51 protein-coding genes and 2 riboswitches (1 of these 53 only partly in view) are annotated in these 57048 nt (G+C 68.7%); of the genes, 29 read left to right on the top strand and 22 right to left on the bottom strand.

All coding sequences use genetic code 11. The features are described from left to right. The 7 genes from atpD to OR37_RS21140 form a co-directional block, all read right to left on the bottom strand. On the bottom strand, nucleotides 1–750 hold the 5' end (the start) of the coding sequence (atpD, locus tag OR37_RS15500; protein ID WP_004621861.1) for a F0F1 ATP synthase subunit beta. Its footprint begins 864 nt before the window's first position; the window shows 750 of its 1614 coding nt (coding positions 1–750); its start codon is at nucleotides 748–750; its stop codon lies beyond the left edge, outside the window. Between the two features lie 47 nt (nucleotides 751–797). Then, the gene (locus OR37_RS15495; protein ID WP_004621859.1) at nucleotides 798–1673 is read right to left on the bottom strand and encodes a F0F1 ATP synthase subunit gamma; all 876 of its coding nucleotides are present in this window, start codon (nucleotides 1671–1673) and stop codon (nucleotides 798–800) included. A 33-nt stretch (nucleotides 1674–1706) separates the two neighbouring features. Next, a complete protein-coding gene (atpA, locus tag OR37_RS15490; protein WP_004621857.1) occupies nucleotides 1707–3239 on the bottom strand; it encodes a F0F1 ATP synthase subunit alpha in 1533 nt (510 codons plus the stop codon). Between the two features lie 49 nt (nucleotides 3240–3288). Further along, entirely contained in the window at nucleotides 3289–3843 is a 555-nt protein-coding gene (locus OR37_RS15485) for a F0F1 ATP synthase subunit delta (RefSeq protein WP_035017529.1), read from the bottom strand. A gap of 181 nt (nucleotides 3844–4024) precedes the next feature. After that, on the bottom strand, nucleotides 4025–4270 hold the full coding sequence (locus tag OR37_RS15480; protein ID WP_004621853.1) for a hotdog domain-containing protein: 246 nt from the start codon (nucleotides 4268–4270) through the stop codon (nucleotides 4025–4027). Nucleotides 4271–4416: 146 nt separating this feature from the next. Further along, complete coding sequence (locus OR37_RS15475) at nucleotides 4417–4755, bottom strand: CC_3452 family protein (protein ID WP_004621851.1); 339 nt, start codon at nucleotides 4753–4755, stop codon at nucleotides 4417–4419. A 306-nt stretch (nucleotides 4756–5061) separates the two neighbouring features. Next, nucleotides 5062–5499 carry a hypothetical protein gene (locus OR37_RS21140; protein ID WP_004621849.1) on the bottom strand — a complete coding sequence of 146 codons (438 nt, stop codon included), beginning with the start codon at nucleotides 5497–5499 and terminating at the stop codon, nucleotides 5062–5064. A gap of 121 nt (nucleotides 5500–5620) precedes the next feature. Between OR37_RS21140 and OR37_RS15465 the strand changes: the two genes are divergently transcribed. The 5 genes from OR37_RS15465 to OR37_RS15445 all read left to right on the top strand — a co-directional run bounded on the left by OR37_RS15465 (nucleotide 5621) and on the right by OR37_RS15445 (nucleotide 9732). Then, nucleotides 5621–6928 carry an acyl-CoA dehydrogenase family protein gene (locus OR37_RS15465; protein ID WP_081612965.1) on the top strand — a complete coding sequence of 436 codons (1308 nt, stop codon included), beginning with the start codon at nucleotides 5621–5623 and terminating at the stop codon, nucleotides 6926–6928. 132 nt (nucleotides 6929–7060) lie between these two features. Continuing rightward, nucleotides 7061–7696 (top strand): LemA family protein, encoded by a 636-nt coding sequence (locus OR37_RS15460; RefSeq protein ID WP_004621845.1) that lies wholly within the window; start codon nucleotides 7061–7063, stop codon nucleotides 7694–7696. A 58-nt stretch (nucleotides 7697–7754) separates the two neighbouring features. Continuing rightward, nucleotides 7755–8549 (top strand): TPM domain-containing protein, encoded by a 795-nt coding sequence (locus OR37_RS15455; RefSeq protein ID WP_235046587.1) that lies wholly within the window; start codon nucleotides 7755–7757, stop codon nucleotides 8547–8549. A gap of 1 nt (nucleotide 8550) precedes the next feature. Next, complete coding sequence (locus OR37_RS15450; RefSeq protein WP_004621841.1) at nucleotides 8551–9249, top strand: TPM domain-containing protein; 699 nt, start codon at nucleotides 8551–8553, stop codon at nucleotides 9247–9249. Nucleotides 9250–9300: 51 nt separating this feature from the next. Further along, complete coding sequence (locus OR37_RS15445) at nucleotides 9301–9732, top strand: DUF1330 domain-containing protein (protein WP_004621839.1); 432 nt, start codon at nucleotides 9301–9303, stop codon at nucleotides 9730–9732. Nucleotides 9733–9735: 3 nt separating this feature from the next. Here the strand turns inward: OR37_RS15445 and OR37_RS15440 are convergent, their stop codons facing one another. Further along, nucleotides 9736–11481 carry an N-acyl-D-amino-acid deacylase family protein gene (locus tag OR37_RS15440; RefSeq protein ID WP_004621838.1) on the bottom strand — a complete coding sequence of 582 codons (1746 nt, stop codon included), beginning with the start codon at nucleotides 11479–11481 and terminating at the stop codon, nucleotides 9736–9738. A 194-nt stretch (nucleotides 11482–11675) separates the two neighbouring features. On the opposite strand from OR37_RS15440, the gene OR37_RS15435 reads away from it, so the two are divergent. Then, nucleotides 11676–12863: an acetyl-CoA C-acyltransferase gene (locus OR37_RS15435; protein WP_004621836.1), complete on the top strand. Its 1188-nt coding sequence runs from the start codon at nucleotides 11676–11678 to the stop codon at nucleotides 12861–12863. Between the two features lie 206 nt (nucleotides 12864–13069). Then, entirely contained in the window at nucleotides 13070–13207 is a 138-nt protein-coding gene (locus tag OR37_RS21875; RefSeq protein ID WP_004621835.1) for a hypothetical protein, read from the top strand. A 140-nt stretch (nucleotides 13208–13347) separates the two neighbouring features. Here OR37_RS21875 and OR37_RS15425 read toward each other — a convergent pair whose 3' ends face one another. Together OR37_RS15425 and polA are read right to left on the bottom strand one after the other, a co-directional pair. After that, nucleotides 13348–15258 (bottom strand): methyl-accepting chemotaxis protein, encoded by a 1911-nt coding sequence (locus OR37_RS15425; RefSeq protein ID WP_004621832.1) that lies wholly within the window; start codon nucleotides 15256–15258, stop codon nucleotides 13348–13350. A gap of 174 nt (nucleotides 15259–15432) precedes the next feature. Beyond that, nucleotides 15433–18321, bottom strand: coding sequence for a DNA polymerase I (gene polA / locus OR37_RS15420; RefSeq protein ID WP_200864143.1), 2889 nt, complete (start codon nucleotides 18319–18321; stop codon nucleotides 15433–15435). Between the two features lie 167 nt (nucleotides 18322–18488). Between polA and OR37_RS15415 the strand changes: the two genes are divergently transcribed. Both OR37_RS15415 and rarD read left to right on the top strand, forming a co-directional pair. Beyond that, nucleotides 18489–19517 (top strand): aspartate-semialdehyde dehydrogenase, encoded by a 1029-nt coding sequence (locus tag OR37_RS15415; RefSeq protein WP_004621828.1) that lies wholly within the window; start codon nucleotides 18489–18491, stop codon nucleotides 19515–19517. Between the two features lie 243 nt (nucleotides 19518–19760). Beyond that, nucleotides 19761–20675: an EamA family transporter RarD gene (gene rarD / locus OR37_RS15410; protein WP_004621827.1), complete on the top strand. Its 915-nt coding sequence runs from the start codon at nucleotides 19761–19763 to the stop codon at nucleotides 20673–20675. Nucleotides 20676–20726: 51 nt separating this feature from the next. Here rarD and OR37_RS15405 read toward each other — a convergent pair whose 3' ends face one another. Further along, nucleotides 20727–22118 (bottom strand): sensor histidine kinase, encoded by a 1392-nt coding sequence (locus OR37_RS15405; protein ID WP_004621824.1) that lies wholly within the window; start codon nucleotides 22116–22118, stop codon nucleotides 20727–20729. Beyond that, nucleotides 22115–22783 (bottom strand): response regulator, encoded by a 669-nt coding sequence (locus OR37_RS15400; RefSeq protein ID WP_004621822.1) that lies wholly within the window; start codon nucleotides 22781–22783, stop codon nucleotides 22115–22117. The genes OR37_RS15405 and OR37_RS15400 overlap by 4 nt, the downstream gene beginning before the upstream one ends. Before the next feature lie 91 nt (nucleotides 22784–22874). On the opposite strand from OR37_RS15400, the gene OR37_RS15395 reads away from it, so the two are divergent. The 6 genes from OR37_RS15395 to OR37_RS15365 all read left to right on the top strand — a co-directional run bounded on the left by OR37_RS15395 (nucleotide 22875) and on the right by OR37_RS15365 (nucleotide 32868). Next, nucleotides 22875–23906 (top strand): ABC transporter substrate-binding protein, encoded by a 1032-nt coding sequence (locus tag OR37_RS15395; protein WP_004621820.1) that lies wholly within the window; start codon nucleotides 22875–22877, stop codon nucleotides 23904–23906. A gap of 265 nt (nucleotides 23907–24171) precedes the next feature. Next, nucleotides 24172–24261, top strand: a riboswitch (glycine riboswitch). A 3-nt stretch (nucleotides 24262–24264) separates the two neighbouring features. Continuing rightward, nucleotides 24265–24356: riboswitch (glycine riboswitch) on the top strand. Between the two features lie 122 nt (nucleotides 24357–24478). After that, nucleotides 24479–27181: a TonB-dependent receptor domain-containing protein gene (locus OR37_RS15385; protein WP_004621818.1), complete on the top strand. Its 2703-nt coding sequence runs from the start codon at nucleotides 24479–24481 to the stop codon at nucleotides 27179–27181. A gap of 83 nt (nucleotides 27182–27264) precedes the next feature. Continuing rightward, on the top strand, nucleotides 27265–29205 hold the full coding sequence (locus OR37_RS15380) for a S9 family peptidase (protein WP_004621817.1): 1941 nt from the start codon (nucleotides 27265–27267) through the stop codon (nucleotides 29203–29205). Nucleotides 29206–29356: 151 nt separating this feature from the next. After that, nucleotides 29357–30748, top strand: a complete 1392-nt coding sequence (gene ahcY / locus OR37_RS15375; RefSeq protein ID WP_004621815.1) for an adenosylhomocysteinase — start codon at nucleotides 29357–29359, stop codon at nucleotides 30746–30748. 118 nt (nucleotides 30749–30866) lie between these two features. Then, nucleotides 30867–31715 (top strand): bifunctional hydroxymethylpyrimidine kinase/phosphomethylpyrimidine kinase, encoded by an 849-nt coding sequence (locus OR37_RS15370; RefSeq protein WP_004621813.1) that lies wholly within the window; start codon nucleotides 30867–30869, stop codon nucleotides 31713–31715. 10 nt (nucleotides 31716–31725) lie between these two features. Continuing rightward, a complete protein-coding gene (locus tag OR37_RS15365; protein ID WP_004621811.1) occupies nucleotides 31726–32868 on the top strand; it encodes a serine hydrolase domain-containing protein in 1143 nt (380 codons plus the stop codon). Nucleotides 32869–32887: 19 nt separating this feature from the next. On the opposite strand, the gene OR37_RS15360 is transcribed toward OR37_RS15365, so the two are convergent. From OR37_RS15360 to OR37_RS15350, 3 genes are read right to left on the bottom strand one after another with little or no spacing between them, the layout of a single operon-like run. Next, nucleotides 32888–33103 carry a hypothetical protein gene (locus OR37_RS15360; protein WP_004621809.1) on the bottom strand — a complete coding sequence of 72 codons (216 nt, stop codon included), beginning with the start codon at nucleotides 33101–33103 and terminating at the stop codon, nucleotides 32888–32890. Beyond that, nucleotides 33103–35523, bottom strand: coding sequence for a YbcC family protein (locus OR37_RS15355; protein WP_004621808.1), 2421 nt, complete (start codon nucleotides 35521–35523; stop codon nucleotides 33103–33105). Before OR37_RS15355 ends, OR37_RS15360 begins: the two co-directional genes overlap by 1 nt. Next, complete coding sequence (locus OR37_RS15350; RefSeq protein ID WP_004621805.1) at nucleotides 35520–37070, bottom strand: proton-conducting transporter transmembrane domain-containing protein; 1551 nt, start codon at nucleotides 37068–37070, stop codon at nucleotides 35520–35522. Before OR37_RS15350 ends, OR37_RS15355 begins: the two co-directional genes overlap by 4 nt. A 102-nt stretch (nucleotides 37071–37172) precedes the next feature. On the opposite strand from OR37_RS15350, the gene OR37_RS15345 reads away from it, so the two are divergent. Both OR37_RS15345 and OR37_RS15340 read left to right on the top strand, forming a co-directional pair. Beyond that, nucleotides 37173–38051, top strand: a complete 879-nt coding sequence (locus OR37_RS15345; RefSeq protein WP_004621803.1) for a LysR family transcriptional regulator — start codon at nucleotides 37173–37175, stop codon at nucleotides 38049–38051. Nucleotides 38052–38121: 70 nt separating this feature from the next. After that, complete coding sequence (locus OR37_RS15340) at nucleotides 38122–38841, top strand: M48 family metallopeptidase (RefSeq protein WP_004621802.1); 720 nt, start codon at nucleotides 38122–38124, stop codon at nucleotides 38839–38841. Nucleotides 38842–38859: 18 nt separating this feature from the next. On the opposite strand, the gene OR37_RS15335 is transcribed toward OR37_RS15340, so the two are convergent. Continuing rightward, nucleotides 38860–39606: a DUF6065 family protein gene (locus OR37_RS15335; protein WP_004621799.1), complete on the bottom strand. Its 747-nt coding sequence runs from the start codon at nucleotides 39604–39606 to the stop codon at nucleotides 38860–38862. A 78-nt stretch (nucleotides 39607–39684) separates the two neighbouring features. On the opposite strand from OR37_RS15335, the gene OR37_RS15330 reads away from it, so the two are divergent. The 4 genes from OR37_RS15330 to OR37_RS15315 all read left to right on the top strand — a co-directional run bounded on the left by OR37_RS15330 (nucleotide 39685) and on the right by OR37_RS15315 (nucleotide 42068). Next, a complete protein-coding gene (locus OR37_RS15330) occupies nucleotides 39685–40188 on the top strand; it encodes a prolyl-tRNA synthetase associated domain-containing protein (protein ID WP_004621797.1) in 504 nt (167 codons plus the stop codon). A gap of 97 nt (nucleotides 40189–40285) precedes the next feature. Next, entirely contained in the window at nucleotides 40286–41185 is a 900-nt protein-coding gene (locus tag OR37_RS15325; protein ID WP_004621796.1) for a thioredoxin family protein, read from the top strand. Between the two features lie 10 nt (nucleotides 41186–41195). Next, nucleotides 41196–41861 (top strand): LON peptidase substrate-binding domain-containing protein, encoded by a 666-nt coding sequence (locus OR37_RS15320; RefSeq protein ID WP_004621793.1) that lies wholly within the window; start codon nucleotides 41196–41198, stop codon nucleotides 41859–41861. A gap of 9 nt (nucleotides 41862–41870) precedes the next feature. After that, nucleotides 41871–42068 (top strand): Trm112 family protein, encoded by a 198-nt coding sequence (locus OR37_RS15315; protein WP_004621792.1) that lies wholly within the window; start codon nucleotides 41871–41873, stop codon nucleotides 42066–42068. Nucleotides 42069–42106: 38 nt separating this feature from the next. Here the strand turns inward: OR37_RS15315 and OR37_RS15310 are convergent, their stop codons facing one another. Continuing rightward, entirely contained in the window at nucleotides 42107–43357 is a 1251-nt protein-coding gene (locus OR37_RS15310) for a UbiH/UbiF/VisC/COQ6 family ubiquinone biosynthesis hydroxylase (RefSeq protein WP_004621789.1), read from the bottom strand. 46 nt (nucleotides 43358–43403) lie between these two features. After that, nucleotides 43404–44102 (bottom strand): MarC family protein, encoded by a 699-nt coding sequence (locus OR37_RS15305; protein ID WP_004621788.1) that lies wholly within the window; start codon nucleotides 44100–44102, stop codon nucleotides 43404–43406. Between the two features lie 85 nt (nucleotides 44103–44187). Between OR37_RS15305 and pyrF the strand changes: the two genes are divergently transcribed. Next, nucleotides 44188–44889 carry an orotidine-5'-phosphate decarboxylase gene (gene pyrF, locus OR37_RS15300; RefSeq protein WP_004621786.1) on the top strand — a complete coding sequence of 234 codons (702 nt, stop codon included), beginning with the start codon at nucleotides 44188–44190 and terminating at the stop codon, nucleotides 44887–44889. A 3-nt stretch (nucleotides 44890–44892) separates the two neighbouring features. Then, nucleotides 44893–45078, top strand: coding sequence for an arsenate reductase/protein-tyrosine-phosphatase family protein (locus tag OR37_RS15295; RefSeq protein WP_004621784.1), 186 nt, complete (start codon nucleotides 44893–44895; stop codon nucleotides 45076–45078). Between the two features lie 24 nt (nucleotides 45079–45102). Here the strand turns inward: OR37_RS15295 and ggt are convergent, their stop codons facing one another. From ggt to OR37_RS15275, 4 genes are all read right to left on the bottom strand, one after another. Further along, entirely contained in the window at nucleotides 45103–46803 is a 1701-nt protein-coding gene (gene ggt, locus OR37_RS15290) for a gamma-glutamyltransferase (protein ID WP_004621781.1), read from the bottom strand. A 138-nt stretch (nucleotides 46804–46941) separates the two neighbouring features. Then, nucleotides 46942–48249: an ABC transporter ATP-binding protein gene (locus tag OR37_RS15285; protein ID WP_004621779.1), complete on the bottom strand. Its 1308-nt coding sequence runs from the start codon at nucleotides 48247–48249 to the stop codon at nucleotides 46942–46944. A gap of 14 nt (nucleotides 48250–48263) precedes the next feature. Then, complete coding sequence (locus OR37_RS15280; protein WP_004621776.1) at nucleotides 48264–50030, bottom strand: ABC transporter permease; 1767 nt, start codon at nucleotides 50028–50030, stop codon at nucleotides 48264–48266. Nucleotides 50031–50280: 250 nt separating this feature from the next. Further along, a complete protein-coding gene (locus OR37_RS15275) occupies nucleotides 50281–50484 on the bottom strand; it encodes a DUF1674 domain-containing protein (RefSeq protein ID WP_004621775.1) in 204 nt (67 codons plus the stop codon). A gap of 92 nt (nucleotides 50485–50576) precedes the next feature. Between OR37_RS15275 and OR37_RS15270 the strand changes: the two genes are divergently transcribed. The 6 genes from OR37_RS15270 (at nucleotide 50577) to OR37_RS21135 (ending at nucleotide 56917) form a co-directional block, all read left to right on the top strand. Further along, on the top strand, nucleotides 50577–51857 hold the full coding sequence (locus OR37_RS15270; RefSeq protein WP_035017535.1) for an RsmB/NOP family class I SAM-dependent RNA methyltransferase: 1281 nt from the start codon (nucleotides 50577–50579) through the stop codon (nucleotides 51855–51857). A gap of 38 nt (nucleotides 51858–51895) precedes the next feature. After that, the gene (rpe, locus tag OR37_RS15265; protein ID WP_004621770.1) at nucleotides 51896–52555 is read left to right on the top strand and encodes a ribulose-phosphate 3-epimerase; all 660 of its coding nucleotides are present in this window, start codon (nucleotides 51896–51898) and stop codon (nucleotides 52553–52555) included. 9 nt (nucleotides 52556–52564) lie between these two features. Then, nucleotides 52565–54310, top strand: coding sequence for a heparinase II/III family protein (locus OR37_RS15260; protein ID WP_004621768.1), 1746 nt, complete (start codon nucleotides 52565–52567; stop codon nucleotides 54308–54310). Between the two features lie 128 nt (nucleotides 54311–54438). Continuing rightward, a complete protein-coding gene (locus OR37_RS15255) occupies nucleotides 54439–55713 on the top strand; it encodes a glutamate-5-semialdehyde dehydrogenase (protein ID WP_004621767.1) in 1275 nt (424 codons plus the stop codon). Beyond that, on the top strand, nucleotides 55679–56329 hold the full coding sequence (locus OR37_RS15250; RefSeq protein WP_035017520.1) for a nicotinate-nucleotide adenylyltransferase: 651 nt from the start codon (nucleotides 55679–55681) through the stop codon (nucleotides 56327–56329). Before OR37_RS15255 ends, OR37_RS15250 begins: the two co-directional genes overlap by 35 nt. Before the next feature lie 87 nt (nucleotides 56330–56416). Further along, complete coding sequence (locus OR37_RS21135) at nucleotides 56417–56917, top strand: Panacea domain-containing protein (RefSeq protein WP_081612964.1); 501 nt, start codon at nucleotides 56417–56419, stop codon at nucleotides 56915–56917. Nucleotides 56918–57048 lie beyond the last annotated feature (131 nt).

Genomic DNA, 57048 nt, shown 5'->3' with positions numbered 1-57048 from the left:
GAGGTCGTTGCCTTCGCGGGTGCGCTCACCCACGCCGGCCAGAACCGAGTAACCGCCGTAGGCCTTGGCGATGTTGTTGATCAGTTCCTGCATCGTCACGGTCTTGCCGACGCCGGCGCCGCCGAACAGGCCGATCTTGCCGCCCTTGGTGTAGGGGCACATCAGGTCGATGACCTTGATGCCCGTGACCAGCACTTCGGCCGTGTTGGTCTGCTCGGCGAAGGTCGGGGCGTCGCGGTGGATCGGGCGCGACAGGGTCGACTGGATCGGGCCCTGCTCGTCGATCGGCTCGCCGATGACGTTCATGATGCGGCCCAGGGTGCCCGGACCGACCGGAACGCGGATCGGCTCGCCGGTGTCGCGCACGGCCTGGCCGCGGACGAGGCCTTCGGTGGCGTCCATAGCGATGGCGCGGACGGTGTTCTGACCCAGGTGCTGGGCGACTTCGAACACCAGGCGCTGGCCGGTGGCGGTGTTGATGGTCTCGACGGCGTTCAGGATCGCCGGCAGAGCGCCGTCGAACTCGATGTCGACGACAGCGCCGATGATCTGGACGAGGCGGCCGGTGGCGCCGTCCAGGTTCACGGCGCTATTGGCCGGAGCCGAAGCGGCGGCGGCGGCCTTCGGGGCGGCCGGCTTCCGGGCGGCGGGCGCCTTGGTCGCGGCGGCCTTGGGGGCGGCGGCGGCCTTCGGAGCGGCCGGCTTCTTGGCGGCGGCGGTCGCCGGCTTCTCAGCGGGGGTCTTGGCCATGGGGTTGCGGTCTTTCGGTCTCTGCGTGCTTGTGTCGTTAGGCTAGATCAGACGGCTTCGGCGCCGGAGATGATCTCGATCAGCTCCTTGGTGATCTGGGCCTGGCGGGAACGATTGTACTCAAGGGTGTAGCGCTTGATCATGTCGCCGGCGTTGCGCGTGGCGTTGTCCATGGCGGTCATCTGGCTGGCGTAGAAGCCGGCCATGTTGTCCAGCAGGGCCGACAGGATCTGAACTGTCAGGTTGCGCGGCAGCAGGGTCTCGAGAATGGCCTCTTCCGAGGGCTCGTACTCATAGACCGCCGTCGGGCCCGAAGCGGCTTCGACGCCATCCACGGTCGCCGGGATCAGCTGCAAGGCCGTGGGGACCTGCGAGACCACCGATTTGAAGCGGCTGTAGAACAGGGTGACGATGTCGGCTTCGCCCGCCTCGTAAATGCGGGTGACGACGTCGGCGATCGGCTGGGCCACCGACAGCGTCAGCTGGCGGTTGGCCGACAGGTCGAAGGTCTCGACGATCTTGCCGGCGTAGGGACGGGCGAGCTGCGCCGTCACCTTCTTGCCGACGCAGATCACCTGCACCTGCTTGCCCTGGGCGATCAGCCCGTCGATGTGCTGGCGCGCGGCGCGGACGATCGACGAGGTGAAGCCGCCCGCCAGGCCGCGATCGGCGGCGGCGACCACCACCAGGTGGCGGTCGTCGCGGCCGGTGCCCGCCAGAAGCTTCGGGGCGCCGTCGCCGGACACGCCGGCGGCGAGGTTGGCGATGACGCTGGCCAGACGCCGAGCGTAGGGACGAGCGGCTTCCGCCGCGTCCTGGCTCCGGCGCAGCTTGGCCGCCGCCACCATCTGCATCGCTTTCGTGATCTTTTGCGTCGCTTTGACGCTCGAGATCCGATTGCGCATTTCCTTCAAGCTGGCCATTCGGCGCTACTCTCTCCGAGCGGTTCCGAGGGCTTAGGCGAAGGTCGACGAGAAGCTGTCGAGCGCGCTCTTCAGCGTGTTCTCCAGGTCCTTGTCGAGGGCCTTCTTGGTGCGGATGCCTTCCAGCAGGTCGGCGTGCTGGCTGTGCAGGCGGGCCAGGAACTCGCTCTCGAAGCGGCGCACCGCCGAGGTCGGGATCTTGTCCAGATAGCCGCGGGTGCCGGCGTAGATCACGCAGACCTGCTCTTCGACCGACTGCGGCGCGTATTGCGGCTGCTTCAGCAGCTCGGTCAGGCGTTCGCCGCGGGCCAGCATCTTCTGGGTCGAGGCGTCCAGGTCCGAGCCGAACTTCGCGAAGGCGGCCATTTCACGATACTGGGCCAGCTCGCCCTTAATCGGGCCGGCGACTTGCTTCATCGCCTTGATCTGGGCCGACGAGCCGACGCGCGACACCGAGATGCCGACGTTCACGGCCGGACGGATGCCTTGGTAGAACAGGTCGGTTTCCAGGAAGATCTGGCCGTCGGTAATCGAGATCACGTTGGTCGGGATGTAGGCCGACACGTCGTTGGCCTGGGTTTCGATGATCGGCAAGGCCGTCAGCGAGCCCGAACCGTTGTCTTCGTTCAGCTTCGCGGCGCGCTCCAGCAGGCGGGAGTGCAGGTAGAACACGTCGCCCGGATAGGCTTCGCGGCCCGGCGGGCGGCGCAGCAGCAGCGACATCTGACGGTAGGCGACGGCCTGCTTGGACAGATCGTCATAGATGATCAGGCCGTGCAGGCCGTTGTCGCGGAACCACTCGCCCATGGCGCAGCCCGAGAACGGGGCCAGGTATTGCAGCGGGGCCGGCTCAGAGGCCGAGGCGACAACGACGGTCGTGTATTCCAGGGCGCCGTGCTCTTCCAGGGTCTTGACGATCTGGGCGACGGTCGAGCGCTTCTGGCCGATGGCGACATAGACGCAGTAGAGCTTGGCGCTCTCGTCCTTGCCGGCGTTCACGGCCTTCTGGTTCAGGATGGTGTCGATGGCGACGGCGGTCTTGCCGGTCTGACGGTCGCCGATGATCAGCTCGCGCTGGCCGCGGCCGACGGGGATCAGGGTGTCGATCGACTTCAGGCCCGTCTGGACCGGCTCGTGCACCGACTTCCGCGGAATGATGCCCGGCGCCTTGACGTCGACGCGGCGACGCTCGGTGTATTGGATCGGGCCCTTGCCGTCGATCGGCTCGCCCAGCGGGTTGACGACGCGGCCCAGCAGGCCCTTGCCGACCGGCACGTCCACGATCTCGCCCAGGCGGCGGACTTCGTCGCCTTCCTTGATCTCGGCGTCGGCGCCGAAGATCACGGCGCCGACATTGTCGCGCTCTAGGTTCAGGGCCATGCCCTTCACGCCGGCCTTCGGGAATTCCAGCATTTCGCCGGCTTGGACGTTGTCCAGGCCGTAGATGCGGGCGATGCCGTCACCGACGGACAGCACCTGGCCGACGTCCGAGACGGCGGCCTCTTCGCCGAAGTTGGCGATCTGCGACTTGAGGATGGCCGAAATTTCGGCGGCGCGGATGTCCATGGTTGTCTGGGCTCTCTGCGATCTAATTTTTTAAGGCGCGCTTATACGCTCAGGCGCGCTTCAGGGCGAATTTCAGGGAATCGAGCTTCGAACGGAGCGAAGCGTCGAAGAGACGCGAACCGACGCGCACCTTCAGGCCGCCCAGAAGGGACGGATCGACGCGCGTGGAAACTTCCGGGGTCTTGCCCAGGGCCTGGGCCAGGGCGGTTTGCACGCCCTTCAGCTGGACGGACGACAGCGGGGCGGCCGAGACGACCTCGGCCGTCACCACGCCGCGGTGCTTGGCCGAGAGCTCGACGAAGGCCGAGATCGCGCCCAGCAGGTCGGCCGTGCGGCCGTTGGCGGCGACGAGGCCCAGGAACTTGGTGGTCAGCATGTCGAAGCCGGCCTTCACTGCCACCGCGACCAGGCCCTTGCCCTTGTCCTCGGCGGAGAAAGCCGGCGAGTCGATCAGGCGGCGCAGGTCGGCGCTGTCGGCGATCATCGCCTTCAGGCTCTTAAGGTCGGCCTCGACCTTGGCCAGATTGCCGTTCTCGATCGTCAGTTCGAAGAGGGACTGCGCATAGCGCTGACCCGCATCCGTCGCCTTGGTTTCGTCCGCCACTTGGTATCCGCCCGGTGCGTTGCAAATCGCCGCGAACAAGAAGTTTAACCCTCATCGCGGCTTAAAGGCTTGAGCGCGCTTGGAAAAAGCACATGGACGGCGGGCGCGACAGCGCCGCCCCGTCCGAAGCCGCGCGCCTGATAACACGGGCCTTTCGCGGTCGCAACCAAGCGGACCGCGTTCAGTCTCCGGACCGACGGAACACCGCGGAGGCCGAAGCGGCCAGCGCGCCGTCCGCGCGGCGCAGCTCGCCCTGGGCGAAGACGAGACTTCGGGTGGCCCGCTCGACCCACGCCTTGGACGAAAGCGTCTGGCTTTCGGCCTCGCCGGCATAGTCGATCGTCATCGACGCCAGGGCCGTTCCGTCGCCCGCGGCCTTGCGCAGCACGGATTCCAATTGGGCGGAAAGGCTTGAGTCCATGGCCATGACCTAGTCCCTGACGCGGAAAAGAAAAGGGGCGACGGACGAATCCGCCGCCCCTTGAGGCGAATGCTCGAGGAAACAGCCAGACGGGACCCCGAAAGCGGCGATCCCAAACGCGTCTGGTAACTCAGGTAAAGCGATACGTGTTCCTACTTAGCCGAGGCCACGGCGGAGGCGCCCTTGGCCGAGGCGTTGCAGCGGGTCAGATCGTCGGCGTCCAGCGACTTGGTTTCGCCGCCGAAGGCCGAGATGTGGCCCACTTCCTTGGCGAGCGCCTTGCAGGCGACCGCGGTGAGAGCCCGCGAGGGGGCTTGGGTCGAGACGCACTCGGCGCCCTCGCAGACGAAAACGGCGCCGCCGGCGACGACCTTGGTCTTGGCGGCGAGGGGTTGGTCCAGGGCGGCGGCGATACGGCCATCGGCCAGGGCGGCGCCGGCGAACAGCGCGGTGGACAGGGCGGCGACGGCCGCCAGGGAACGGAGCTTCATCTTAAAGCCCTCCAGCGTTGGGTTGGGGAAGTTGCGGTCAGATCGTTGATCGGTGAAACGCGGTACTGGCCGCCCGGACCTCGACAACCCATCGGGAGCATCCCATCTGGAGAGTCGGCCCCGGTATCCCCACCGGTGCTTCGGATCCGAACTAAGCATCGCTTAGATATCAGTGATCAGAAATTGCGCAAGCTCAATTTCGCATGCGCATCGTTTTTTCGGGAAACGGAGTTCGCGCGCCAGGCGCGACGAGGTTCGCGCGGAAATGGCGAGCGTTTCGGCTGGCGAGCGCGACGGGCGCTCCGTCTAAAGCCCCAGGATCTGGTCGATCCGGCTCTCGGCCTTGGCGTGGATGGCGCGTTCCTCGACCATGCCCTCGGCTCGGACATAGCGCCCATTCTTGCCGACGCGGCGCTGGATGCCATCGGCCGTCAGCATCATCTCGGCCTTCTTGGGGTCGGTGAGCGCGCCCAGCACGGCCGCGACCACGGCGCCGATCGTCGCGGCGGCGACGGGGCCGATCATGCCGATGATATCGTCGCCGAAGATCTGGCGCAGGCGCAGCACCAGCACCTCACGGTTGGGCTGGTGGGTCATGACGCCGATAGCCCACTGGACCGCGCCTTCCACGGCGATGGCCAGCAGGACGGGCCAGAGCACGCCCATGGCGCGCGGCCGGACGAGCAATCCGAGCGCGGCGCCAATGATCGCGAAGGCCGCCATGGTGATCATGACGGGAACCATAGGCTCCGGGGCGTCAAGGAGGGGTTAAGGTCCGCGCCGTGTTCCCAAGGGGCATGATTGGCCGCGCCCTTTCCCGGCGTTTTACTGCCCCCAGAGACATAAAGATGAGCGTTAGGGAGGCTTGACCATGGACTTCCATCTGCCGCCGGAGCTTTCGGCCTATCTGGCCGAGCTCGACGCCTTCATCGAGAAGGAGATCGCGCCCCTGCAGGCGCGCGACGACAACGACCGCTTCTTCGACCACCGCCGCGAATGGGCCAGGACCGACTGGGACATGGGCGGCCTGCCTCGCCATGAATGGGAGGAATTGCTGGGCAAGGCCCGCAAGCTGGCCGATCAGGCGGGCCATTATCGTTACGCCCTGCCTAAGGACTATGGCGGCCAGGGCGGCACGAACCTCGGCATGGCGGTGATCCGCGAGCATTTGGCCAGCAAGGGCCTGGGCCTGTTCAACGATCTGCAGAACGAGCACTCGATCGTCGGCAACAACCCGTTCGTGCTGATGATCCGCGACTTCGGCCGGCCCGACCAGCAGCATCTGATCGGCGACATGCTGGACCGAGGCGCCTTTCGACCGACCTTCGGCCTGACCGAGCCCGATCACGGCTCGGACGCCACTCACATGGAGACCCGCGCCGTCCGCGAGGAACACCACGGCGAGGCCGGCTGGCGGATCAACGGCGAGAAGATGTGGACCACGGGGATGCACGCGGCCACGCACTGTTGCCTGTTCGCCCGGACCTCCGGCGAGGACGGCGACGCCCGAGGGATCACCGCCTTCCTGGTTCCGGCCCACGCGCCCGGCGTCAAGATCGAGGAGTATCTCTGGACCTTCAACATGCCGACCGACCACCCCCGGGTCAGCTTCACCGACGTCTGGGTTCCGGAGTCGGCGATGTTCGGCCCAGAAGGCGGCGGCCTGGCCCTGGCCCAGCATTTCGTGCACGAAAACCGCATCCGCCAGGCGGCCTCCAGCCTGGGCGCGGCGGTCTACTGCATCGAGGAGTCCATCAAGTACGCCCGCGCGCGCAAGCCGTTCGGCAAGGCCCTGGCCGAGAACCAGGCCATCCAGTTCCCGATCGTCGAGCTGTCGACCCAGGCCGAGATGCTGCGCCTGCTGATCCGCAAGACCGCCTGGGAGATGGACCAGATGACCAAGCCGGAGGTCGAGAAGCGGCTCTCCGACAAGGTCTCGATGTGTAACTACTGGGCCAACCGCCTGTGTTGCGAGGCCGCCGACCGGGCCATGCAGATCCACGGCGGCATCGGCTATTCCCGCCACAAGCCGTTCGAGCACATCTACCGCCATCACCGCCGTTACCGGATCACCGAGGGATCGGAGGAGATCCAGATGCGCAAGGTGGCCGCCTGGCTGTTCGGCTATATGGGGCCGCGAAAAAAGGCCTTCGCCGAGATGGACAAGGTTTAATCCGCCCCCCTCTGACGTGTATCAAGGGACGCGCTATCTAACGGCGATACGCGAGCATACATGTTCGCGATCTAGGTTGACGAGCCCGCTGGTCCGTTCCGTCCGGAGCGGGGCGGGCTCCTTGGAGGGCTCATGAACCGTCTCGTCCGTAACGCCGCGCGTGTCGCCCTGATCGTCGCCGTCCCGGCGACGCTGGCCGGTTGCGGGATCAACACCATTCCGACCCAGGACGAGGCGACCAAGACCGCCTGGGCCGAGGTGCAGAACCAGTACCAGCGCCGTAACGACCTGATCCCCAACCTGGTGGCGACCGTGAAGGGCTACGCGGCCCAGGAAAAAGAGGTGCTGACCGCCGTCACCGAGGCGCGCGCCAGCGCCACCTCCATCAAGGTCGACGCCTCGACGATCACCGACCCCGCCCAGTTCCAGAAGTTCGCGGCCGCGCAGGACAAGCTCGGCGGCACGCTGAGCCGGCTGATGGTCGCGCAGGAGCGCTATCCGGAACTGAAGTCGAACCAGAACTTCCTGGCCCTGCAGAGCCAGCTGGAAGGCACCGAGAACCGCATCGCCATTGCGCGCCGCGACTACAACCTGACCGCCCAGACCTACAACACCACCCTGCGTACCTTCCCCAGCGTGCTGTGGGCCAAGACGCTCTATAGCGGCCAGAAGCCCGCCCAGCTGTTCCAGGCCACCGCCGCGGCGCAGAGCGCGCCGACCGTGGACTTCTCCAGCCCGCCGACGGCGACCCCGCCGAAGGTTCAGTAGCGTGACGTTCAGTCGTGCTCTCCTCCCCCTCACGGGGGAGGGGGACCGCCGAACGGCGGTGGAGGGGCGCCCCTTCGCATCGCGGGCGCGAGCCTCGCTGCTGGCGCTCGTCGCCCTCTTCTTTGCCTTGCCGGCCCTGGCCGCCCCGACCTTCCCGCCGCTGACGGGCCGGGTGGTCGATGACGCCCACGTGCTGTCGCCCCAGGTCCAGCGGCAGCTGACCGACAAGCTGGAGACGCTGGAAGCCTCGACCGGCCGCCAGCTGGTGGTGGCCACCGTGCCCAGCCTGCAGGGCTATCCGATCGAGGACTACGGCTATCAGCTGGGCCGGAGCTGGGGCATCGGCCAGAAGGGCAAGAACGACGGCGTCATCCTGCTGGTGGCGCCGACCGAGCGGAAGGTGCGGATCGAGGTCGGCTACGGCCTGGAGCCGATCCTGACCGACGCGCTGTCCAGCGTGATCATCCAGAGTCAGATCCTGCCGAAGTTCCGCGAGGGGGACCTCTCGGGCGGCGTCGTCGACGGGACCAATGCGCTGGTCGAGCAGTTGAGCCTGCCCGAGGACCAGGCCAAGGTCCGCGTCCAGCAGGCCGCCCAGCCCGAGCAACACAAGGCGCGCGGCTCGCCGATCGCCGGCTTCCTGGTTTTCCTGGTCATCGTCTTCGTGCTGTCCAGCCTGTTCCGGGGCGGGCGCGGCGGCGGCTTCGGCTCGGCCTTGCCGTGGATCATCCTGAGCGCGCTGAGCAGCGGCGGCCGGGGCGGACGCGACGACGGCTGGGGCGGCGGCGGTGGCGGGGGCTTCTCCGGCGGCGGCGGATCGTTCGGCGGCGGTGGCAGTTCGGGGAGCTGGTAGGATGAAGACCATGACGCCGTCCGACCTCGACCGCATCGCGGAGGCCGTGGCCTCGGCCGAGAAAACCACCGCCGGCGAGATCGTCTGCGTGCTGGCGCCGGAGGTCTCGGACTATCGCGAGACCCCGCTGGCCTGGGCGGCGATCGCGGCCCTGGTGCTGCCGGCCGGCGCGCTGTTCGCCGGCTTGCGGCCCGAACTGCCGGCCCGCCTGTTCGGCGGATGGACCATCGGCCACCACGCGGCCCTCGACGCGGCGATCCTGTCGGCGCTGTCGACCTATATAGCGGTCCAGGCCGTGGTCTTCGTGCTGGCGGCCCTGGTCGTGTCGATCCCGCCCGTCCGCCGCGCCCTGACGCCCGGCGCGCTGAAGGCCGCCCGCGTGCGCCGCGCGGCCATGGAGCAGTTCCTGGCGCGCGGCCTGCACCTGACCCGAGGCCGCACCGGGGTCCTGATCTTCGCGGCCCTGGCCGAGCGTCGGGTCGAGGTGATCGCCGACGAGGGCGTCTATCAGGCCGCGCCGAACACCGTCTGGGACGAGGTCGTCGCCGATCTGGTCGCCGGCCTGAAGCGCGACGCCATCGCCGACGGCTTCATCGCCGCCGTCGCCCGCGCCGGCCAGATCCTGTCCACCCACGTCCCGCCGCGCCCCGACGACCGCAACGAACTATCCGACGGGCTGACCATCCTTCCGGGGCGGTGATGCAAGGCTAAGGCGTGACGGCAAAGGACCGGCGCCAAGAGGAGGAACCCCATGACCAGTATCGACCCGAGTCGCGCGCAGTTCGACGCGTTCAAGGCCTTGCCGCGCGATACGCCGATCCAGATGCTGAACCTCGTTCGGCTGAAGGCGCTGGCGGACTATCCCGAGGGGCATCCGAACCACGGCAAGGGCATGAGCGGACTGGAGGCCTATCGCGAATACGGCCGGACCACGGCGGCGCTGTTCCAGAGCCTGGGCGGTCGCCAAGTGTGGGCCGGACGGCCCGAGGGCGTGGTCACCGGGCCGGCGGACGAGCGCTGGGACCTGGCCTTCATCGCCGAATATCCGAACGCCGGCGCGTTCCTGGCCATGGTCACCAACCCGGACTATCGCGGCTTCGTCCAGCATCGCACGGCGGCGGTCGAGGATTCGCGGCTGATCCGTCTGGCGCCGCTGACGCCGGGCGAGGGCTTCGGCGAGTAGCGGCTACGCCGCCGCCAGGGCGAGAGGGGCCGAGCGCGCCCCGCGCACCAGGCGTCCGGGCAGGGCGCCGGTCGGTTCGCCGTCGCGCTGCGTGACCACGCCGGCGACGAGGGTCGCGGCATAGCCATGGGCTTTCTGCGTCAGCCGCCGTCCGCCCGCCGGCAGGTCGTAGGCGACGCGGGGCGCCTCCAGGCGCAGGCCCTCGTAGTCGATGACATTGAGGTCCGCGCGATAGCCCGGCGCGATCAGGCCGCGATCCAGCAGGCCGACCGCGGCGGCGGTGTCGCGGGTCTGGCGGGCGATCATCGTCTCCAGCGGGATGCGCGGCCCCCGCGCGCGGTCGCGGGTCCAGTGGGTCAGGTTGCTGGTCGGAAAGCTGCCGTCGCAGATCATGCCGACATGCGCGCCGCCGTCCGACAGGCCCGGTACGGTGTCGCGGTGGGTCAGCATCCGGAAACTGGGGTCCAGCGAGCCATCGGCATAGTTCAGGAACGGGTGATACAGCATCCCGCGCCCGCCGTTTTCGAGCATGGCGTCGAGCGCTACCTCGGCCGGCGGGCGCCCGGTCGCGGCGGCGATGGCCGCGACGGTAGCGTCGGCCGTCGGCTCGTAGTCGGGGTCGGCGCCCATAGGGAAAAGGTTGTCCCAGGCCCGCAAGGCGCTGCCCGCGAAAGGCCCTGTGGCGTCCAGGTCATGCGCGAGAAGGCGGGCGCGGAAGTCGGGGTCCGACAGGGCCGCGACCTTGTCCCGCAAGGCCTTATCCTTGATCTCCGCGAAGACCGGGTTCTGGCTGAACGGATTGAGCGTCAGCTCCAGCCCGAACAATACGCCCACCGGCCGGCCGCAGACCTGGGCCTTCATCGGCAGGCCGGCGTCGACGGCGGCCGACAGTCCGGCCAGCATCGCCTTCCAGCCGCCCGGCGACTTGGGACTCTGCACCAGGGAGAACGACAGCGGCCGGCCGGAGCGCTCGACGATGCGGCGGACCATGGCCAGCTCGGCCGCGCCGTCCGGGAAGAAGTCCGAGACCAGTTGCAGCACGCCCTTGCCGGCGGCGGCCAGGCCCAGGGCGATGCCCGTCAGCTCGTCCTCGCCGGCGGTCAGGGTCGGGGTGGGGTGGCCGTCGCTGGTGCGGTGGTTGAGGGTACGCGAGGTCGAAAAGCCCAGGGCTCCGGCCTCGACCGCCTGCCGGGCGATGTCTGCCATGGCGGCGATGTCGGCCGGCGTCGCCGGCTCCCGATTGGCCCCGCGCTCGCCCATCACATAGACCCGCAGCGCCGCGTGCGGCAGCTGGGCGGCGACATCGACGTCGAACGACCGGCCGGCCAGGAAGTCGAGATAGTCGGGAAAGCTCTCCCAGGCCCATGGAAGGCCCTCGGTCAGCACCGGGAAAGGGATGTCCTCGACGCCCTCCATCAGCCGGATCAGTCGATCGTGGTCCTGGGGTCGGCACGGGGCGAAGCCGACGCCGCAATTGCCCATCACCACCGTGGTCACGCCATGGCCGGAGCTGGGGCTCATCTGGCTGCCCCAGGTCGCCTGGCCGTCATAGTGGGTGTGGATGTCGACGAAGCCGGGGGTGACGATCCGGCCGCGCGCGTCGATCTCGTCGCCGCCGGCGGCCAGGCGCGGTCCGATCGCGGCGATTAGGCCGTCCTTGATCCCGACATCGGCGAGGACGCCCGGCGCGCCGGTCCCGTCGAACACCGTCCCGCCGCGCAGCACGAGATCGTAGGCGTGGTCAGCCATGGCCGTCCTCCCTCATCTTATCGTTGATCATGAGCGTGTGCCCGCGCCCGAGGGGCGTCAAGCGGCGGGCGAGAATCGAGGCCAGGATGTCGACTTGAGTTTACGTTGACGTGCGCGTGATCTTTACGGGGCGCGGAGGGCCGGTCTAGGGTAGCCGCCAATTCAAACTAACGTTTAATAGGGAGTGCGCCCTTATGCGCGAAGCGGTCATCGTCTCTTACGCCCGCACGGGCCTGGCCAAGTCCAACCGGGGCGGCTTCAACAACACCCATGGCGCGGCCATGGCTGGCCACGCCATCCAGCACGCCGTCGCGCGCGCCAAGCTGGAAGGCCCCGAGGTCGAGGACGTCGTCCTGGGCTGCGGCGGTCCCGAAGGCGCCACCGGCATGAACGTGGCCCGCAACGCCGCCATCTGGGCTGGCCTGCCGGTCACCACCTCGGGCCAGACCGTCAACCGGTTCTGCTCGTCGGGTCTGCAAGCCATCGCCACGGCCGCCAACTATGTCCGCAACGACGGCGCCGACGTCGCCATCGGCGGCGGCGTGGAGTCGATCTCGCTGGTCCAGGGCGGCGGCCACATGAACCGCTTCCACATCACCGAAGACAAGCTGATGAAGGAAAAGCCGGCGCTGTGGATGGCGATGATCGACACCGCCGACATCGTGGCTAAGCGCTACAACATCAGCCGCGAGTACCAGGACGAATACTCGCTGCGCAGCCAGCAGCGCATCGCCGCCGCCCAGGCCGCCGGCCTGTTCGACGACGAGATCGTCCCGATGGCCACCAAGATGAAGGTGGTCAACAAGGAGACCAAGGAAGAGAGCCTGGTCGACTACGTGGTCACCAAGGACGAGTGCAACCGTCCGGACACCACGCTGGAAGGCCTGGCCAAGCTGGAGCCGGTCAAGGGGCCGGGCAACTTCGTCACCGCCGGCAACGCGTCGCAGCTGTCGGACGGCGCCGCCGCCGTCGTGGTGATGGAAGCCAAGGAAGCGGCCAAGCGCGGCCTGGAGCCGCTCGGCATGTTCAAGGGCTTCGCCATCGCCGGCTGCGAGCCCGACGAGATGGGCATCGGCCCGGTCTTCGCCGTGCCGCGCCTCTTGGAACGTCACGGTCTGAAGGTCGACGACATCGACATCTGGGAGTTGAATGAAGCCTTCGCGTCGCAGTGCCTCTACAGCCGCGACCGCCTGGGCATCGATCCGGAGAAGTACAACGTCAATGGCGGCTCGATCGCCATCGGCCACCCGTTCGGCATGACCGGCGCGCGCTGCGCCGGCCACCTCTTGCTGGAAGGCAAGCGCCGCAAGGCCAAGCTGGGCGTGGTGACCATGTGCATCGGCGGCGGCATGGGCGCCGCCGGCCTGTTCGAAATCTTCTGATTTCGACCAGGCCGGATAACGCGGGGACAAAAAAGGCCGGGAACCGTCGAGGCGGTTTCCGGCCTTTTCTATCGGATCAGGACGCCTGCAAGCCGTTTCAGAAGCTCTGGCGCGGCGCTGTCTTGAACCCGGCGCGGGCGGGGCCATCTAGGCCTGCGTCGGCGTCGCGATCATCGCTTTAGACACGCCAGACCCGAGAGACACCCATGGCCACCAAGGCCTTCTTCGCCGCCGCCCTGATCTTGGCCGCCGCCATCGGCCTGGTCCTGCCTACCCCGGGCGCCAGCCACGCGACGCATCCGGCCAAGTCGTCGTTCGAGACGATCGCCCTCAACAAGGGTTGATGGGGAACGCGCGGTCTTCGCCGCGTCCTTAGAGCCTTTAGCCTGAAATCGGAATCGATTTCAGGCGTCAAAAAGGCTCTAAATCAAATGTTTAGAGCGTGAGATAAGCTGAAACCGGTTCCCACTTTCAGCCTCACGCTCTAGAACTCTTCCCAGCTATCTTCCTTGACGGCCACGGCGGCGCCGCCGCGCGATGGGCGGACGATGGCCGCTGGGCGCGAAGCCGGCCGGGAGACCGGACGCGCGCTGGTTGGCGCGGGCGCGGACTGAACCGCCGACCGCGCCGTGCGGAACCTTGAAACCATCTCGGCCAGGGCCTTGGCCTCGTTTTTCAGCGAATGGCTGGCGGCGGTGGCTTCCTCGACCATGGCCGCGTTCTGCTGGACGACCTGATCCATCTGATTGACGGCGGTGTTGACCTCGTTCAGCCCGGTGGACTGCTCGCTGGCCGAGGCCGAGATCTCGGTGACCAGGGTGTCGATGGCGGCGACCTGTTCGACGATGCGGTTCAGGGCCGCCCCGGTCTGCCCGACGAGGTCCACGCCCGCCTCGACCTGCGCCGTCGAGGTCGAGATCAGGGTCTTGATCTCCTTGGCCGCGTCGGCCGAGCGCTGGGCCAGGGCGCGGACTTCCTGGGCCACGACCGCGAACCCGCGACCGGCCTCGCCGGCGCGAGCGGCTTCGACGCCCGCGTTCAGGGCCAGAAGATTGGTCTGGAAGGCGATCTCGTCGATGACGCCGATGATCTGGCTGACCTGGTCGGAAGAGGTCTCGATCTCGGTCATGGCCGAGACCGCCTGACCGACGATCTGACCCGAACGCTGGGCGTCGGCGCGGGCCGCGGCCACCACGCGTGAGACCTCCTGCGCGCCGGAGGCGGTCTTTCGCACCGTGGCGGTGATCTGATCCAGCGCCGCGGCCGTCTGTTCCAGGCTGGCGGCCTGCTGTTCGGTGCGGCGCGAGAGGTTGTCCGAGGCCTGTGCGATCTCGTCGGAGCCGCTATTGACCCCGTCGGTGGCCGCGCCGATCGCCTGGATGGCGTCCTGCATCCGCTCGGCGGCCGCGTTGAAATTGGTCCGCAGGCTCTCGGTCTTGGGCGCGAACGGAACGGTGATCCGATGGGTCAAATCGCCGCTCGCCAGATGGTCGAGGGCTTCGTTCAGCGCGGCGACGGCGATGGCGTCGTCGCGGGCGATGGCGGCCTTCTCGGCCTCGTTGGCGGCGCGTTCGCTGTCCGCGGCCGCGCGATGCTCGGCGGCGGCGCGCTCGACACGGATCTTCTCGACGGCGGCGTCCTTGAAATGGGCCACGGCGGCGGCCATGTCGCCGATCTCGTCCTTGCGGCCCTGGGCGGGCACGGCGACGCCATTGTCGCCCGAGGCCAGACGACGCATGGCGCCCGTCATGGCGGCGACGGGACGGGCGATGGCGTTCCACAGCCACCAGCCCATCAGGCCGGCGATGATTAGGGCCACGCCGCCGCCGATCAGGAGCGACAGCACCGCGGTGGTCATGGCCGCCTTGGCTTCGGCCGTCCGGATCGCCACCCGCTCGTTGGCCGCGGTCAGCAACTCCTTCTGGATCGCTCGCAGCGCGGTCAGGCTTTTCTTCCCGGTCAGCTGGATGGCCTGGTCGCGGCCCGCGGCCGGATCGTTCATCAGGCTCATGACCGGGGCGCCGATGTCATGGCGCCAGGTCGCCATGGCCTCGCGCAGGCGCTGGATGCGCGCCTTCTGCTCGGGGATCGTGGTCTTGGTCGCGAAGCCGTCCAGCGTCTGGTCGAACTTGGCCGAGCTTTCCTCGTAGGTCTTGGCGAACTTCTTGTCACCCATCAACACGTAGCCGCGCAGCGCGTTCTGCTGTTCCAGGATCAGAGTCAGGGCCTCTTCGGCCGTCGCGGCCAGGGCCAGACTGCGCTCGCTGGCCACGGTGGCCTCGTCGATGCGCTGGAGGCTGACGAACACGATCGACGAGGCGATGGCCGAGGTCAGGATCAGCGCGCAGAACGCCAAGCCGAGCTTCGCCGAGATTTTCAGGTCGCTAAAAGACACCGAGCGGGCTCCTCATCTGAACGATGGCGGCCGCGAAAATTTCAGAGAACACAGCTACTTGAGGCCGGGCCACGGATCGCGATCGTCAACCGGCAGGAGTCGTCCAGAACGATTGCCGAGCGATTAACCGTGATGTGGCGGAATGTCGCGGCGCGAGCGATGGGGCTCTGCCAATCAGTGGGCTTCGTCCCAGTTCGGCGCGGCCCGAGCCTCCACCGTCAGCGGCACGGTCAGCGCCACGGCCGGTTCGGCCGCCGTCTCCATCACGCCCCGGATCACCGCGCAAGCCCGCTCGGCCTCGGCCTCCGGCGCCTCGAAGACCAGTTCGTCGTGCACCTGCAGCAACATGCGCGCTTCCAGGCCGGCGGCCTCCAGGGCGGCCGGCATCCGGATCATGGCCCGGCGCATCACATCGGCGGCCGCGCCCTGGATCGGGGCGTTGATCGCCGCCCGTTCGGCGAATTGTCGCTGGCCGACGGACTTCGACTGAATTTCGGGAATGTTGATCTTGCGGCCGAAGATGGTGGTGACATGGCCGTGCTCGCGCACGAAGGCCTTGGTCGCGTCCATATAGGCCTGGATGCCCGGGAAGCGCTCGAAATAGGTCTTGATATAGGCTCCCGCCTCGCCCTGGCCGATGCCCAGCTGGTTGGCGAGACCGAACGCGCTGATGCCGTAGACGATGCCGAAGTTGATCGCCTTGGCTCGCCGCCGGATCATCGGGTCCATGCCCTCGATCGGCGTGTCGAACATCTCCGAGGCCGTCATGGCGTGGATGTCGAGGCCTTCCTGGAAGGCCCGCTTCAGCTGGGGGATGTCGCCGATGTGAGCCAGGAGGCGCAGCTCGATCTGGCTGTAGTCGGCGCTGATCAGCACCTTGCCGGGCGGCGCGATAAAGGCCTTGCGGATCTTCCGGCCTTCCTCGGTGCGGACCGGGATATTCTGCAGGTTCGGATCGGACGAGGACAGGCGTCCCGTCGTCGTCGCGGCCAAGGCGTAGGAGGTGTGCACCCGGCCCGTGCGCTCGGCGATCGCCGCGATCAGGTTCTCGGTATAGGTGCCCTTCAGTTTCGAGAGCTGACGCCAGTCCAGCAGCACGCGCGGCAGCTCGTGCTCGAGGGCCAGGCTTTCGAGGACGTCGCTGTCGGTGGACCACTGGCCGGTGGCGGTCTTCTTGCCGCCCTTCATGTTCATCTCGCCAAACAGCACGTCGCCGATCTGCTTGGGGCTGCCCAGGTTGAACGGCCGGCCGACGATCTCCTGGGCGCGCGCCTCGTACTGGGCCATGCGTAGGGAGAACTCGTTCGACAGCAGGCGCAGCGCCTCGGGATCGACCTTGACGCCGTCGTTCTCCATCATCGCCAGCACGGCGGGTAGGGGGCGTTCCAGGGTCTCGTAGACGGTCGACAGGCCCTCGCGCGCCAGGCGCGGCTTCAGCCGCTCCCATAGGCGAAGGGTGACGTCGGCGTCCTCGGCGGCGTAGGCGGTCGCCTCGGCCAGGGCCACGTGCTTGAAGCTGATCTGGGCCTTGCCGGTCCCGGCCACCTGCTTGAACGGGATCGGCTTGTGGCCCAGCCACAGCTCCGACAGCTCGTCCATGCCGTGGCCGTGCAAGCCCGCCTCCAGCACGTAGGAGATCAGCATGGTGTCGTCGATCGGCGAGACCTGGATCCCGTGGCGCGACAGCACCGCGATGTCGTACTTGGCGTTCTGCGCCACCTTCAGCACCGCCGGATCCTCCAGCAGCGGCTTCAGCGTCGCGATCACGTCGGCCAGCGGGATCTGCACGAGGTCGGCGGCGGCTTCCAGCGCCAGGCCTTCCTTCTCGCAATGGCCGACGGGAATGTAGCAGGCCTCGCCGGCCGCCACGGCCAGGGAGATTCCGCACAGGCCGGCCGTCGCCGAACCCAGGGCGTCGGTCTCGGTGTCGAAGGCCACGACGCCCTTGGCCGTCGCCTTGGCGACCCAGGCCTTCAGCGTCTCCAGATCGCGGACGCAGACATAGGTCGCGTGGTCGATGGTGACCGGCTCGGCGACGGGCTGGGCGGCCGCGCGGGCGGCGGCGCCCATGTAGGAGACCGAGGTGACCGGCGCCTTCGGCGGGGCCGACGGGCGGTCCAGCGTGCCGGGCGCGGCGGCGGCCGAGCCGTCGCCGACCCGCCGGGCCAGGGTGCGAAACTCCATCTGGTCCAGGAACGCGGCCAGCGCCACCTTGTCGGGCTCGCGCACCTTCAGATCGTCCAGCGGCTCGGGCAGGGGGGTGTCGCAATCCAGCGTCACCAGCGCTCGCGACAGGCGGATCTGGTCGGCGAAATTGATCAGAGTCTCGCGGCGCTTGGGCTGCTTGATCTCGCCGGCCCGTTCCAGCAGCGTGTCGAGGTCGCCGTATTCGGTGATCAGCTGCGCGGCGGTCTTGATCCCGATCCCCGGCGCGCCCGGCACATTGTCGACGCTGTCGCCGCACAGGGCCTGAACGTCGACCACCTTCTCTGGATAGACGCCGAATTTCTCGAACACCTGCTCGCGGTCGATGCGGACGCCCTTCATCGGGTCGTACATCGACACGCCGTCGCCGACGAGCTGCATCAGGTCCTTGTCGGACGACACGATGATCGCCTCGCCGCCGACCTCGCGGGCCTTGCAGGCATAGGCGGCGATGAGGTCGTCGGCCTCGTAGCCGGGCAGCTCGATGGCCGGCACGCCGAACGCCCGCGTCGCCTCGCGCACCAGCGGGAACTGCGGGATCAGGTCTTCCGGCGGCGGCGGGCGGTGGGCCTTGTACTGGTCGTACAGGGTGTTGCGGAAGGTCTTCTCCGAGTGGTCCCAGATCACCGCCAGGTGGGTCGGCGTATCGCCCTGCATGTCGCGCAGCAGCTTCCACAACATGTTGCAGAAACCTTGGACCGCGCCGACGGGCAGGCCGTCGCTCTTGCGGGTCAGCGGCGGCAGGGCGTGATAGGCCCGGAATAGATAGGCCGAGCCGTCGACCAGGAAGAGCCGAACGGCGGGACCGTCCTGGGTGAGGTGAGCGGCGGGCGGGGCTTCGGAGACGACGTCGGTCATGGCGGCGAACATAGGCGGGCGGACGTGCGTCGGAAACCCTCTGAACGGGCGGGTTCACCTGCCCTCATCGCCGCGCCAGAAACCCTCGCCTTGCGCCCGCGGGGCATGAGGCGTAACGGAACGCCGCTCCGCGCGGTACGCGGACGGACAGTCTTCAGGAGAGCGCGATGGGTTACCGGGTCGCCGTGGTCGGCGCCACGGGCAATGTGGGCCGCGAGATGTTCAACATCCTCGAGGAAGTCAAATTCCCCGTGGACAAGATGCACGCCATCGCCAGCCGCAAATCCATCGGGGTCGAGGTCTCGTTCGGCAACGAGATCCTGCGCTGCGAGGACCTGGAGCAGTTCGACTTCTCGAAGGTCGACATCGTGCTGATGAGCGCTGGTGGGTCGATCTCCAAGGCCTGGGGCGAGAAGATCGGCGCGGCCGGTCCGATCGTCATCGACAATTCCAGCCACTTCCGGATGGACCCGGACGTGCCGCTGGTCGTGCCGGAAGTGAACCCGGACGCGGTCAACAGCATCCCGAAGAACATCATCGCCAACCCCAACTGCTCGACGGCGCAGCTGGTCGTGGCGCTGAAGCCGCTGCACGACGAGGCCAAGATCAAGCGGGTGGTCGTCTCGACCTACCAGTCGGTCTCGGGCGCGGGCAAGGAAGGCATGGACGAGCTCTGGGACCAGACCAAGGGCATCTATGTCCTGGGCGCGCCGCCGCCGAAGAAGTTCACCAAGCAGATCGCCTTCAACGTCATCCCCCACATCGACGTCTTCATGGACGACGGCTTCACCAAGGAAGAGTGGAAGATGACTGCCGAGACCCAGAAGATCCTCGATCCGAACATCCAGCTGGTCGCCACCTGCGTGCGCGTGCCGGTGATGGTCGGCCACTCCGAAGCCGTGAACGTCGAGTTCGAAAGCCCGCTGGACGAGGACGAGGCCCGCGAGATCCTGCGCGACGCCGAAGGGATCGTCGTGGTCGATAAGCGCGAGGACGGCGGCTACATCACGCCGAAGGAAGCCCAGGGCGAGTTCCCGGTCTATGTCTCGCGCATCCGCAAGGATCCGACGGTCGAGAACGGCCTCGCCTTCTGGTGCGTCGCCGACAACCTGCGAAAGGGCGCGGCCCTGAACGCCGTGCAGATCGCCCAGCTGCTGCACGACAAGGGCCTGATCAAGTCGAAGACGCCGGCTTAAGGTTTAGAGACAACCGATATCCCCGGCGAATGCCGGGGCCCAGATGGAAAGGCGCTGAATCGCTTCTAAGGATTCAGCGCCTTTCCCACGCCCCATCGTCCTGAGATCTGGATCCCGGCATTCGCCGGGAAGGTCGGTGGATCAGGATTTCCTGAGCCGGTTCGAGAATTTCCGACGGAGCCGCAAGATGCGGGCGGACGGCGGGCTTCCCATGTGCGAGGCGCTTTACGAGGGGTGCGCAACATGTCGCCGAGCGCCAACGCCGTTTCCGAACCCGACAATCGCTCCGCCTATGCCGCCGGCATCGGCTGCTATGTCCTTTGGGGCTTCCTGCCGCTCTATTTCCACCTGCTGTCCAGCCTGGGCGTCGGCTCGTGGGAGATGATCGCCCACCGGACGCTGTGGTCGGTGCTGTGGGCGGGCGGGCTGGTGCTGATCGCCAGGCAGGGCGGCCAGGTGGTCCAGGTGCTGCGCCAGCCGCGCACGTTGGGAATGCTGGCCCTGTCCACCCTGGCGATCTTCGGCAACTGGACGATCTATGTCTTCGCGGTGAACGCCGGCCACGTGATCGAGGCCAGCCTCGGCTATTACATCAACCCGCTGATGAACATGGCCGCCGGCGCGCTGCTGTTCCGCGAGCGGATGAGCGGCGAGGGCAAGGTCGCCATCGGTTTCGCGGCCGTCGGCGTGGCGATCCAGACGATCGCGCTGGGCCATCTGCCGATCGTGTCGCTGGGCCTGGCCCTGACCTTTTGCGCCTACGCCATCCTGCGCAAGCAGGTGAAGGCCGAGGCCCAGACCGGGCTGTTCATCGAATGCGCCTATCTGGCCCTGCCTGGCTTGGCCTACGTGCTGCATCTCGCGGCCAGCGGTCACGGGCATTTTGGCCAGGGCGGCCCGGTGACCGCGCTTCTGGCTCTGGCCGGTCCGGCGACGGTCGCGCCGCTGGCCCTGTTCGCCTGGTCGGCGCGCCGCCTGCCGCTGAGCGCCGTCGGCTTCCTGCAGTTCATCGCGCCGACGATCCAGTTCCTGCTGGGGGTGGCGTTCGGCGAGCCGTTCACGGCGTTGCGCGCCCTGTCCTTCCTGTTCATCTGGCTGGGCGTGGCCGTGTTCGCCTACGGGGCCTGGAAGAGGGCGCGGGTCCTGGCGCCGGCTTAGAACGTGTCAGGCTTGGGTGTGGGCGGTTGAGCCGCTCGACCACGCTCGAAGCTAGAGTCGGTTCGGCTGCGGCGGCGGAAAATCGCAGATCGCCACCAGGCCGGGGCGCGGGCGACGGGCGCGGAGCGTCAATCTTATGTTCAGGCGGCCGGTGATCGAGCGCACGATGGCCAGGCCCAGGCCCGCGCCGGCGTGCGCCTGCCCGGCGGCGCCGCGCGCGAAGGGCTTGAGGAGGCGGTCCAGCTCGGCCGGGTCGGCGCCTGGACCGTGGTCCCAGATCACGACCGTCGTCGCGCCGGCCTCCTCGCCCGCCAGGATGCGGACCTTGCCGCCTCCATAGGCGCAGGCGTTGAAAACGAGGTTGCGCAGCGCCTCGCCGATCAGAAGGGGATTGCCCCGGACGGGAGGCAGGTCGCGGCGAATGCGCGACAGCACCTCGACCTCCGGAAAGCCGCGCGCGGCCTCGACTTGGATCGTGGTCAGCAGGGCGGCGAGGTCGGCCTCGCCCTCGGCCGCGGCGGCCTCCGAGCGGGCCAGGGCCAGGAATTGCGACAGCAGCTGGCGCAGGTTGGCGGCGGCGTCGCGCGAGTCCCGCAACAGCGCCTGGTCGCGCGGCGCCGTCGCCGAGCGCTCCAGCAGCGCCAGATTGGCGACGATCACCGAGAGGGGGGTCCGCAACTGATGCGAGGCGTCGGCCGAGAAGCGTTCCAGGGCGCGCGTGAAGCGGTCCAGGCTGTCCATCATGCGGTTGAAGGCGCCGACCACCGGGGCCAGTTCGGCGGGCGCGTCGGCGGCGCTGACCGGCGTCAGATCCGGACGCGAGGCCTGGGCGCGGGTCGTCAGGTCGGCCGTCAGCCGGCGTAGCGGCGCCAGGCCCCACCCGAGGGCTGGGATGACCAGGGCGGCGGCGACAGCGACCAGCAGCACCGGCAGGCCGATCAGGTTGAACAGCAGTTCGCGCACGCTGGCCTGGCGGGAGTCCAGGCTCTGGGCCACGGCGACCACGACCGGTTCGGCCATCCCCGGCGCCATCACGGTCGATTGCGCGATGCGCACCGGATAGCCGCGCATGGTGGCGTAGGCGAAGTTGGTCTCGTTGGGCGCCGGCGCGGGGGGGCGCGGCAGGTCCTCGTAGCCGGTGATCAGGCGAGGGCCCTGACGCACCGCGTAGAACACCGCGTCGCGTTCGGGGCTGTCCAGCAGGCCCAGGGACCAGGGCGGCAGAGCGACCTTGGCCTCGCCGTTCCTCACCCCGATCTGGGCGACGATCGAGGCGACGGACCCGGCCAGCAGGCGGTCGGAGTCCTTCTCGACCACCGCCTGGGCGGCCAGGGCTCCGGCCAGGGCCAGGGCGGCGGCCAGCAGGGCCAGCGGCACGATCTGGGCCAGCAGCAGGCGGCCGACCAGGCTGGAGCGTCCCCGCCCGAACGCTTCACGCCTCACGGGTCCAGCCGATAGCCGAGGCCGCGCAGCGTGCTCAGGCGCGGCCCGTCCGGCGCCAGCTTGCGCCGCAACCGGCCGACATGGACATCCAGGGCGTTGGGCGAGGGCGTTTCCTCGTCGGGAAATACCTCGGCGGCCAGGTGATCGCGCTCGACGACGCGGCCAGCGCGCCCGGCCAGGGCCTTTAGCGCCGCCCACTCCCGGGGGCGCAGGTCGAGGCGCCGGTCGCCGACCCAGGCGCAGCCCGCGTCCCAATCGCAGGCCAAGGCGCCGACATGGACGGTCCGCGCGGCGTAGCCCGCTTTGCGCCGCGCCACGGCCCGCACGCGGGCCACCAGCTCGAACGGATCGAAGGGCTTTGGCACATAGTCGTCGGCGCCCATGTCCAGGCCCGCGATGCGGTCTCGGACGGCGTCGCGAGCGGTCAGGATGACGATCGGCGTGGAGACGCCCTCGCGCCGAAGCCGGCCCAGAATCTCGAACCCGTCAATGTCGGGCAGGCCGATATCCAGCACGATGGCGTCGAAGCCGGCGCCATGCGCCGAGGCCATGGCCAGGGCGGCCGCCCCGGTCTCGGCGCAGACGGCCACGTTGCCCTCGCTCTCCAGCGTCGCGATCAGGGAGCGACGCAGAGGCGGATCATCCTCGACAACCAGTATCTTCATCGGGGATGTAGGACCGAAGACGAAAGGGGGACGGGCCATCATCCGACGCCGATTGCCAGATAAGGTCAAGGGACGCGGGACGCATCGAGTCATGGCCGCGCTGGTCCTGGCGGTGATGCTGGTGGGCTGCGCGCCCAAGCCCGCCGGACAGGCGACCAGCGCCTGGGACGTGAGCGCCGCCCAGCGGGAGGGCGAACTGGTCGTCTATATGAACAGCGACGGCCACGAGGACGTCACCGACGGGTTCCAGCGGCGTTTTCCGAAGATCAAGGTGCGCCTGGTGACGCTGACCTCCGTCAAGATCCGCGAGCGACTGATCGCCGAAACCCAGGCGGGCAAGCCGGTCGCCGACGTCGCCTGGAGTTCGACGATGGACATCCAGGTCAAGCTTATCAACGACGGCTACGCCCAGACCTATCGCAGCCCGGAGGCCAAGGGCCTGCCGACCTGGGCGGTCTGGCGCGACCAGGGCTTCGGCGTCACCGCCGAGCCGATCGTCTTCGCCTATAACAAGAAGCTGTTGAACGAGGCGGAGGTCCCGCGCAGCCACGCGGCGTTGCTGGCGGCCCTGCGCGCCGACCCCGATCGCTGGCGCGGCAAGATCGCGATGTACGATCCGGAAAGGAGCGGACTGGGTTTCATGTACATGTCCGGCGACCTGCAGGTCTATCCGGACGCCCAGGCGATGTACGACGCGCTGGCGGGATCGGAGCCTGGTCTGTTCGTGGTGGGCTCCTCGATGCTGAACAGTCTGACGGATCAGCACGTGATGGTCTTCGGCCTGACCCAAACCTTTGCCGAATGGTGGGCGCGCAGACGCAATCCCGATCTCGGTTATGTCGTGCCCAGCGACTATCAGCTTCTGATCTCGCGGGTGGCTTTCATCACCCGCTCGGCGCCGCATCCGAAGGCCGCGCGGCTGTTCCTGGACTATCTGATGTCCGACGAGGGGCAGCGGCGGTTGGCCCAAAGTGGACTTCCGCCCATCCGGTCCGTCGGCGGGGCGACCGCCCTTGGCCTAGGGGCAAGGCCGATCCGGATCGGCCCCGCATTGCTGGCCAATTTCGACCAGGGCCGTCGGACCGAGCTGCTCGACACCTGGAGGGCGGCGCTCAAGCAATAGGATTGCCTAATATTAGAGCGAATCCGATTAAAATATAGGCAATATTGGCGAATATCAGAAACTCGGCGGCATTTCGGCGGTCGGCGTGGAGCGCCGCGAAGCTGTCACCGACCTGTCATCGTGACGCCTCTCGCGAAAGCGGAAGAACAGGCGCGACCATCGTTGGTTGATCGCGGGGTGGTCTTTTCCTTTCGGGCGGCGATCCTTGATATTTCATGCCTCGTTTCCGCGCTTTGACGCCGGATGGCGAAACGTTCGTATTGGCTCTGCTCTCGCGGAAGAGATCGGGTTCGACCCGACGCCGAAGGCGCAACCGCCCCGGAAACGCTCAGGCAACAGGGACCGCGGAGCAAGAGGACGCTGGAAAGCAGGATCGCCCCGATAGCGGGCGGCCTCGCCGAAGGAGCAAGGGCGCGACCGCGCCTGAATCTCTCAGGCCAAGGGACAGCGGGGGCAGAGGAACCGCCTGGCGAAAACGCGGGATGAGGCCCGCGCGACGCGACCGAACGCGACCGAATGGACGGTCGCGCGGGGAGGCGGCTGTCGATCGTTGAAACAGAGGGGATCTTGCTTTGACTCTTTCACGCCAAACCCGCCGGGGCCTGCTGCTGGGCTGCAGCCTGGTTCCCGCCATCCTGGCCCTCCAAGGCGCCGCTCTGGCCCAGGAGGCCGCCAAGCCCGAAGACAACAGCGTCGGCGAGATCGTCGTCACCGCCTCGCGCATCGACCGCGCCGACTTCCAGGCGCCGACCCCGACCGTGCGCGTCACGGCTCAGGACCTGAGCGTCGGCGCGCGGCCGAACATCGCCGCGGCCCTGAACGACCTGCCGCAGTTCCGCGCCACGACCTCGGCTCAGACCACCGGCACCAACACCGGCGCCGGTAACGCGCCCGTCGACCTGCGCGGCCTGGGCATCAGCCGCACCCTGGTGCTGCTGGACGGCCGCCGCTTCTCCGGCGACAACGACCTGAACCTGATCCCCAGCGTCCTGACCAAGGGCGTCGACGTGGTGACCGGCGGGGCCTCGGCGGCCTGGGGCTCCGGCGCCGTGGCCGGCGTGGTCAATATCAGCATCGACCGCGCTTTCACCGGCCTGAAGATGGGCGTCGAGCGCGGCGAGTCCTCGTACAACGACGCCAAGCAGATCCGCCTGGAGGCGGCGGCGGGCAAGAGCTTCGCCGACGGCCGCGGCCAGTTCGTGATCGGCGGCGAATATATCGACAACGACGGCGTGATCCCGAAGGACAGCCGCCCCAATGTCGGTCGCTGGGCCACGGTCTCGAATGGCGCTGGCCGCTTCATCCTGGCGCCGAATGTCGGCTTCGCCAACGCCGCCCCCGGCGGCCTGATTCTTTCCGGCGTTCTGAAGGGCAAGACCTTCAATCCTGACGGCACCTTGCGCGACTTCAACTACGGCACGGTGGTCGGGACCAACACGGTCGGCGGCGAAGGGCCCTCGAACGACGACCTGTCGCCGCTGGTCACGCCGCAGAAGCACTACGCGGCCATGGCCAGCCTGACCTATGACCTGACCGACAAGGTCAAGATGACCGCCGAGCTGCGTCGCTCGCGGATGTGGAACGACTACATCTGGTTCGGCGACCACAATCGCGGCAACCTGACGATCAAGTCGGACAACGCCTTCCTGCCGGCGGCGGTGAAGTCGGCGATGGCGGCGGCCGGCCAGACAAGCTTCACGATGGGTCGCTTTAATACCGAGGCCTATCCGACCATCGACTTCGAGCGTGTCTCGACCCAGGGCACGATCGCCTTCGACGGCTCGTTCGGCGACAGCTGGCGCTGGAGCGCCTACTACAGCCATGGCGAGAACGAGAACAATATCGACACGCCCGGGTTCTTCCTGACCCAGAACTACGCCAACGCGGTCGACTCGGTGATCAGCCCGACGACCGGTCAGCCGATCTGCCGCGTCGCCCTGACCAACGCCTCGACCAACTGCGTGCCGATCAACCTGTTCGGCCAGGGCGCGCCCTCGAAAGCGGCGCTGGCCTATGTGACCGGCACGCCCAGCCAGCGCGAGACCAGCAAGCTGGACGTCGGCGGCTTCAGCCTGCGCGGCGAACCCTTCAGCCTGCCCGCCGGTCCGGTCTCGATCGCCGTCGGCGCCGAGGCCCGCAAGGAGTCGATCAACCGCACGGTCGGCGCGCTCGACGCGGCCAAGGCGTTCACCACCTTCAGCTTCTCGGCCATGACCGGCAGCTACAATGTCAAGGAAGCCTTCGCCGAGGTGCTGGTCCCGGTCATCCGCGACGTACCGGTCTTCAACAAGCTGGAAGTCAACGCCGCCGCCCGCGTCTCCGACTACAACACCACCGGCTCGATCTGGTCGTGGAAGCTGGGCGCCACCAACGAGTTCTTCCCCGGCTTCCGCGGCCGGATCACCGAGTCGCGCGACATCCGCTCGGCTAACCTGACCGAGCTCTTCACGACCAGCACGACCGGCTACAACACGATCGTCGATCCGAAGACCAACTCCAGTGTCTATGTGCTGACCAACGGCGGCGGCAATCCTGGTCTGACGCCCGAGACGGCCAAGACCTTCACGACCGGCTTCGTCTATTCGCCGCCGGCCCTGCCGGGCCTCAATGTCTCGGTCGATTACTTCAATATCAACATCGACAACGTGATCACCACGGTCGCCGCGCAGGACATCGTCACCCGCTGCGCCAACGGCAACGCCGACATGTGCTCTCGGGTGACCCGCGACGCCAGCGGCACGATCACGCGCATCGTGTCGACCTATGTGAACCTGGCCAACTACAAGACCGACGGCGTCGACGCCGAGATCTCCTACGCGACCGATCTCGACCGTCTGATCGCCAACGCGCCGGGTCGCATCCGCGCCCGCTGGCTGATGACCTGGGTCAACAGCCTGACGACCAACGACGGGGTCAGCAAGATCGAGTACGTGAAGTCGCAGGGCTATTCGTTCGGCCTGGGCACGCCCAAGAGCCGCATGACCGGCAGCCTGGACTGGTCGGGCAAGGTGTTCAGCGCCAATCTGCGGGCGCGCTACATCTCGCCGGGCAACTACAACAACACCGTCGATCTCGTGAACGGCCACATCAAGGCCTACACCTATGTCGACCTGGGCGTTCAGGCCAAGCTGCCGCCCCTGGCGGGACACCAGATCGAGCTCTACGCCAACGCGACCAACCTGTTCGACAAGGACCCGCCGGTGAGCTCGCTGTACTCGCCCTACTACGACGTGATTGGCCGCTATGTGACCGTCGGCGCGCGGATGCGTTTCTAATCCCGCCCGACATCGCGCCGCCGGCCTGCTTCCCCTCGCTGTCCCGGCCGGCGGCGCCTCCCCCTTTCCCGAGGCATTCCCAGATGATTTACCGTCATGCCCTGGCGCTGGCCCTGTTGGCCGGCGCCGTCGCGACCCCCTTGGCGGCCCAGACCGTCGCGCCGCCCGTCGCCATCGTCGTCGACGGCGCGCCCGCCATTCCCCGCGACCTGGTCGAGGCCACCGCGCCCTATCTGCAGGCGCGCCACGCCGACTTCCTGGGCTGGAACGCGGCCGACCATTCGATGCTGATCAAGACCCGGTTCGGCGGCTCGAACCAGGTTCACGTCGTGGCCAAGCCCGACGGCGATCGTCGCCAGATCAGCTTCGAGAGCGAACCGATCCTGACCGCCGCCCTGTCGCCCAAGGGCGATACGCTGGTGATCCAGAAGGACAAGGGCGGCGACGAGTTCTATCAGCTCTACGTCCTGGAGGCTGGTCGCCCGCGCCTGATCACCGACGGCAAGAGCCGCAACTGGTTCGGCGCCTGGTCACGCGACGGCAAGCTGGTCGGCTACGCCTCGTCGCGCCGGAACGGCGCCGACATGGACCTCTATGTCGTCGATCCCAAGGATCCCAAGACCGACCGCCTGGTCGCCCAGGTGACCGGCGGCGGCTGGAACATCGTCGATTTCTCGGCCGACGGCGCCAAGGCCCTGGTCTTGAATCGCATGTCGGTCAACGAGGCCATGGTCTATGAGCTGGACCTGGCCAGCGGCAAGATGAAGGCGCTGACCAACCCGAAGGCCAAGGCCTCCTATGTCGATCCGAAATACGCCCAGGACGGTTCGGTCTGGCTGACATCCGACAAGGGTTCGGACTTCCAGCGCCTGGGCAAGCTGGACGGCAAGGGCGGCTTCGTCCCGGTGTCGAAGGAGCCGCGCTGGGACGTCAGCGACTTCGCGGTCTCGCCGGACGGGACCTTCGCGGTCTATGCGATCAACGAGGCGGGCGTGTCGCGCGTGCGGATCCTGGATTTGGCCAGCGGCGCGGTTCGACCCGTTGACGGTCTGCCTGCGGGCGTCATTCCCTACGCCATCGGTCCGGCCATCAGCATCGCGCCGTGGGGCGAGATCGGCCTCAGCATGGCTTCGGCGAAGGTGCCGGGCGACGCCTTCTCGATCGACCCCAAGACCCTGGCCGTCACCCAGTGGACCCGCAGCGAGACCGGCGGTCTGGATCCCAGCCGCAATGTCGAGCCGAAATTGGTCGAGGTCGCCAGCTTCGACGGCGAGAAGATATCGGGCTTCCTCTACCAGCCCGACCCGGCCAAGTTCCCGGGCAAGCGTCCGCTGATCGTCGACATCCACGGCGGTCCGGAAGGGCAGACGCGGCCGGACTTCCTAGGCGGAAACAACTATCTGCTGAACGAGCTGGGCGTCGCGCTGTTCTTCCCGAACGTGCGCGGCTCGACCGGCTATGGGACGCGGTTCGTCAACCTCGACAACGGTCCGTTCAAGCGCGAGGACTCGGTCAAGGACATCGGGGTCTTCCTCGATACGCTGGAAAAGAACCCGGCCCTGGACGCCAGCCGCTTCGCGGTCAACGGCGTCTCGTATGGCGGCTACATGTGCTACGCCTCGGCCACGCACTACAGCCCGCGCCTCAAGGGCGCCAACTGCTACGTCGCGATCTCGAACTTCGTCACCTTCCTGGAGAACACCCAGGCCTACCGCCGCGACCTGCGCCGGGTGGAGTACGGCGACGAGCGCGATCCCAAGCAGCGCGAACAGCTGATGAAGATCTCGCCGCTGACCAGCGTCGACAAGATCACCACGCCGCTGCTGGTGGCCACCGGCGGAACCGATCCCCGCGTGCCGCCGTCGGAAGCCGAGCAGATGATCAAGGCCGTCCGCGCCCGCGGCGGCTCGGTCTGGCACGTGCTGGCCAAGAACGAGGGCCACGTCTTCCGCAAGAAGGAGAACGAGGACTACTATTTCTGGACCAGCATCATGTTCTGGCGAAAGACGCTATTGGGCCAATAGGCCGGGCGAGGCGCGGACCGGCGGGTCCGCGCCCTTCGCGTTAAAGGGTCTCGCGCCGCCGGACATAAGGATATCTTTATGCGTTAATTGCTCGGAAGGGGTCGGCGCTGTATAAGCGCGCCAAGATCCCATCCGACCGCAGGAGCCCCAAGTGGCCGACTACATCGTCAAGGACATCTCGCTCGCCGATTTCGGCCGCAAGGAAATCGCCATCGCCGAGACCGAGATGCCGGGCCTGATGGCCACGCGCGCCGAATACGGCCCCAAGCAGGTTCTGAAGGGCGCCCGCATCGCCGGCAGCCTGCACATGACCATCCAGACCGCCGTGCTTATCGAGACCCTGGTCGCCCTGGGCGCCGAGGTTCGCTGGGCCTCGTGCAACATCTTCTCGACCCAGGACCACGCCGCGGCCGCCATCGCCGCCGCCGGCATCCCGGTCTTCGCCTTCAAGGGCGAGAACCTGGTCGAGTACTGGGAATACGCCCACAAGATCTTCGAGTGGGGCGACGGCGGTTATCCGAACCTGATCCTCGACGACGGCGGCGACGCCACCCTGCTCTGCGTGCTGGGCCCGAAGGCCGAGAAGGATCCGTCGATCCTCGACAACCCGCAGAACGAAGAGGAAGAGGCCCTCTACGCCGTGATGAAGAAGTACCTGGCCGAAAAGCCGGGCTTCTATTCGGCGATCCGCGCGGCCATCGGCGGCGTCTCTGAGGAGACCACCACGGGCGTGCACCGTCTGTACCAGATGGCCCAGAAGGGCGAACTTCCGTTCCCGGCCATCAACGTCAACGACAGCGTCACCAAGAGCAAGTTCGACAACCTGTATGGTTGCCGCGAAAGCCTGGTCGACGCCATCCGTCGCGGCACCGACGTCATGCTGTCGGGCAAGGTCGCGGTGGTCTGCGGCTATGGCGACGTGGGCAAGGGCTCGGCCGCCTCGCTACGCCAAGGCGGCGCCCGCGTGATCGTCACCGAGGTCGACCCGATCTGCGCGCTGCAGGCGGCGATGGAAGGCTACGAGGTCCAGACCCTTAATGACGTCGCCGACAAGGCGGACATCTTCGTGACGGCGACCGGCAACAAGGACGTCATCACGCTGGACGACATGCGGAAGATGAAAAACAACGCCATCGTCTGCAACATCGGCCACTTCGACTCGGAAATTCAGATCGCCGCCCTGCGCAACTACAAGTGGGACGAGATCAAGCCGCAGGTCCACCACGTGGAATTCCCGGACGGCAAGAAGCTGATCGTGCTGTCGGAAGGTCGCCTGGTGAACCTGGGCAACGCCACGGGTCACCCGAGCTTCGTGATGTCGGCCTCGTTCACCAACCAGACCCTGGCCCAGATCGAACTGTGGACCAATAAGGCCGCTTACAAGAACGACGTCTACACCCTGCCCAAGCACCTGGACGAGAAGGTCGCCTTCCTGCACCTGGAAAAGCTGGGCGCCAAGCTGACCACCCTGCGCAAGGATCAGGCCGACTACATCGGCGTTCCTGAAAAGGGTCCGTTCAAGCCGGATCACTATCGCTACTAGTCTTCGGACGATTTTCGATTTCTCGGAAAGGCTCGCTGGCGACGGCGGGCCTTTTCTTTGCGCGGGGCCTTGAACACGCCCTGTTCAAGTCCCGCTTGCTCGGCTAATCGCTTTTTCCATGCCGTTAGCCCTGATCATCTCCAGCCATGTCGCCGGCAGCCAGGTCGGCGCGTCCGCCCAGGCCGCGGCGCTGGCGCAGTTTCGCATCGAGTCGATGGTCACCCCGACGGTCCTTTACGGCCGTCATCCCGGCTGGGGCATCCCCGGCGGGGCGCCGGTGCCGATCGAGGTGTTCGAGGGCATGTTGGACGGCATCGAGGCCAATGGCCTGTTCGGTCAGGTCGACCTGGTCATCACCGGCTATTTCGCCTCCGCCGCACAGGTGCGCGCGGCGGCCCGGGTCATCGACGCCGTGCGGGAAACGCCTCGTCAGGGCGCGGCGACCCGCAAGCCCGTGATCGTCGTCGATCCCACCATGGGCGACGCGGGCAAGGGCCTGTACATCCCGTCCGAGACCGCCGACGAGATCATCGCCGACCTAGTCCCCCGCGCCGACGTGGTGGCCTGCAACGCCTGGGAGCTGCAGAAGCTGACCGGCGCGGATTCTCGCGACCCGATCGCGGCGATGAAGGCGGCCCGCCTGCTGGGCAAGACCACGCTGGTCTCGTCGGTGCATCGCGGCGCCGAGATCGGCGCGGTCCTGGCCGACCGCAAGGAGGCCTGGCTGGCCGCCCACGCCAAGTCCGACCATTCGCCCAACGGCACGGGGGATCTGCTGACCGCGCTCTACGCGGCCTCGATCCTGGAGGGGCAGACCTTCTCCTACGGTCTGGCCCGCGCCGTCGGCGGCGTGGCCGAGACGGTCACCGCCGCCAATATCTACAACTCGCCCGAGCTGCCGATCGTGATGATGGGCGCGCGGATCAAGCAGACCTCGCCGACGGTCCGCATCGAGCGACTGGCCTGAGGACCTGGGCATGACCGTCGAGATCACGGGCTTCTGCCCCGACCGCTTCACCCGCGTCCGCGAGACGTTCGAGGCCAACTTCGCCGACACGACGGCCGGCGGGACCGGAGAACTGGGCGCGCGCTTCTCGCTGGCGATCGATGGCGAGATCGTGGTCGACCTGATGGGGGGCTTCGCCGACCGCAAGCGCGAGGTTCCGTTCGGTCCCGACACGCTAACGGCCCTGTTCTCGACGACCAAGGCCGTGGCGGCCCTGATGGTGGCGCGCCTGGTCGACGAGGGGCGCCTGGCCTACGACCAGCGCGTCGCCGACGTCTGGCCCGAGTTCGCCCAGAACGGCAAGCAGGACGTCACCGTCGAGCAGGCCCTGTCGCACCAGGCGGGCCTGTCTGGCTTCCCGGACGAGACCGATCCGGCGCTGTGGTTCGACTGGGACGCCACGTGCGCCAAGCTGGCGGCCATGGCGCCGCTGTTCCCGATCGGCTCGGCCAGTGGCTACCATCCGGTGACCTTCGGCTACATCGCCGGCGAAATCTTCCGTCGCGTCGACGGCCGGACGATGGGGACGGCGCTGCGCGAGGACATCGCGGTTCCCTGCGGCCTGGACCTGTGGATCGGCCTGCCCGACAGCGAGCACGGCCGCGTCGCCGACCTGATGCGTCCGACGGCCCTGCCGCGATTTGGCGAGATCAATCCCGCCCTGACCGCCGCCTTCCTGAAACCCTGGTCCTCGCCGGGCGGAAAGGGGGCGGCCGAATGGCGGCGGGTCGAGATTCCGTCGGCCAACGGTCACGCCACGGCCGCCGCCCTGGCCCGCCTGATGGGCGCCTTGGCCAGCGGCGGGACCCTGGACGGGCGTTCGATCCTGACCCCAGCGGGCATCCGGGCCGCGACGGCCGAGCGCATCCGCGGCCAGGATCTCGTGCTGCCCTTCGAGATCAGCTGGGGCGCGGGCTTCATGCGCAACGCGCCGAACCTGTTCTACGGCCCGACGGACGAGGCGTTCGGCCACTCCGGTTGGGGCGGCTCCTGCGCCTTCGCCGATCCGACGCGCGGTGTCGCCGGCGCCTATGTGATGAACAAGCAAGGCAACGCCCTGATCGGTGACCCGCGCCCGGTGCGCCTGATCCAGGCCGCCTACGCCTCGCTCTAGATTTTTGTCTTCGTTCAGCTTACGGACGATCGGGTGGGGCCGGCGCGTCGGCCACGACGAGATAGCGCACCTGAGGCTCGCCAGAGGCGTTCAGGTCCTCGGCGCTGGCCTGCGCGGCTTGGTAATCGCCATAAGGTCCGAGCACGCGAGGCCAGGGCAGATGGCGGGCGTCGTCGACCCAGCGGCCTCCGATCACCCAGTAGCGTTCGGCGAAGTTGCTCGTCATTCGGTCCATCAGAGGGCCTCCCAACGCAGGTCGCCGGCGTACCGGTGCGCGACCCGCCCCGTGTCATCGATCGCGAAGGCCAGCAGCCAGCCATTGTCGAGCAGCGCCCGGACCTGGGGCTGACGCGCCAGCACCGCCGAGATGTCTTCGGGCGCCGCCGCCAGAAAGACGCTGAGCCGCAGCGGCTCGTGCACGAAGCCGCCGCCGTCGTGGATCGATTGCAGCGGCAGGCCGATCCGAAGGTCGCCGCCGTTGCCCTCGAGCACGCCGACGCGGCCGCACACATTGTGCAAAGTCTTGTCGCCGGCGCCGAAGACCGCGTTCGCCACGGTCGAGCCGTAGTACTGCAGGCTGATCCAGCTGGCGACCACCATGGGGGCGGTCATGATCAGCTCCAGCACCTTGAGGTCGGGATCGGCGGCCCGGTCGTAGCTGTGCAGAAAGGCCCGGCCCTCGAGATCGCGGCCCGCCGTCAGGGCGCGGGGCGCGGCGATGAAGGCCGCGGCGCGGGCCAGGCCCCATTCCGGCCGGATCTGCGACCAGTCCTGGCTCCGCGCGAAGACTTTTTCGCCGTCCAGGGGCGAGAGGCCCAGCAGCGGCGCCCGCTCGGCCCGCGCCAGTTCCGACGCCCGCTGGAGCTTGCGGCGGGCCTCGGCCAGGTCGGCGGCGTGGGTGGCCGGCGCGGCCGCCTCGTCCAGGATCGTCACGACGTCGGTGGTGGTGTCGTGCAGCGCGGCGACGAACACGGTGTCGTCCGGGATCCGCAGGCCCTTTTCGGCCAGGCCGAGGCGGACGTCCGGATCGTTGAGCAGCACGGCCGCGAACCGCGCGTTGGGCGCGCCGCTATGACCGCCGCAGGCCCCGCAATCCAGCCCCGCCGCGTGCGGATTGTTGACGCTCGTCGCGCCGTGTCCGACCAGCAGGACGACACGCGCCAGACCGTCGAGCAGCGACATCCCGCGCAGGGCGGACTCGGCCAGCCGGACGCGCTCCCGTTGCTCCAGTCCGTCCAGCCTGAGGGGCGGACCGGCGGGCGCGGCCTTCGGCGCGCCGCCGCCTAAGGCGGAGGCGGCCAGCTTGACGCCATAGGCCAGGCCAAACGCCTCGACAAAGCCAAAGCACGACACCGCCGATTGCTTCAGGGCCGTCCAGATCGGCTTCAACGACTTGGCCAGGGCGAGGGGGCCGCCGCGCGCCTTTTCGGCCCGCACCTCGAAGCTCGGAGTCAGCAACACGGGGCAGTGCGCGTGCCCCGCCCCGCCGTGCTCGTGATAGACGAACGGCATCCCGAAGAAGCCGGCGAAACCCAGGGTCTCGGCCCGCGGCCAAACGCTCTCCAGCGCGCGCCGATAGACCTCGGAGCGAACATCGATGCAGAACACCGCCTGAAGATCGGGCCGCTGGACCTCGGGTCGGCCTTGTCCCCGCGCCAGGCGCGCGATCACGCCGTGCTGGAAATGGCGCTCATAGGCGCGCTGCAGCACCAGATCGACCGCGAAGTCGTCATCCTTGGCGGGAGGTCCGGTCCGCGCGCTCGACAGGGCCTGGCGCCACGCCGCGAGGAACGGCGCGTCCCGCCGCTGGCGGAACAGCGCGTAGCCCCACACAAGCCTGATGGCGAGGAACTCGGTCAGGCGGCCTTCCGGCTGGCCGGTCAGCCCGGCTTCCCAGTCGAGCCGCCGCGTGTAGGCGGCCCAGCCGCGCACGTCGAACAGCGCTCGGTAGAGATAATCCGCCCACTGATCTTGAGGGATTTCGAGCCCGTCCAGAACCGCCGCGATGGCGTCCATGGGATCGGCGGGCAGGGCGGAGACCGTCGCCGCCAGCCCCTTGACCCCCATGACCCGGGCGTTGTGATCGAAGCGGACCGACCAGCGCCAAGCCTCGAACAGGCCCATGCCCCGCCATGGCGCGGGCCAGGCGGCCTGGCCCTCGTCGAAATAGGCGGCGCACCACTTGGAGATCTCGTCGACCATGAAGGCGGTGCGAGAGACCTGGCGGTCGCCGTCGGACAGGGCGTCCAGAACGTCCGCGACGGTGGCCACGCGCCCGCCCCGTTGGGGGGCTGAGTCCACGGTCAGGGCCTTCAGGCAATCCTCGCGAGTCAGGGCCGGGGCCGGCGAAGCCGCCAGCACCGCGTCCAGATCGGCCTCGGAGATCCGGCCCTCGCGGAAGGCCGCGCGATAGAAGGCCCGGGGCATGACCAGCGGCGCGCCTGTCAGCCGATGCAGCTCGCGCGCCGCCCGCTCGAAGGGCGTCGTGGCGAAACCCAGGAAAGGATTGACGGCCACGAAGCTGGACAGCGGCCAGAGCGGGGCCACGCGGTCGCGGGCGGTCTGGATCGCCGCCCGCAGCAGGGCGTCCCTGGGCGTGGGCGGCGTCGATGGCGGCCGCGCGGCGAGGACGGGTTCGGCGAGGGCGAGGCTCATGCGGTCGCTCCGGTGGTCTTGGATTGAGAGGGCGGGGCGGGCCAGAGCCGCAGCACCCAGCGATTGGCCAGCGTGTTCAGGTAGAAGCCGTGGGCGACCACGACATAGGCCCGGGCCCAGGCCGGCGAGCGGCTGGCGGCGGGCAGGCGCAGTTGCAGGCAGACCAGCGCGGTCATCGCCGCCACGACCCCGATCGCGAGGGCCACGAAGCCGCCGCCCGGGGGAGGGGCCTGTCCGGCGAGATCGCCCATCAGCCGCGCGAACAGGGCCTGGGCTCCCAGATGGGCGCCGAACATCACGGCGCTGGCCGCGACAAGGCCCGCCAGGGCGGGGCTGGGCCGCCGCTGTCCGAGGACGACCCGCGACAGGCCCAGCAGCAGCACCGAGGCCAGCAGGAAGGCGCCGGGACGCTGGCCGGGGCCGGCGCCCGCCGCCGTCATGCCCGCGGCCAGGATCAGGACCAGGGCCGGGGCGGCCAGGACCGCGAGGCGGGAGGCGGGGCGCGGCGGGGCGGGCGCCTCTCCCGAGGCGGCGTCGCCCGCCGAGAGGAAGGCGTGGGCCTTGTAGAGCGCGTGGGCGACGATGTGCAGCAGCGCCACCGAATAGGCGCCCAGCCCGCACTCCAGCAGCATGAAGCCCATCTGGGCGATCGTCGAATAGGCCAGGGTGACCTTGACCGAGGTCTGAGTCAGCATGATCAGCGATCCCAGCACCGCGCTGACCGCGCCGACGGCCGCCAGCAGGCCCAGCGCGGCCGGATGCTCCAGGATGAGCCCGCCGAACCGCAGCACCAGGAACCCGCCCGCATTGACCACGCCGGCGTGCAGCAGGGCCGAGACCGGCGTGGGCGTCTCCATCACCTCGAGGATCCAGCCGTGGAACGGGATCTGCGCCGCGCTCAGGATCGCCGCGGTCGCCAGCAGCACGGCGCTCGCGCCCCACGCCGCCCCGGCCGCGCTCCGGCCCGCGTCCAGGATCACGGCGATGTCGCCGTCGCCCGCCGCGCGCCACAGGCCGGCGGCGGCGATGATCAGGGCGGCGTCGGCGAAGCGGCTGAAGAGGAACCGCTTGCGGGCGGCCAGCACGGCGGCCTGGCGGTCGGCCCGGAACAGCAGCAGCCGATTGACGCACAGGCTGGCGGCGATCCAGCACAGGACCAACTGGCCCAGATTGCCGGACAGAACCAGGCCCTGCAGCAGGCCCAGGGTCAGGCAGAGCTGGCGAATGAACACTGGCTGGCGCGGATCCCCGGCCAGGTAATTGCGGCTGTAGACCACGACCACCAGGCCGATGAAGGCCACCAGGCAGGCCAGGGTCGCGCTCAAGGCGTCGATCCGGATCGCCAGGCCCAGCCCCGCCGCGCCGAGCGTCGGCGTCGAGGCCGCGCCCCATGACAGCGCGGCGGCCAGGCAGAGACCGGCGACGCCGCACGAGAGCCAGGCGGCGGCGGGCGAGGTGGCCCGGATGGCCAGAACGCGTTCGGGAACGAGGGCGGCGGCGAGATAGGCGAGCGGCGCGACGGCGGCGAGCCAGGCGATCGAGGTCAAGGGTCGTCTCCAGGGCGAAGGCGACCGTCCACATATGCGGGAACGGACGTTATTTGAAATTCATTGTTTGAACGAAATCGTTCGCTTTTATAGAAAAGCAGGATGAGCCAGCTGAACTACAACCACCTGCGCTACTTCTGGGCGGTCGCGCACGAGGGCGGGCTGGCGCGGGCCGCCGAGCGGCTGAACGTCGCTCCGTCGGCCTTGTCGGTTCAGCTGCAGAAGCTGGAGCGGCAGGTCGGGCATCCGCTCTTCGATCGCGTCGGCAAGAGGCTGCGTCTAACCGAGGCCGGACGCGTGGCTCTCGACTACGCCGACACGGTGTTTCGCACCGGCGACGAGCTGTTGAACACGCTGCGGGGCCGTCCCGACCTGGACCGCAAGGTGCTGCGGGTCGGCGCGATCCCGACCCTGTCGCGCAACTTCCAGCTGGAGTTTCTTCGCCCCCTGGTCGGGCGCGACGATGTCGAACTGGTCGTCCGCTCGGGCTCGACGCGCGACCTGCTTCAGGATCTCCAGGCCCAGGTTATCGACGTGGTGCTGGCCAACAGCCCGGCGCCTCGGGACGCGCGCTCGGCCCTCCGCAGCCGCTTGCTCGACGAGGAGCCCGTCGCGATCGTCGGCCGTCCATCCCACGCGCCGTTCCGGTTCCCCGACGACCTCGATGGCGCGCCGATGCTGCTGCCCAGCCTGGACAGCGAGCTTCGCGTCGCCTTCGACCGCCTCACCGACCTGGCGGGCGTGCGGCCGGTGATCATGGCGGAGGTCGACGACATGGCCATGCTCCGGCTGTTGGCGCGCGAACGCCAGGCCTTCGCCCTCGTCCCGCCGATCGTCGTCCGGGATGAGCTGCGGGCCGGCGTGCTGGCGGAGCTGCACCGGGTCGAGGGCCTGGCCGAGCGCTTCTACGCCATCCTGCAGGAAAGGCGGTTCCCCAACCCGCTGGTGGAGCTTCTCCTGCCGTCGGCCCAGGTCGGCTGATCGGGAACCGAAACCTATTTCGCTCCGTCCCGCCTTGCGAGGCGGCCCGGCGCGCATAATCTTGCCGGGCATGGTTGCGCGCGCCTCCCTCCGTTTTTCCGATGGCGACCGGCTGGAGGTCGGCGGTTGGCCGGTCCGCCTGAAGGTCGATGGGCGCGCCCGGCGGATTTCGCTACGCGTCGATCGCAGCCGGTCCGAGATCGTCGCCCTGGCGCCGAATCCCAAACGGTTGAACGAGGCCGTCGCCTTCGCCCAGCAGAAATCCGGTTGGATCGCCCAGCAACTGGCGGCCCTGCCCGAGCGGATGAGCCTGGCGCCCGGCGGGATCCTGCGGCTGAACGACCGGCCTTATCGGCTGGAGGTCGGGCCCGGCCGCGCCCGCATCGACGGCGACAGGATCATCGCCCCCGACGACGCCAATTGGGGCCTGAAGGTTATCCGCCTGGCCAAGCGCGAGGCCCTGACCGTGCTGACCGAGCGCACCGCGGTCCACGCCGCCGCCCTGGGTCGGCCGATGCCGTCGGTGGCGGTGGCCGATCCCAAGGCCCGCTGGGGCTCGTGCCGGCCGGCGACGTTCCGCGCCCCGGCGGCCATCCGCTATAGCTGGCGGCTGATCCTGGCCCCCGCGGCGGTGGCCGACTACGTCGCCGCGCATGAATGCGCCCACCTGGTCGAGGCCAATCACGGGCCCAGGTTCTGGGCTCTGTGCGAGCGGCTGGCCGGCGATCCCGCGCCGCACCGGGCCTGGCTGCGCGCCCACGCGGCCGAGCTGCACGCGATCGGCGCTTAGCCACGCGCGCGCGCCGATTTAGGTCCCGAGCTTCGGCGACTTCATCCGTCGCTTGTTGACGTGGTGGCTGGGCGCCTCGGCCTGGATTTCCTCGGGATATTCGCCCTTGAAGTAGAAGCGCTGCCAGGCCTCCTTGGTGGCCTCGGGGTCGCGCTTGAAGATCAGGTTGTTGAACTCGGTCCGCTTCTCGGCCCAGACGTCGTATTGACGGCGCAGCTCGGGGTTGGAGTTCATCGACTTGATCACCGGCTGGAAGGCCTCCATCGGCTTGTCCTGGATCAGCATGATGAAGCAGAAGGTTTCGCCCTTCTCGAACCGGACCGTGCCCGGGCGGGTGAAGATCCAGTTCATCGTGAAGGGGAAGGGCAGCCAGTCGGTCTCGACCACGCCCGCCAGCGGCTGGATGCCGTCCTTGATGTGGTTGGGCGGACCCATGGTCATCAGCGACCAGCCCGGCGGCGTGCGGAACAGATAGCCGGTGTGGAAGGTCACGACCCCCCGGGTGAAGTGCGACTTCACGAAGTCGTTGAAGCCCGGATAGGGGTGATCAGGTTGGAACTTGATGCACTCCTGGTGCGCCCCGCCGTCCCAGGTCATCGAGAAGCCGACCGGGCAGAGGATGTCCCAGCCGGTGGTGTTGGCCATGGTGAGCGGCAGGCAGCGATAGGGATGGCGCTCGGCGAAGCGGTCCATCCAGGCGCGCTGCGGCCGTCCAGGCACGATCTCGGGCGGACGGTTCTCGGTGGGATAGCACTCCAGTTCCATGCCGGTCCTTTGCTGGGTTCCTGCCCTGATTGCGCTCAGGTCTAGCGCTCGCGGCCTCGCCGCGTCTAGTAGAGCCTCATGAAGACCAGAGCCGACCTCTTCGCCTTTTTCGAGGCCCACGGAATTCAGGCCAGCACCCTCGACCACCCGCCGGTGTTCCGGGTCGAGGAGGGGCTGGAGATCAAGAAGGCCCTGCCCGGCGGCCACACCAAGAACCTGTTCCTCAAGGACGCCAAGGGCCAGCTGTGGCTGATCTCGGCCCTGGGCGAGACCGCGATCGACCTGAAGCGGCTGCACCATGTGATCGGCTCGGGCCGGCTGTCGTTTGGTCCCCAGGACATGATGGTCGAGACTTTGGGGGTGACGCCGGGGTCGGTGACGGCCTTCGGACTGATCAACGATACCGAACGACGGGTGCGCTTCGTGCTGGACAAGGCCTTGGCCGACAGCGATCCGGTGAACTTCCACCCGCTGGGCAACGACGCCACCACAGCGATCTCCCAGGCGGACTTCCGACGGTTCCTGGCCGCGCTCGGGGTCGAGCCGCTCATCGTCGACTTCGCCGCCATGAGCGTCGTCTAACGCTCGCGCGTCAAGCGAACCGATCATTGCGCCCGGCCGCGCGAAGGACCATCTTGGCGGCTGAAGCGTTCCTCCTGTCCCGAGTATGAGAGACCCGATGTCCCTGATCGGCGAAAAGCCCGCGAGTCCCGCCAAGAGCGAGCACGTCAAGGACGGCACGGACGCCAGCTTCATGGCCGACGTCATCGAGGCCTCGAAGACCCAGCCCGTCATCGTCGACTTCTGGGCGACTTGGTGCGGCCCCTGCCGTCAGCTGACCCCCACGCTGGAAAAGGTGGTCGGCGCGGCCAAGGGCGCGGTCAAGCTGGTCAAGATCGATGTCGACGCCAATCCGGGCTTCGCGGGCCAGCTGCGCGTGCAGTCGATCCCCACGGTCTACGCCTTCGTGGACGGCCGTCCGGTCGACGCGTTCCAGGGCGCCTTGCCCGAAAGCCAGGTCAAGGCTTTCGTCGAACGCCTGACCGGACCCGCCGGCCCCAGCGCCCTGGACGACCTGATCGCCCTGGGCAAGGAGTCGCTGGAGATCGGCGACATCGGCGGCGCGGCCCAGGCCTTCGCCCAGGCGCTGCAGACCGATCCGACCAATCTCAAGGCCCTGGGCGGCATGGCGCGCGCCTATCTGGCCGGCGGCGATCTGGAAGGCGCGGCCGAGGTGGTGGCCATGGCCCCCGCCGACGCTAAGGACCCCGATCTCGACGCCGTCCGCGCCGCCCTGACCCTGGCGGAGGAGGCCCCGTCCGAGACGGCCGCCTTCGAAAAGCGTCTGGCCGCCGATCCCGACGACCACGAGGCCCGGCTGGAGCTGGCCAAGGCGCTGGCCGGCGCGGGCCGGCTTGGCGAGGCGGCCGACCACCTCTTGACCATTATCGCGCGCGACCGCGCCTGGAACGACGACGCGGCGCGCAAGCAGTTGCTGACGGTCTTCGAGGCGGCGGGTCCGACCTCGGACGTCGCCAAGCAAGGCCGGCGCAAGCTGTCGGCGATCCTGTTCAGCTAGGGAGTTGCCGATGTCGGCGGCCTACCGAAAGATCGGCGACCTGCCGCTGGTGATCCCGGTCTTTCCTCTGGACGGCGCGTTGCTGCTGCCGGGCGGGCAGCTGCCGCTCAACATCTTCGAGCCGCGTTATCTGAACATGCTGGACGACGCCATGTCGGGCGAGCGGATCATCGGCATGATCCAGACCCGCCCCGGCGGCGACCATCAGCGGCCCAGCCTGGCGCCGGTCGGCTGCGCCGGCCGCGTGACCAGCTTCGCCGAAACCAGCGACGGCCGCTACCTGATCACCCTGACCGGAGTTTGCCGTTTTAAGGCCGGCGACGAATTGCCCACGCGCACGCCCTATCGCCAGATGCGCGTCGACTTCACGCCCTACGAGGCGGATCTGCGCGAGGAGCCGAGCGGCGCGCGCACGGCCGCCGATATCGACCGGCTGCTCATCGCCCTGCGCCGCTATCTGGACCACCGGGGCCTGGCGATCGACTGGGGCGACGCCGAGAGCGCGCCTTCGGACGCCCTGATCAACAGCCTGGCCATGGCCCTGCCGTTCGATCCCCTGGAAAAGCAGGCTCTGCTGGAGGCCGAGACGATCTTCGAGCGCAAGGCGACCCTGACCGCCCTGCTGGAGATCGACGCGGCCGGCGGCGACGATGACGAACCCACTTCGATCCAGTAGTAAGGCGCGATGACTCAAGCCGCTCCCCCTCCCGTCGACGTCGATCCGCGCCTGCTGGAAGTCCTGGTCTGTCCGGTGACGCGCGGTCCGCTGGACTATGACCGCGCCGCCGGCGAACTGATCAGCCGCGCCGCCAAGCTGGCCTATCCGATCCGCGACGGCGTGCCGATCATGCTGCCGGAAGAGGCGCGGGCGTTGGCTGAATAGCCATTGAAGATGCTCCCCCGCGATGCGGGGAGCCAACCTTACAGAGCTTGGCCGCGCAGCAGCTTGGGCAGGTCGCCGACCCCGCCGCCGGCTTCATGCATGAAGAACCGCCGGGCTGGCGCGATACGGTTGACCACCGCCAGTCCGGCGGAGCGCGCCGCCCGCAGCAGCGGGTTGTCGTTCGAGAAGATCCGCACGAAGGCGTCGAAAGCGAGGGCGTTGCTGACCGTGTCGAAGCGCCGCCAGCGCGCGTAGCGCTCCAGCACCGCCTCGCCGCCGATGTCCTCGCCGCAGCGGACGGCCTCGACCAGCACCTCGGCCAGCGCCGCGGCGTCCTTGAGGCCCAGGTTCAGGCCCTGGCCGGCGATCGGATGCACGCCGTGGGCGGCGTCGCCGATCAAGGCCAGGCGCGGGGCGACCATGCGCTCGGCCAGCAGCAGCGACAGCGGATAGACGAAGGTCGGCCCCACCACCTCGACCTTGCCCAGGAAGTCGCCGAAGCGGCGCATCAGGTGGGCGTGGAAAACCTCGGGCGCGGCGTGACGCAGAGCCTCGCCCCGCGCGGTGCTCTCGGTCCAGACCAGGCTGGCGCGCTGCTCGGTCAGGGGCAGGATGGCGAAGGGGCCGCTGGGCAGGAAATATTCGTGGGCGACGCCCTCGTGCGGGCGCTCCAGCTTGACCGTGCAGACCACGCCGCTCTGGCCATAGCCCCAGCCGATATGGCCGATGCCGGCCGCTTGGCGCAGGACCGAGCCGCGCCCTTCGGCGCTGACGGCCAGCGGCGCGGTCAGGGCGCGACCGTCGGACAGGATCAGCCGCGCCGCGCCGGGCGTGATCTCCAGGTTCTTGGCGGCCATCGGGGCGATGACCGGTATGTCCTTTTCGATCACCGCCTTGGAGAGGGCGGCGCGGATCTGGCGGTTCTCGATCAGATAGCCCAGGGGCTCGCCATCGATGCGGCCCGAGATTTCGCTGGAGTCGAACCGCAGGAAGGCCGGCGAGGCCAGCCCCGCCGCCGCGCCGGGCGTGCGGCCGTCGGTGACCAGGATCTGCTCGATGCGCTGGGCGTGGGGCGCCAGGGCCTCGCCGGCCCCAATCGCGCGCCACTGGCGGAACGAGGAATAGGCGATGGCCGAGCTGCGTCCGTCGAAGCTTGGCGCCAACTGGGCGTCGAATGGCTGTGGATCGACCAGCAGCGGCTTCAGACCGCCGGAGGCGAGAGCCAGGGCCAGGGTCGCGCCGGCCATGCCGGCGCCGGCGATGATCACATCCGCATCATGGTCGCGCATGGCCGCGATATGGGCCTCGCTTCCCCGCCCTGTCCAGAGCCCGAGGCTACTTATGGCTTTCGGCGTAGGGGGCCTTGGCCTCGCTCTTGATCAGGCCGCGCGTGGCGTCGCCCACGCCGACCAGCACGAACTGCACCGCCAGGGCGCAGAGGATCAGGCCCAGCACGCGGACCACGATGCTCATGCCGATACGGCCCAGCACCTTGCTGATCAGCGGCGCGGCCCAGAAGGCGGCGACGACCACCGCCGAGCAGGCGGCGATCACCGCCACGCCGATCCCGGCGCCCGTCAGGCCCAGGCTCTTGGCCTCGGCGGCATAGATGATCACGGTCGAGATCGCGCCGGGGCCGATTAGCAGCGGCATGGCGAACGGCACGATCAGGCGTTCGAAGCGCTTGCGGGCATAGGCGCGCGGCGACTGGTTCTCCGCGCTCTCGGCGGCGTCGGCGAACATGGTGGTGAAGTCGTCGCGCACCATGTCCAGGCCCAGGATGAACAGGATGATGCCCCCGGCGATCCGGAACGCCTGCATCGAGATGCCGAAGAAGGCCAGCAGCCCCACGCCGGTGAAATAGAAGAAGATCAGGAAGGCCGTCATGAACAGGCCGATATACAGCGCCACCATCCGCCGTCCGGCGGGCGCCGCGCCCAGGGTGGCGGCGGCGAACAGCGGCACGTTGCCGATCGGATCAATCAGCGCGAACAGCGCGACGAAGAAGTTGACGGCGAGTTTGGCCTCGGTCATTCGACGTCCCTACCTTTCAGATCGCGCCCAAGCTTGTCCTTCCTAGGGCGACTGATGGCGCGCGCCAACCCCTGGGGACCAGACCATGACCGCCGACCCGCGCCTGATCGTGCCGCTCGACCTGCCGACCGTCGACGAAGCCCGCGACATGGTCGAGCGTCTGGGCGACGCGGTGTCGTTCTACAAGATCGGCCTGGAACTGCTGGCCAGCGACGGCATGACCCTGGCGCGCGAACTAAAGACCAGTGGTAAGTCGATCTTCCTGGACTGGAAGCTGCACGACATCGGCGCCACGGTCGAGCGCTCCGCCCGGGTGCTGGCCCAGAGCGGCTGCGACCTGCTGACCGTCCACGCCGAGCCCCAGGTGATGAAGGCCGCGGTTCAGGCGCGCGGCGCGTCGTCCCTGAAGATCCTGGCGGTGACCGTGCTGACCAGCCTGACCGACGCCGACCTGATCGAGATGGGCTACGCCTTCGGGGCCCGGGACCTCGTGGAGCGCCGCGTGCGCCAGGCGCTGGAGTGCGGCGTCGACGGCATCGTCTCGTCCCCCCACGAGGCCGCCCTGGCCCGCGAGATCGCCACGGCGGCTGGCCGTCCGGACTTCCTGATCGTCACCCCGGGCGTGCGTCCCTTCTGGGCGGCCAAGAACGACCAGGCCCGCGCCGCCACGCCCGAGGCCGCCCTCCGCGCCGGCGCCAGCCATCTGGTCTGCGGCCGCCCGATCACGGCGGCCAACGACCCCCGCGAGGCGGCGCTGAAGGTCGCGGCGGAGATGGCGGGGGTTTGAGGCTTGAACGTCCTCTTCGTCTGCAGCCAGAACAAGCTCCGCAGCCCGACCGCGGAGCAGGTGTTCGCCAACTGGCCGGGCGTCGAGGTTAGCTCGGCGGGCCTCGACGATGGCTGCGGCAATCCGGTGACGCCAGAGGCTCTAGTGCGGATACTGGAGGCGAAGGTCCCGCCGTTCCTGCGTCGGTAGTCCAACGCCTCGCGCGGCGTGGGCCTACTTAACCACCATCGCCACGCCGCGCGCCCGAGGATCGGCCTCGGGAACCGGCTTGCCGTCGATCACCTGGATCGCCTCGATGTCGCCGATGCCGGGGTACTCGACGAGGCGATAGCCCGAACGCTCCAGGGCGCTCTTCGTCTCGGGCGCCGGCGGGGCGAAGCGTTCGGTGAAGATCGTGTTCTCGGGCAGCAGTTGATGGTGGAAGCGCATCTGCTTTTGCGCGGCCTTCAGGGACAGGTTGAAGTCGTAGACATCGGCCAGGACCTGGAACACCGAGGTGAAGATGGTCGAGCCGCCGGGGGTGCCGATCACCATGGCCGCCCGGCCGTTCTTGGTCAGGATGGTCGGGGTCATCGAGGACAGCGGCCGCTTGCCTGGGCCGATGGCGTTGGCGCTGCCGCCCACCACCCCGAACATGTTGGGCGCGCCGGGCTTGGCCGAGAAATCGTCCATCTCGTCGTTGAGCAGGAAGCCGGCGCCCTCGACCACCACGCCCGAGCCGAACCAGCCGTTCAGGGTGTAGGTGTTGGAGACCGCGTTGCCCCACTTGTCGACGATCGAGAAGTGGGTGGTCTGCGGCTTCTCCAGGCCCGGCTGAACCGCCTTGGTCGGCGAAGGCTTGTCCGGGTCGATCTCCTTGGCGCGCCTGGCGACATAGGCCGGGTCGATCAGGTTCGAGACCGGGACCTTCACGAAGTCGGGGTCGCCCAGATATTCGGCGCGGTCGGCGAAGACGCGCTTTTCGATCTCCGAGACCAGATGGACATAGGGCGCGCCGTTCAGGGCCTTGCCCTTGAAGAGCGGCGCGGCGTCCTGCTTCATCAGGAGCATCTGCATCAGCGCGATCCCGCCCGAGCTGGGCGGCGGGGCGGTGATCACCCGATATCCGCGCCAGTCGGCGGTCACCGGCGCGCGCCAGACGGCCTTGTAGTTCGCCAGGTCGCTCTTGGTGATCAGGCCCTTCTGGGCGCCGCGCCCCATCTGGGCGACGATCAGGTCCGCGGTCTCGCCTTCGTAGAACGCCTTGTCGCCGCCCTTGGCGATGCGCTCCAGGACCGCCGCCAGCGCCGGCTGCCGGAAGATCGTCCCGGCCTTCATCGGACCAAAGTGGGCGCGGAAGTTGGTGGCCGAGAAACGCGCGGGAACCTCGTTGTCCAGCATCCCCGCGAACTGCGCGTTGACCTCGAATCCGTCGCGCGCGTAGCGGATGGCCGGGGCCAGGACCCGCGCCCAGGGCAGCTTGCCGAACCGCTTGTGGGCCATGGCCATGCCGCGCACCGTGCCGGGCGTGGCGACCGCCAGATTGCCGAACAGCGACAGGCCCGGGACCGGCTCGCCGTCCTTGCCCAGGTACATGTCGGCCGAGGCCGCCGCCGGCGCGGTCTCGCGATAGTCCAGGAAGTAGGGCTTGCCTCCGACATACAGGGTCATGAACCCGCCGCCGCCCAGATTGCCGGCCTCGGGATAGGTGACCGCCAGGGCGAAGGCCGTGGCCACCGCCGCGTCCACCGCGTTGCCGCCCGCCTTCAGGATCTCCCGCGCCGCCAGGGCTCCGAACCGGTCGGGCGCGGCCACGGCGCCGGCGGAAAGGGCGCGGGTCGAGGCCGCCTCGGCCTTGGGCGCCGCCTCGGCGGCCGGCGTGGTCAGCAGCAGGGCGACCGCGGCGGTCGCGACAACACGGGTAAGCAGGCGCAAGATGGAGCCTCCAAGGCGGGCGGTCACGTTATCCGCGAAAGACCGCCGACTCCAAGGCCTTGAGCATCTCACGCTCTAAACATTTGATTTAGAGCCTTTTTGACGCCTGAGATCGATTCCGATTTCAGGCTAAAGGCTCTAGACGGCGTCCTCCAGCGAGAACCGATCCGCGCCCTCGTCATAGGAGAAGGCCTCGGCGTAGCGGCTCCAGTTGGTCACCGCCCGCAGGGTCTGGTCGGCGTAGTCGGAGGACATGAAGTCCTCCAGCTCGTCCCGGAAGCGGCTGGCCGGCGCCATGTGGCTGGGGCGATCGTCCAGCACGCGGCGCACGTGGGCCGCCAGCGGAACGTGGGCCAGCAGTTGCTGGGCGAAGATCGACTTGCGCGCGTCGACGTCGGCCTCGGCGTAGCGGCGGGCCGTCGGGGTCAGCACCAGGTCGCCCTCGCGCATCTCGGCCAGGCGCAGCAGCTGCAGGGTCTCGGCGATCGGGAACAGCTCGTCGGCCTCGTACTGCAGGTCCTGCGCCAGATCCGACATCGGCGCGCGGCCGTCGAACGGGTCGGCGTGCACCGTCTCGATCAGGCCGGCCATGACGTTGGTCGAGACGCGCGGCAGCACCATGCCCAGGCCCATGCCGGGGAACACGCCGTCGCGGGCGGCCGGCGCCTGGTCGGGCCGGGTCATCTGGGCGTAGATCCGCTCGACGAGATCGCGGAAGGCCGGGTCCTGGCGGTTGCGCGGCTGGGGCAGGTCGACCTTGATCGTCGACACCACGCGGCCCGGATTGGACGAGAACACCAGGATGCGGTCGCACATCAGCACCGCCTCCTCGATGTTGTGAGTGACCATCAGGATCGACTTGATCGGCATCCGGCCTTCGCTCCAGAGGTCGAGAAGGTCGGTGCGCAGGGTCTCGGCGGTCAGCACGTCCAGGGCCGAGAACGGCTCGTCCATCAGCAGGATCGACGGATCGACCACCAGGGCGCGGGCGAGGCCCACGCGCTGGCGCATCCCGCCCGACAGCTCCTTGGGATAGGCGTTCTCGAAGCCGTCGAGACCGATCAGGTCGATGGCGGCCAGAGCGCGCTTGCGGCGCTGGTCCGGCCGAACGCCCTTGGCCTCCAACCCGACCTCGACGTTCTGCAGCACGGTCAGCCACGGAAACAGCGCGAAGCTCTGGAACACCATGCTGACGGTGGTCGGACCCTCGGGGCGGGGCGGGAAGACGATCTGGCCGGCGGTCGGCTTGATCAGGCCGGCGATCGAGCGCAGCAGGGTCGACTTGCCCGAGCCCGAGCGGCCCAGCAGGCCTACGATCTCGTTCTCGTTCAGGGTCAGGTCGACATTGTCGAGCACCAGCAGGTTCGCGCCCTCGGCCTTGCCGTAGAGGTGGCGGACGGCCTTGGCTTCGACGAGCGGGGCTTGGACGGGGGTCATGCAGGTCATGGGAAAGCTCTCCCTTAAGCCAGGCGGAGACGGCGTTCAGCGTAGCGGTACATCGGCCGCCACAGCGTGCGATTGAAGGCGATGACGAAGACGGACATGACCGCCACGCCCAGGGCGACGCGGGCGCTGTCGCCGGCGGCCGTGGCCTTGGCGATGTAGCTGCCCAGGCCGGCGGCCTCGAGGTGCTCGTGACCCCAGCTCACGGCTTCGGCCACGATGCTGGCGTTCCACGATCCGCCCGAGGCGGTCAGGGCGCCGGTCACGTAGTACGGGAAGATCCCCGGGATCGCGACCTGCCGCCACCACTGCCAGCCCTTGAGGCCGAACATGCCGGCGGCTTCCTTGAGGTCGCTGGGAATGGCGCTGGCCCCGGCGATGACGTTGAACAGGATGTACCACTGGGTGCCGAACACCATCAGCGGCGAGAGCCAGATGTTGGGGTTCAGGCGCAGGGCGACGATCGTCGCCACCGCGAACGGGAACATCACATTGGCCGGGAAGGCCGCCAGGAACTGGGCGATCGGTTGCAGGCGTTCGGCCCAGGCCGGGCGCAGGCCGATCCAGACGCCGATCGGCACCCAGATCAGGCTGGCCAGGGCGATCAGCACGACCACCCGCAGCAGGGTCGCCAGGCCCAGCAGCGACACCTCGCCGACGTCGCCGAAGGTCAGGCGGGCGCTGAGGAACGACCAGAGCAGCCAGACGCCGCCCGCCAGGGTGACGGCGACCAATGTCAGCCACAGCAGGTCCATCACCCGGCCCAGGGCGGGATGCGGCTTGGGCAGGCGCATCATCGGCAGCCGCACGGGCGGCAAACCTGCGGTCGCGCGCGACAGGCTCGCCAGCGGCTTGGCCAGGGTCTGGCTCAGCGACCGGGTCCAGGCCGCCCGGCGCAGCAGGTCATAGAGCCACGAGGCGGGACGCTGCTGGCTGGCGGTCTGTTCGAAGCGGAACTTGTCGGCCCAGGCCACGACCGGGCGGAAGACCAGTTGGTCGTAAAGCACGATGATCACGGCCATCGCCCCGACGCCGACCGCCACGGCCTTCATGTCCTGACGGGCGATGGCGACCGACAGCCACGACCCGATGCCGGGCAGGGTGACGGTCGTGTCGCCGACGGTGATGGCCTCTGACGCCACGACGAAGAACCAGCCGCCGGACATCGACATCATCACGTTCCACACCAGGCTGGGCGTGGCGAACGGCAGCTCCAGCCGGGTGAAGCGCCGCCAGGGCGAGAAGCCGAACTGGCGGCTGACCTCGTCCAGGTCGGCCGGGATGGTGCGCAGAGACTGGTAGAAGCTGAAGGCCATGTTCCAGGCCTGGCTGGTGAAGATGGCGAAGATCGCCGCGCACTCCACGCCCAGCTGGCGGCCCGGGAACAGCCCCATGAAGAAGGTGACCGTGAAGGTCAGGAAGCCCAGCACCGGCACCGACTGCAGGATGTCCAGCGCCGGCACGATCAAGAGCTCGGCCTTGCGGCTCTTGGCGGCCAGGGTGGCGACCGTGAACGTGAAGATCAGCGAGGCGCCCAGGGCCAGGAACATGCGCAGCGTCGTGCGCAGGGCGTATTCGGGCAGGCGGGCCGGATCCAGCGTCACCGGCGTGGCGTGCAGTGCCGCCAGCGGCTGGCTCATGTCCTCCGCGCCGCGCACCACCAGGACGGCGCAGGCGGCCAGCAGCAGGAACGCGACCAGATCCGCCCACTTGGGGACGGTCCCGGTGTTCAGAAACCGCGCGATCGGGCGCGTGGCCTTGAGGTCTCCGGAGAGGAAAACCATGGGGCTTCACCTTGTGACTATGGCCGCGACCGGCCGCCAGCAAGGAGCCCTCTAAACCCCTAGCGTGACGCCTTTCGCGGCGTGATGGATCGACTGATACTGTCGCTGGGCATGGGGTTTTGGGTTTCCGTTGGGCGCGCTCCGCCGCGTCGCGGCCTTGAGCGCGGCGGCGAAATGCGCCTGTCGAACGCGGTTGTCAAGCTGGTCTAACGGTGAGCGGCGAAACGCCGCCGGATCGGGCGCGCGCGGCTCAGAAATCGACCGCGACGCCCTTCTTTTCCCAGTCGCCGAAGCGGGTCGGCTCGGGGCCGTCGCGACCGCCCTGCTCGGTCGGCAGGTCAAGCGCCTGTTGGGCGGCGCGGCGGGCGGCGGCTTCCTCCAGCGCGCGGCGAGCGGCGGGGGACAATTCCTTGTCGGGCGCCGCGCCGGGCGGCAGGTCGGAAGGGTCGGACATGGCGCGATTCTAGCATTTTCCGTCCCGCGCGCCTCGCGATTTTTCCGAGAAGACGCTTGCGCTCGCCCTGGCCTTTGAGGCACGGCGAGGAGGTGACTCAAGAACTCAACGACGGTCTCCCCGCCCGGGAGGCCGCTCTGAACCTTATCGAGGCGGCGCTTTCGCGTCGCGGCGGCATCGACGAGGCCACGTCGGCCAACGGCTTCCGGTTCCTGGAACCGCGCGAGCGCGCGTTCGCCCGCGCCCTGGCCATGGCCGTGCTGCGCCATCTTGGACCCATAGACCGCGCCCTGTCGGCCCGTCTGCAGAAGGCGCCGCCGGATCGAGTGATGCACCTGCTGCGCCTGGGCGCGGCCCAGGCCTTCCACCTGGATGTCCCGGCCTTCGCCGCCGTGGCCACCTCGGTGGAGCTGGCCGGCGCGCACAAGACCAGCCGTCCGTTCAAGGGTCTGGTCAACGCGGTGCTGCGCGGCCTGCTGCGCGACGGCGAGCCGGCCGACGATCCGTCCCTTTCGGCGCCCCCCTGGCTCTATTCGCGTTGGATCGCCGCGTTCGGCGAGGCCACGGCCCGCGAGATCGCCGCCCAGATCGCCCTGGAGCCCGCCACCGACCTCTCGCTGAAGCCGGGCGCGGATGTCTCCGCCCTCGCCGAAGCCCTTGAGGCCGAGACGCTCGACGGCGGCTCGCTGCGCCTGCGCCGCAAGGGCGACGTGGCCGGCTGGCCGGGCTTCGAGGACGGGAGCTGGTGGGTGCAGGACGCCGCCGCCGCCATCCCCGCGCGCTTGCTCGGCGTCAAGCCGGGCGACGCGGTGCTGGACCTCTGCGCCGCGCCTGGCGGCAAGACCCTACAGCTGGCCGCCGCCGGCGCCGACGTCGTGGCCCTGGACCGTTCGGCCGCGCGGCTCAAGCGCTTGGAAGAGAACCTGGTCCGCACGGGCCTCTCGGCCGAGACGGTCGTCGCCGACGCGGCGATCTGGGACGACGCGCGGACCTTCGACGCCATCCTGCTGGACGCGCCGTGCAGCGCCACCGGCACCTTCCGCCGCCATCCGGACGTGCTGTGGGCCGCCCGGCCCGGCGACGTGGCCAGCCTCGCGGCCGTCCAGGCCCGCATCCTCGACGCCGCCGCCGACCGCCTCAAGCCCGGCGCGCGTCTGGTCTACTGCGTCTGTTCGCTGGAGCCCGAGGAGGGCGAGGCCCAGGTCGAGGCGTTCCTGGCCCGCCGCCAGGACATGGCTCTGGATCGGATCGCGGCCGGCGAGGGCGGGGCGCCCGCCGCCAGCCTGACCGCCCGGGGAACCCTACGCCTGCTGCCGCACCAGCGCAACGGGGGCCAGGACGGCTTCTTCGCCGCGCGATTCCGCAAGCTCTAAGGGCTGACAGAGCGGCGCGACGCGGTTATCCCAGACCCATGACCGCGCCGATCATCGCCCCCTCCATCCTCGCCTCCGACTTCGCCAAGCTGGGCGAGGAAGTCGCCGCCATCGAGGCGGCCGGCGCCGACTGGGTGCATGTCGACGTGATGGACGGCCATTTCGTGCCCAACATCACGCTCGGCCCCGACATCGTCAAAGCCATCCGGCCGCACGCCAAGATCCCGTTCGACGTGCACCTGATGATCAGCCCCGCCGACCCCTATCTGGAGGCGTTCCGCGCCGCCGGGGCCGACATCATCAGCATCCACCCCGAGGCCGGGCCGCATCTGCATCGCAGCCTCAAGCGCATCCGCGAGCTGGGCGCCAAGGCCGGGGTGGTGTTCAACCCCTCGACGGGCGTCGACCACGTGGAGTGGATCCTGGAGGACGTCGACCTGCTGCTGGTCATGTCGGTCAATCCCGGCTTCGGCGGCCAGAGCTTCATCCCCGGCCAGCTGCGCAAGGTCGAAGCGCTGCGCAAGCTGGTCGACAAGGCCGGCCTTCCGATCGTCATCGAGGTCGACGGCGGCGTCACCCCGGTCACCGCGCCGCAATGCGTGGCCGCGGGAGCCACCGCCCTGGTCGCCGGTTCGGCGGTGTTCAAGGGCGGTTCCGGCGCCTATGCCGACAACATCCGCGCGTTGAAGGGCGGCTGATCCCCCGCCATGGCCGTCAAGCGTCCCGCCAACGGCTTGAAATTTCCCGCGCCCTTCTTGGCGTCAAGAAGGCGCGGCGGCGTCCTGTGGAAGGCCGTCGGGGCCGAGGTCGCCAGCCATGTCGAGCGCGAGTGGTTCGGCTCCGGTCCCCATCGCCTGATCCTGGCCTTTCCGCGTCCGGAGGGTCTGGCCGCGCGCCCGCACGATCCGCGCCCGAACGATCCCGCCCGGGGCCTGAAGATCCTTTCCGGCACCCTGGCTCTGGACGGCGGGACCGTGCGGATCGGCGCGGACGGCGACCCGTTCGACACCGCCAGCCCGTCGCGCCGTTTCGCCGTCGCCCTGCACCGCTTCGACTGGCTGCCCGACCTGATCGCCGCCGGCCCGGACGGCGCGCGCCGGGCCTTGCGCCTGATCGACGACTGGCGACGGGTGTTCGGCAAGTGGAACGCCTTTTCGTGGTCGGCCGAGTGTCTGGAGCGGCGGGTCTTCCACCTGGCCTGCGCGGCCAAGGCGCTGGCCCAGGAAGGCAGCGACGCCGAGATCGCCGATCTCCTGATGGACCTCGCCCGCCAGGGTCGCCACCTGATCGAGATCGCCAAGTTCCCCGAGCGCGTGCTGGAGCGCGCCGTCGTCGCCGCCCTGGCCGGCTGCGTCCTGGCCGGCAAGCCCGGGGAGCGGCTGATCGACAAGGGGCTGAAGGTCGTCGCCCGCCATATCGATCTTATGGTGCTGCCCGACGGCGGTCACGCCACCCGGTCGCCCGAAGCGGGCGTGGAGTTGCTGTTCGACCTGCTGACCTTGGACGACGCCCTGGGCCAGCGCGGCCGGCCGAGCCCAGAGGCCCTGTCGCGCGCGATCGACCGCCTGTCGACGGCCGCGCGATTCTTCACCCTGGGCGATGGTCATCTGGCCGCCTTCCATGGGGGCGAGGCGATCGAGCAACGGCGCATCGCCGCCGCCCTGGCCCATGACGACGCCGGCCCGCGTCCGCTGAACGTCGCCCCGCACAGCGGCTATCACAAGATGATCGGCGGCAGCCTGGAGGTCATCGCCGACGCCGGCCGCCCGCCGCTGGGGCCGTTGAGCGTCGCGGCCTGCGCCCAGCCGGCCGCCGTCGAGATCGTCTGCGCCAAGGATCGCCTGATCACCAGCTGCGGCTGGAGCCCCGAGGCCGCCGGCGCCCACGCCTTCCGACTGTCCGACGCGGCCTCCACCGTCTCGGTCGGCGACGGCTCGGCCGGGCGGCCGCTGTCGGGCTTTCGCGCGCGGACGCTGGGCCCGTGGCTGGTCGACGGCGCGACCAAGGTCGAGGTCAAGCGCCACGACGACGTCGGCGGCGTCTGGCTGGATATCGTCCACGACGGCTGGCGCCATGTGGGCCTCACCCACGCCCGCCGGCTGTTTCTCGACGCGGTCAATGACGAACTGCGCGGCGAGGACAGTCTGGTCCCCTTGGCCGCCGACCCGGGCGCGGCTCAAGGTCCCCGCCGCTATCTCCCCTTCGCCGTGCGCTTCCACCTTCACCCCGAGGCCCGCGCCTCGATCGCCCGCGATGGTCGGAGCGTGCTGATCCGAGGGCCCAACAACATCGGCTGGTGGCTTCGCAACGACGCCGTCGATGTCGAGATCGCCCCGTCGGCCCACTTCGACCACGGCCTGGCGCGCAAGGCCGGCCAGATCGTGCTGAAGAGCCAGGCCAGGCCCGAGGTCGGGGCCAAGATCCGCTGGAAGCTGACCCGGGCGGAGGGGTAGGCGGCGGAGGCCAAGCGACGGCGCCGCGGCGAAACTCGATCCGTTTTCAGACGAAAGCCGTTTCATCCTGTCCTGAAAGCGCCTAGGTAAGCCTCAACCTGAGCATAACCTTCCCAGGGACGAGACCGATGGACGACGCGGGTGCCAGCTTGCAGGCGACGATGACGGGGATGGGCCGGACGGCTCGCGAGGGCGCGCGCGCGCTCCGCCTCGCCACGCCAGAGCAGCGCACCGCCGCCATCCAGGCCATGGCCGCCGCGATCCGCGAGGACGCCGCCGCCATCCTGGCCGCCAACGCCCAGGACCTGGCCCGGGCCGGCGCCAACGGCCTGACCGCTCCGATGCGCGAGCGGCTGCTGCTCGACGCGGCGCGGCTAGAAGGCGTGGCGGCCGGCGTGGAGGCCGTCGCGGCCATTCCCGATCCCATCGGCGTGTCCACCGCCCGCTGGACCCGGCCCAACGGCCTGGACATCAGCCGCGTGCGCACGCCGATCGGCGTGATCGCCATGATCTACGAGAGCCGTCCCAACGTGACGGCCGACGCCGCGGCGCTGTGCGTGCGCTCGGGTAACGCGGTGATCCTGCGCGGCGGTTCGGAGTGCCTCCATTCCAACCTCGCGATCCACGCGGCGATCGCGCGGGGCCTGGAGGCCGCCGGCCTGCCCGCCGCCGCGGTCCAGATCGTCAGGACGCCCGACCGGGCCGCCGTCGGCATGATCCTGGCGGGGCTGGACAAGGCGATCGATCTGATCATCCCGCGCGGCGGCAAGAGTCTGGTCGCCCGCGTCCAGGCCGAGGCCCGCGCCCCGGTGCTGGGCCACTTGGAAGGCCTGAACCACGTCTTCGTCCATGCCGGCGCCGACGTGAAGAAGGCCGTCGACATCGTGCTGAACGCCAAGATGCGCCGCGTGTCGGTGTGCGGCGCGGCCGAGACCCTGCTGATCGACAAGGCGGCCGCCGAGCGGCTGCTGCCGCCGATCGCCGACGCCCTGATCCAGGCCGGCTGCGAGCTGCGCGGCGACGCCGCCGCCCGGGCCATCGAGCCCGACATGAAGAAGGCCAGCCCCGAGGACTGGGTCACCGAATATCTGGCGCCGATCCTGGCCGTCGCGGTGGTCGACGGCGTCGAGGGCGCGGCCAGGCACATCGCCGCCCATGGCTCGGGTCACACCGACGCGATCGTCACCGAGGATGCGAGCGCGGCGGACGCCTTCGTGGCGGCGGTCGACAGCGCCATCGTGCTGGTCAACGCCTCGACCCAGTTCGCCGACGGCGGCGAGTTCGGCTTCGGGGCCGAGATCGGCATCGCCACCGACAAGCTACATGCCCGCGGCCCGGTTGGGGCCGAGCAACTGACGACGTTCAAATATGTGGTTCGCGGGACCGGCCAGACTCGTCCCTGAGGCCGGCCGGCCCCAAGCGCAGCGCCTCGGCTTCCACCTGGAGCCGGGGATGCGCGTGGGCCTGTTCGGCGGCAGCTTCAACCCGGCGCACGAGGGGCACGCCCACGTGGCCGAAACGGCCATGCGCCGTCTGGAGCTGGACCGCGTGATATGGCTGGTCTCTCCGCAGAACCCGCTGAAGTCCTCGCACGAGACCCGGCCCCTGGCCGAGCGCGTGGCCGGCGCGCGCCGCTGGGCGCGCGGCTCGGGCATGATCGTCTCCGACGCCGAGACGCGGATGGGCTCGCGATACACGATCGACACGCTGCGCGTGCTGCGGGCTCGCCATCCCGGCGTGAAGTTCGTTTGGGTCATGGGCGCCGACAGCTTGGCCACCTTCCACCGCTGGCGCGGCTGGACCCAGATCATGCGCGAAGTGCCTGTGGCGGTGATCTCGCGTCCCTGGATCGCCCTGAAGGCCCGCACGGCGCCGGCCGCCCGACGCTTCGCCTTCGCCCGCTGGCCGGCCAGCGCCGCCGCCCGCTTGCCGGACGCCACCGCTCCGGCCTGGGTCTATCTGACGGGGCCGCTGAACTTCGCCTCTTCGACGGCGATGCGGGCGCGACAGAAGGGCTGAACCTTTGCATTGAAAGCAAAACGCCTATTCCTTCGCTTTGCATTTCGGGCGCGATCAGCTATGTCTAGAACATAGAGGGAACCAGCGATGACGCATCGAGCCGTCGAAATTGCGAATGAGTTCCTGCGTTTGCCCGGCGCATCTGGCCGGTTAACGCAAATGCATTTGCAAAAGCTAGTTTACATCGCGCATGGCTGGAATTGGGCGATCAATGGCGAACCGTTGATTGGCGACGAGATTCAAGCTTGGAGCTTTGGTCCGGTAGTTCGAGACCTCTACGAACACACGAAATTTTTCGGCAGCGAACCGATCAACCGGCCTATCACGCCGGATGATAGTCAGGTGGCTCGCTTCTTTGGAAACTCTGGCGAAGCAGCGCCTTACAGCGCCACGCTCACCGGTCGCGAGCATCAAGTCATTGAACAGGTTTGGCGGCGCTATGGCGGGCTAAGCGCTATTCGCCTATCGGAACTGACCCACCAACCGGGCACTCCGTGGTTTTTGGCATTCCAGCGAGGCCGGAATACCAGAATCGACGAAGACGTTATTCGGGCTCATTATAATGAGCTGGCCGAACGTGCCGCCTAGCTCGAAACCGAAAGTTCGAGACCCGTCGATCATTAGCAGCGCTCCAACGGAGCCAGATCGGCTAGATTTTGATGCTGCCCAGAGTCAACGCTACCTAGAGATCGTTGCCGAACTATCGGCTGAAAATGAAA

The organism is Caulobacter vibrioides OR37 (assembly GCF_000372645.1).
Classification (GTDB): domain Bacteria; phylum Pseudomonadota; class Alphaproteobacteria; order Caulobacterales; family Caulobacteraceae; genus Caulobacter; species Caulobacter vibrioides_E.
Note: the sequence above shows the minus strand (reverse complement) of the source record. Positions and strands in the feature narration are given on the sequence as shown.

Bases quoted from the DNA above. Each gene is read 5' to 3' on its own strand.
- OR37_RS15495 (WP_004621859.1), bottom strand. From the start codon at position 1,673: ATGGCCAGCTTGAAGGAAATGCGCAATCGGATCTCGAGCGTCAAAGCG.
- atpA (WP_004621857.1), bottom strand. From the start codon at position 3,239: ATGGACATCCGCGCCGCCGAAATTTCGGCCATCCTCAAGTCGCAGATC.
- OR37_RS15480 (WP_004621853.1), bottom strand. From the start codon at position 4,270: ATGGCCATGGACTCAAGCCTTTCCGCCCAATTGGAATCCGTGCTGCGC.
- OR37_RS15475 (WP_004621851.1), bottom strand. From the start codon at position 4,755: ATGAAGCTCCGTTCCCTGGCGGCCGTCGCCGCCCTGTCCACCGCGCTG.
- OR37_RS21140 (WP_004621849.1), bottom strand. From the start codon at position 5,499: ATGGTTCCCGTCATGATCACCATGGCGGCCTTCGCGATCATTGGCGCC.
- OR37_RS15460 (WP_004621845.1), top strand. From the start codon at position 7,061: ATGAACCGTCTCGTCCGTAACGCCGCGCGTGTCGCCCTGATCGTCGCC.
- OR37_RS15450 (WP_004621841.1), top strand. From the start codon at position 8,551: ATGAAGACCATGACGCCGTCCGACCTCGACCGCATCGCGGAGGCCGTG.
- OR37_RS15445 (WP_004621839.1), top strand. From the start codon at position 9,301: ATGACCAGTATCGACCCGAGTCGCGCGCAGTTCGACGCGTTCAAGGCC.
- OR37_RS15440 (WP_004621838.1), bottom strand. From the start codon at position 11,481: ATGGCTGACCACGCCTACGATCTCGTGCTGCGCGGCGGGACGGTGTTC.
- OR37_RS15435 (WP_004621836.1), top strand. From the start codon at position 11,676: ATGCGCGAAGCGGTCATCGTCTCTTACGCCCGCACGGGCCTGGCCAAG.
- OR37_RS21875 (WP_004621835.1), top strand. From the start codon at position 13,070: ATGGCCACCAAGGCCTTCTTCGCCGCCGCCCTGATCTTGGCCGCCGCC.
- polA (WP_200864143.1), bottom strand. From the start codon at position 18,321: ATGACCGACGTCGTCTCCGAAGCCCCGCCCGCCGCTCACCTCACCCAG.
- OR37_RS15415 (WP_004621828.1), top strand. From the start codon at position 18,489: ATGGGTTACCGGGTCGCCGTGGTCGGCGCCACGGGCAATGTGGGCCGC.
- rarD (WP_004621827.1), top strand. From the start codon at position 19,761: ATGTCGCCGAGCGCCAACGCCGTTTCCGAACCCGACAATCGCTCCGCC.
- OR37_RS15400 (WP_004621822.1), bottom strand. From the start codon at position 22,783: ATGAAGATACTGGTTGTCGAGGATGATCCGCCTCTGCGTCGCTCCCTG.
- OR37_RS15395 (WP_004621820.1), top strand. From the start codon at position 22,875: ATGGCCGCGCTGGTCCTGGCGGTGATGCTGGTGGGCTGCGCGCCCAAG.
- OR37_RS15380 (WP_004621817.1), top strand. From the start codon at position 27,265: ATGATTTACCGTCATGCCCTGGCGCTGGCCCTGTTGGCCGGCGCCGTC.
- OR37_RS15370 (WP_004621813.1), top strand. From the start codon at position 30,867: ATGCCGTTAGCCCTGATCATCTCCAGCCATGTCGCCGGCAGCCAGGTC.
- OR37_RS15365 (WP_004621811.1), top strand. From the start codon at position 31,726: ATGACCGTCGAGATCACGGGCTTCTGCCCCGACCGCTTCACCCGCGTC.
- OR37_RS15360 (WP_004621809.1), bottom strand. From the start codon at position 33,103: ATGGACCGAATGACGAGCAACTTCGCCGAACGCTACTGGGTGATCGGA.
- OR37_RS15355 (WP_004621808.1), bottom strand. From the start codon at position 35,523: ATGAGCCTCGCCCTCGCCGAACCCGTCCTCGCCGCGCGGCCGCCATCG.
- OR37_RS15345 (WP_004621803.1), top strand. From the start codon at position 37,173: ATGAGCCAGCTGAACTACAACCACCTGCGCTACTTCTGGGCGGTCGCG.
- OR37_RS15340 (WP_004621802.1), top strand. From the start codon at position 38,122: ATGGTTGCGCGCGCCTCCCTCCGTTTTTCCGATGGCGACCGGCTGGAG.
- OR37_RS15335 (WP_004621799.1), bottom strand. From the start codon at position 39,606: ATGGAACTGGAGTGCTATCCCACCGAGAACCGTCCGCCCGAGATCGTG.
- OR37_RS15330 (WP_004621797.1), top strand. From the start codon at position 39,685: ATGAAGACCAGAGCCGACCTCTTCGCCTTTTTCGAGGCCCACGGAATT.
- OR37_RS15325 (WP_004621796.1), top strand. From the start codon at position 40,286: ATGTCCCTGATCGGCGAAAAGCCCGCGAGTCCCGCCAAGAGCGAGCAC.
- OR37_RS15320 (WP_004621793.1), top strand. From the start codon at position 41,196: ATGTCGGCGGCCTACCGAAAGATCGGCGACCTGCCGCTGGTGATCCCG.
- OR37_RS15315 (WP_004621792.1), top strand. From the start codon at position 41,871: ATGACTCAAGCCGCTCCCCCTCCCGTCGACGTCGATCCGCGCCTGCTG.
- OR37_RS15310 (WP_004621789.1), bottom strand. From the start codon at position 43,357: ATGCGCGACCATGATGCGGATGTGATCATCGCCGGCGCCGGCATGGCC.
- OR37_RS15305 (WP_004621788.1), bottom strand. From the start codon at position 44,102: ATGACCGAGGCCAAACTCGCCGTCAACTTCTTCGTCGCGCTGTTCGCG.
- pyrF (WP_004621786.1), top strand. From the start codon at position 44,188: ATGACCGCCGACCCGCGCCTGATCGTGCCGCTCGACCTGCCGACCGTC.
- OR37_RS15285 (WP_004621779.1), bottom strand. From the start codon at position 48,249: ATGACCTGCATGACCCCCGTCCAAGCCCCGCTCGTCGAAGCCAAGGCC.
- OR37_RS15280 (WP_004621776.1), bottom strand. From the start codon at position 50,030: ATGGTTTTCCTCTCCGGAGACCTCAAGGCCACGCGCCCGATCGCGCGG.
- OR37_RS15275 (WP_004621775.1), bottom strand. From the start codon at position 50,484: ATGTCCGACCCTTCCGACCTGCCGCCCGGCGCGGCGCCCGACAAGGAA.
- rpe (WP_004621770.1), top strand. From the start codon at position 51,896: ATGACCGCGCCGATCATCGCCCCCTCCATCCTCGCCTCCGACTTCGCC.
- OR37_RS15260 (WP_004621768.1), top strand. From the start codon at position 52,565: ATGGCCGTCAAGCGTCCCGCCAACGGCTTGAAATTTCCCGCGCCCTTC.
- OR37_RS15255 (WP_004621767.1), top strand. From the start codon at position 54,439: ATGGACGACGCGGGTGCCAGCTTGCAGGCGACGATGACGGGGATGGGC.
- OR37_RS15250 (WP_035017520.1), top strand. From the start codon at position 55,679: ATGTGGTTCGCGGGACCGGCCAGACTCGTCCCTGAGGCCGGCCGGCCC.
- OR37_RS21135 (WP_081612964.1), top strand. From the start codon at position 56,417: ATGACGCATCGAGCCGTCGAAATTGCGAATGAGTTCCTGCGTTTGCCC.